General features: G+C 66.1%; 51 protein-coding genes and 2 tRNA genes (2 of these 53 only partly in view). 28 read left to right on the top strand and 25 right to left on the bottom strand.

The annotated features are described in order from the left end of the window. The 14 genes from O3305_RS19625 to O3305_RS19560 form a co-directional block, all read left to right on the top strand. Positions 1-964, top strand: partial view of a ShlB/FhaC/HecB family hemolysin secretion/activation protein gene (locus O3305_RS19625; protein ID WP_269574032.1) — the 3' portion only. 701 nt of this gene lie to the left of the window's left edge; the window shows 964 of its 1,665 coding nt (coding positions 702-1,665); its start codon lies beyond the left edge, outside the window; the stop codon is at positions 962-964. 324 nt (positions 965-1,288) lie between these two features. Then, the gene (locus O3305_RS19620) at positions 1,289-3,310 is read left to right on the top strand and encodes a conjugal transfer protein TraG (protein ID WP_269574031.1); all 2,022 of its coding nucleotides are present in this window, start codon (positions 1,289-1,291) and stop codon (positions 3,308-3,310) included. Position 3,311: 1 nt separating this feature from the next. Continuing rightward, positions 3,312-3,713, top strand: a complete 402-nt coding sequence (locus tag O3305_RS19615) for a CopG family transcriptional regulator (RefSeq protein WP_269574030.1) — start codon at positions 3,312-3,314, stop codon at positions 3,711-3,713. Then, positions 3,710-4,696: a P-type conjugative transfer ATPase TrbB gene (gene trbB, locus O3305_RS19610; RefSeq protein WP_269574029.1), complete on the top strand. Its 987-nt coding sequence runs from the start codon at positions 3,710-3,712 to the stop codon at positions 4,694-4,696. Before O3305_RS19615 ends, trbB begins: the two co-directional genes overlap by 4 nt. 2 nt (positions 4,697-4,698) lie before the next feature. Then, positions 4,699-5,025 carry a TrbC/VirB2 family type IV secretion system protein gene (locus O3305_RS19605; protein WP_269574028.1) on the top strand — a complete coding sequence of 109 codons (327 nt, stop codon included), beginning with the start codon at positions 4,699-4,701 and terminating at the stop codon, positions 5,023-5,025. Next, positions 5,022-5,294, top strand: coding sequence for a VirB3 family type IV secretion system protein (locus tag O3305_RS19600; protein ID WP_269574027.1), 273 nt, complete (start codon positions 5,022-5,024; stop codon positions 5,292-5,294). The genes O3305_RS19605 and O3305_RS19600 overlap by 4 nt, the downstream gene beginning before the upstream one ends. After that, positions 5,288-7,726, top strand: coding sequence for a conjugal transfer protein TrbE (gene trbE / locus O3305_RS19595; protein ID WP_269574026.1), 2,439 nt, complete (start codon positions 5,288-5,290; stop codon positions 7,724-7,726). Before O3305_RS19600 ends, trbE begins: the two co-directional genes overlap by 7 nt. A gap of 5 nt (positions 7,727-7,731) precedes the next feature. Beyond that, the gene (gene trbJ / locus O3305_RS19590) at positions 7,732-8,472 is read left to right on the top strand and encodes a P-type conjugative transfer protein TrbJ (protein WP_269574025.1); all 741 of its coding nucleotides are present in this window, start codon (positions 7,732-7,734) and stop codon (positions 8,470-8,472) included. A gap of 114 nt (positions 8,473-8,586) precedes the next feature. Further along, the gene (gene trbL / locus O3305_RS19585; RefSeq protein ID WP_269574024.1) at positions 8,587-9,891 is read left to right on the top strand and encodes a P-type conjugative transfer protein TrbL; all 1,305 of its coding nucleotides are present in this window, start codon (positions 8,587-8,589) and stop codon (positions 9,889-9,891) included. Further along, on the top strand, positions 9,891-10,697 hold the full coding sequence (trbF, locus tag O3305_RS19580; RefSeq protein WP_269574023.1) for a conjugal transfer protein TrbF: 807 nt from the start codon (positions 9,891-9,893) through the stop codon (positions 10,695-10,697). Before trbL ends, trbF begins: the two co-directional genes overlap by 1 nt. Next, positions 10,694-11,644 (top strand): P-type conjugative transfer protein TrbG, encoded by a 951-nt coding sequence (gene trbG, locus O3305_RS19575; RefSeq protein WP_269574022.1) that lies wholly within the window; start codon positions 10,694-10,696, stop codon positions 11,642-11,644. Before trbF ends, trbG begins: the two co-directional genes overlap by 4 nt. Beyond that, on the top strand, positions 11,641-12,864 hold the full coding sequence (locus O3305_RS19570) for a TraB/TrbI/VirB10 family type IV secretion system protein (protein WP_269574021.1): 1,224 nt from the start codon (positions 11,641-11,643) through the stop codon (positions 12,862-12,864). The genes trbG and O3305_RS19570 overlap by 4 nt, the downstream gene beginning before the upstream one ends. A 1-nt stretch (position 12,865) precedes the next feature. After that, positions 12,866-13,078 (top strand): DUF2274 domain-containing protein, encoded by a 213-nt coding sequence (locus O3305_RS19565; protein ID WP_269574020.1) that lies wholly within the window; start codon positions 12,866-12,868, stop codon positions 13,076-13,078. Beyond that, positions 13,075-13,275 (top strand): helix-turn-helix domain-containing protein, encoded by a 201-nt coding sequence (locus O3305_RS19560; RefSeq protein ID WP_269574019.1) that lies wholly within the window; start codon positions 13,075-13,077, stop codon positions 13,273-13,275. Before O3305_RS19565 ends, O3305_RS19560 begins: the two co-directional genes overlap by 4 nt. 244 nt (positions 13,276-13,519) lie before the next feature. On the opposite strand, the gene O3305_RS19555 is transcribed toward O3305_RS19560, so the two are convergent. The 3 genes from O3305_RS19555 to O3305_RS19545 form a co-directional block, all read right to left on the bottom strand. Further along, complete coding sequence (locus O3305_RS19555; protein WP_269574018.1) at positions 13,520-13,759, bottom strand: hypothetical protein; 240 nt, start codon at positions 13,757-13,759, stop codon at positions 13,520-13,522. Between the two features lie 154 nt (positions 13,760-13,913). Further along, the gene (locus O3305_RS19550) at positions 13,914-14,135 is read right to left on the bottom strand and encodes a hypothetical protein (RefSeq protein WP_269574017.1); all 222 of its coding nucleotides are present in this window, start codon (positions 14,133-14,135) and stop codon (positions 13,914-13,916) included. 199 nt (positions 14,136-14,334) lie between these two features. Continuing rightward, positions 14,335-14,694, bottom strand: coding sequence for a YegP family protein (locus O3305_RS19545; protein WP_269574016.1), 360 nt, complete (start codon positions 14,692-14,694; stop codon positions 14,335-14,337). 314 nt (positions 14,695-15,008) lie between these two features. Here O3305_RS19545 and O3305_RS19540 point away from each other — a divergent pair, with 314 nt between their 5' ends. Beyond that, positions 15,009-15,263 (top strand): hypothetical protein, encoded by a 255-nt coding sequence (locus O3305_RS19540; protein ID WP_184000638.1) that lies wholly within the window; start codon positions 15,009-15,011, stop codon positions 15,261-15,263. Between the two features lie 27 nt (positions 15,264-15,290). Here O3305_RS19540 and O3305_RS19535 read toward each other — a convergent pair whose 3' ends face one another. The 5 genes from O3305_RS19535 to O3305_RS19515 form a co-directional block, all read right to left on the bottom strand. Further along, positions 15,291-15,461: a hypothetical protein gene (locus O3305_RS19535; protein ID WP_184000639.1), complete on the bottom strand. Its 171-nt coding sequence runs from the start codon at positions 15,459-15,461 to the stop codon at positions 15,291-15,293. Then, entirely contained in the window at positions 15,461-16,366 is a 906-nt protein-coding gene (locus tag O3305_RS19530; protein WP_269574015.1) for a transglutaminase family protein, read from the bottom strand. Before O3305_RS19530 ends, O3305_RS19535 begins: the two co-directional genes overlap by 1 nt. 71 nt (positions 16,367-16,437) lie before the next feature. Then, a complete protein-coding gene (locus tag O3305_RS19525; protein ID WP_269574014.1) occupies positions 16,438-16,644 on the bottom strand; it encodes a cold-shock protein in 207 nt (68 codons plus the stop codon). 168 nt (positions 16,645-16,812) lie between these two features. Then, a complete protein-coding gene (locus tag O3305_RS19520; protein ID WP_269574013.1) occupies positions 16,813-17,085 on the bottom strand; it encodes a hypothetical protein in 273 nt (90 codons plus the stop codon). Positions 17,086-17,125: 40 nt separating this feature from the next. Continuing rightward, the gene (locus O3305_RS19515) at positions 17,126-17,254 is read right to left on the bottom strand and encodes a hypothetical protein (protein ID WP_269574012.1); all 129 of its coding nucleotides are present in this window, start codon (positions 17,252-17,254) and stop codon (positions 17,126-17,128) included. A gap of 408 nt (positions 17,255-17,662) precedes the next feature. On the opposite strand from O3305_RS19515, the gene O3305_RS19510 reads away from it, so the two are divergent. The 3 genes from O3305_RS19510 to O3305_RS19500 all read left to right on the top strand — a co-directional run bounded on the left by O3305_RS19510 (position 17,663) and on the right by O3305_RS19500 (position 20,706). Further along, a complete protein-coding gene (locus O3305_RS19510; RefSeq protein ID WP_269574011.1) occupies positions 17,663-18,754 on the top strand; it encodes an extracellular catalytic domain type 1 short-chain-length polyhydroxyalkanoate depolymerase in 1,092 nt (363 codons plus the stop codon). A gap of 20 nt (positions 18,755-18,774) precedes the next feature. Beyond that, positions 18,775-20,037 carry a cation:proton antiporter gene (locus O3305_RS19505; protein ID WP_269574010.1) on the top strand — a complete coding sequence of 421 codons (1,263 nt, stop codon included), beginning with the start codon at positions 18,775-18,777 and terminating at the stop codon, positions 20,035-20,037. Positions 20,038-20,196: 159 nt separating this feature from the next. Next, entirely contained in the window at positions 20,197-20,706 is a 510-nt protein-coding gene (locus O3305_RS19500) for a hemerythrin domain-containing protein (RefSeq protein ID WP_269574009.1), read from the top strand. A gap of 95 nt (positions 20,707-20,801) precedes the next feature. On the opposite strand, the gene O3305_RS19495 is transcribed toward O3305_RS19500, so the two are convergent. The 10 genes from O3305_RS19495 to O3305_RS19450 all read right to left on the bottom strand — a co-directional run bounded on the left by O3305_RS19495 (position 20,802) and on the right by O3305_RS19450 (position 35,770). Further along, positions 20,802-22,874 carry a catalase gene (locus O3305_RS19495; RefSeq protein WP_269574008.1) on the bottom strand — a complete coding sequence of 691 codons (2,073 nt, stop codon included), beginning with the start codon at positions 22,872-22,874 and terminating at the stop codon, positions 20,802-20,804. Between the two features lie 490 nt (positions 22,875-23,364). Beyond that, on the bottom strand, positions 23,365-24,630 hold the full coding sequence (locus O3305_RS19490) for a tyrosine-type recombinase/integrase (RefSeq protein WP_269574007.1): 1,266 nt from the start codon (positions 24,628-24,630) through the stop codon (positions 23,365-23,367). 165 nt (positions 24,631-24,795) lie between these two features. After that, positions 24,796-24,882, bottom strand: a tRNA-Leu gene (locus tag O3305_RS19485). Between the two features lie 607 nt (positions 24,883-25,489). Beyond that, the gene (locus O3305_RS19480) at positions 25,490-26,683 is read right to left on the bottom strand and encodes a dipeptidase (protein WP_269574006.1); all 1,194 of its coding nucleotides are present in this window, start codon (positions 26,681-26,683) and stop codon (positions 25,490-25,492) included. Beyond that, positions 26,680-28,254, bottom strand: a complete 1,575-nt coding sequence (locus O3305_RS19475) for a serine hydrolase (protein WP_269574005.1) — start codon at positions 28,252-28,254, stop codon at positions 26,680-26,682. The genes O3305_RS19480 and O3305_RS19475 overlap by 4 nt, the downstream gene beginning before the upstream one ends. Next, a complete protein-coding gene (locus tag O3305_RS19470) occupies positions 28,251-29,378 on the bottom strand; it encodes a hypothetical protein (protein ID WP_269574004.1) in 1,128 nt (375 codons plus the stop codon). Before O3305_RS19470 ends, O3305_RS19475 begins: the two co-directional genes overlap by 4 nt. Next, positions 29,375-30,412: an N-acetyltransferase DgcN family protein gene (locus O3305_RS19465; protein WP_269574003.1), complete on the bottom strand. Its 1,038-nt coding sequence runs from the start codon at positions 30,410-30,412 to the stop codon at positions 29,375-29,377. The genes O3305_RS19470 and O3305_RS19465 overlap by 4 nt, the downstream gene beginning before the upstream one ends. Before the next feature lie 14 nt (positions 30,413-30,426). Beyond that, on the bottom strand, positions 30,427-32,607 hold the full coding sequence (locus tag O3305_RS19460; RefSeq protein ID WP_269574002.1) for a TonB-dependent receptor: 2,181 nt from the start codon (positions 32,605-32,607) through the stop codon (positions 30,427-30,429). 159 nt (positions 32,608-32,766) lie between these two features. Next, positions 32,767-33,783: a dipeptide epimerase gene (locus O3305_RS19455; protein WP_269574001.1), complete on the bottom strand. Its 1,017-nt coding sequence runs from the start codon at positions 33,781-33,783 to the stop codon at positions 32,767-32,769. Between the two features lie 10 nt (positions 33,784-33,793). After that, on the bottom strand, positions 33,794-35,770 hold the full coding sequence (locus tag O3305_RS19450; protein WP_269574000.1) for a serine hydrolase domain-containing protein: 1,977 nt from the start codon (positions 35,768-35,770) through the stop codon (positions 33,794-33,796). Positions 35,771-35,918: 148 nt separating this feature from the next. Here O3305_RS19450 and O3305_RS19445 point away from each other — a divergent pair, with 148 nt between their 5' ends. Then, entirely contained in the window at positions 35,919-36,548 is a 630-nt protein-coding gene (locus O3305_RS19445) for a helix-turn-helix domain-containing protein (protein ID WP_269573999.1), read from the top strand. A 243-nt stretch (positions 36,549-36,791) separates the two neighbouring features. Here the strand turns inward: O3305_RS19445 and O3305_RS19440 are convergent, their stop codons facing one another. After that, the gene (locus O3305_RS19440) at positions 36,792-39,449 is read right to left on the bottom strand and encodes a TonB-dependent receptor (protein ID WP_269573998.1); all 2,658 of its coding nucleotides are present in this window, start codon (positions 39,447-39,449) and stop codon (positions 36,792-36,794) included. 222 nt (positions 39,450-39,671) lie between these two features. Here O3305_RS19440 and O3305_RS19435 point away from each other — a divergent pair, with 222 nt between their 5' ends. The 3 genes from O3305_RS19435 (at position 39,672) to O3305_RS19425 (ending at position 42,204) form a co-directional block, all read left to right on the top strand. Then, positions 39,672-40,415: a GntR family transcriptional regulator gene (locus O3305_RS19435; RefSeq protein ID WP_269573997.1), complete on the top strand. Its 744-nt coding sequence runs from the start codon at positions 39,672-39,674 to the stop codon at positions 40,413-40,415. An 81-nt stretch (positions 40,416-40,496) separates the two neighbouring features. Further along, positions 40,497-41,621: an N-acetylglucosamine-6-phosphate deacetylase gene (gene nagA / locus O3305_RS19430; RefSeq protein ID WP_269573996.1), complete on the top strand. Its 1,125-nt coding sequence runs from the start codon at positions 40,497-40,499 to the stop codon at positions 41,619-41,621. Between the two features lie 223 nt (positions 41,622-41,844). Further along, on the top strand, positions 41,845-42,204 hold the full coding sequence (locus tag O3305_RS19425) for a hypothetical protein (RefSeq protein ID WP_269573995.1): 360 nt from the start codon (positions 41,845-41,847) through the stop codon (positions 42,202-42,204). Between the two features lie 230 nt (positions 42,205-42,434). Here the strand turns inward: O3305_RS19425 and O3305_RS19420 are convergent. Then, positions 42,435-42,510: transfer RNA gene (locus tag O3305_RS19420), tRNA-Thr, on the bottom strand. A gap of 195 nt (positions 42,511-42,705) precedes the next feature. On the opposite strand from O3305_RS19420, the gene O3305_RS19415 reads away from it, so the two are divergent. Continuing rightward, the gene (locus O3305_RS19415) at positions 42,706-43,983 is read left to right on the top strand and encodes a PAS domain-containing protein (protein WP_502958149.1); all 1,278 of its coding nucleotides are present in this window, start codon (positions 42,706-42,708) and stop codon (positions 43,981-43,983) included. A gap of 157 nt (positions 43,984-44,140) precedes the next feature. Further along, the gene (locus tag O3305_RS19410) at positions 44,141-48,739 is read left to right on the top strand and encodes an NAD-glutamate dehydrogenase (protein WP_269573994.1); all 4,599 of its coding nucleotides are present in this window, start codon (positions 44,141-44,143) and stop codon (positions 48,737-48,739) included. A 314-nt stretch (positions 48,740-49,053) separates the two neighbouring features. On the opposite strand, the gene O3305_RS19405 is transcribed toward O3305_RS19410, so the two are convergent. Continuing rightward, a complete protein-coding gene (locus O3305_RS19405; RefSeq protein WP_269573993.1) occupies positions 49,054-49,230 on the bottom strand; it encodes a hypothetical protein in 177 nt (58 codons plus the stop codon). 221 nt (positions 49,231-49,451) lie between these two features. Here O3305_RS19405 and O3305_RS19400 point away from each other — a divergent pair, with 221 nt between their 5' ends. The 4 genes from O3305_RS19400 to O3305_RS19385 all read left to right on the top strand — a co-directional run bounded on the left by O3305_RS19400 (position 49,452) and on the right by O3305_RS19385 (position 52,713). Beyond that, on the top strand, positions 49,452-50,111 hold the full coding sequence (locus O3305_RS19400; RefSeq protein WP_269573992.1) for a PepSY-associated TM helix domain-containing protein: 660 nt from the start codon (positions 49,452-49,454) through the stop codon (positions 50,109-50,111). 15 nt (positions 50,112-50,126) lie between these two features. Then, positions 50,127-50,654, top strand: coding sequence for a DUF2271 domain-containing protein (locus O3305_RS19395; RefSeq protein ID WP_269573991.1), 528 nt, complete (start codon positions 50,127-50,129; stop codon positions 50,652-50,654). 20 nt (positions 50,655-50,674) lie between these two features. Next, the gene (locus tag O3305_RS19390) at positions 50,675-51,601 is read left to right on the top strand and encodes a DUF4198 domain-containing protein (protein WP_269573990.1); all 927 of its coding nucleotides are present in this window, start codon (positions 50,675-50,677) and stop codon (positions 51,599-51,601) included. A gap of 227 nt (positions 51,602-51,828) precedes the next feature. Further along, positions 51,829-52,713, top strand: coding sequence for an FAD:protein FMN transferase (locus O3305_RS19385; RefSeq protein ID WP_269573989.1), 885 nt, complete (start codon positions 51,829-51,831; stop codon positions 52,711-52,713). Positions 52,714-52,873: 160 nt separating this feature from the next. On the opposite strand, the gene O3305_RS19380 is transcribed toward O3305_RS19385, so the two are convergent. From O3305_RS19380 to O3305_RS19365, 4 genes are all read right to left on the bottom strand, one after another. Next, a complete protein-coding gene (locus O3305_RS19380) occupies positions 52,874-53,557 on the bottom strand; it encodes a Fe2+-dependent dioxygenase (protein ID WP_269573988.1) in 684 nt (227 codons plus the stop codon). Beyond that, entirely contained in the window at positions 53,551-54,276 is a 726-nt protein-coding gene (locus tag O3305_RS19375; protein ID WP_269573987.1) for a tetratricopeptide repeat protein, read from the bottom strand. Before O3305_RS19375 ends, O3305_RS19380 begins: the two co-directional genes overlap by 7 nt. 12 nt (positions 54,277-54,288) lie before the next feature. Continuing rightward, positions 54,289-56,613, bottom strand: a complete 2,325-nt coding sequence (locus O3305_RS19370) for a TonB-dependent receptor (protein WP_269573986.1) — start codon at positions 56,611-56,613, stop codon at positions 54,289-54,291. A gap of 125 nt (positions 56,614-56,738) precedes the next feature. Continuing rightward, positions 56,739-56,858, bottom strand: partial view of a ribbon-helix-helix domain-containing protein gene (locus O3305_RS19365; RefSeq protein WP_269573985.1) — the 3' portion only. 132 nt of this gene lie beyond the right edge of the window; the window shows 120 of its 252 coding nt (coding positions 133-252); its start codon lies off the right edge, out of view; the stop codon is at positions 56,739-56,741.

The following is a 56,858-nucleotide window of genomic DNA, read 5'->3' as shown; positions in this document are numbered from 1 at the left end:
GCCGCTCCAGGCGCGGCTCGACATCGACGTCAACGCGCTTTTCTTCCACGACGACAGCTTCAGCCTCACCTTCTCGGGAACCCCCGCGGAGCCCGGCGAGCTCGGCTATGTCCGCGCGCGCTATTCCAAGCGCGTCGGCACGGGCGGCACCGAAATTGCGTTGACCGGCTCGGCATCACAGACGCAGCCTGGCGCTTATTTGCGCGCCTATAAGCTCGAAAGCAGCAGCTGGTCGGCCGACGTCAGCCTGCTCCAGCCGCTCTGGCGGCGGCGCACTGCGAGTCTTTGGTTCGAAGGCGATCTCGGCATCCGCACGCTTCAGCAGCGCCGCGCCGGCGACCTGCTGCGTGACGACCGCACCGTCACCTTCCGCGCGACCCTCTACGGCAATGCGGCGGTGGCCGGAGGCCGGTTCCGCTTCAGCACGACTCTGTCCCAGGGCCTCGGCATCCTCGGCGCGACCGGGCGCCGCGATCCGCTGGCGTCGCGCTTCGATGCCGACGGCACCTTCACTGCGCTGAACAGCTGGGCCGATTGGACGGTCGGCCTGGGCAGCGGCTTCAGCCTGCGTCTCGCCGCGCAAAGCCAGCTGGCCTCAGCGCCCCTGCTGGTGACCGAGGAATTCGGGCTGGGTGGGACTGCGTTTCTGCGCGGCTATGACTGGAGCGAGCGGACGGGCGATCAGGGCGTCGCCGGCCTTGCTGAGCTCCGCTACATGATCGACCGCCCCTTCGGCTTGGTCCAGCGCGCGCAGCTCTATGCCTTTGTCGACGGCGGCAAGGTCGCCAATCTCGAGAACGGCTTTGGCGGCGGAACGCTCGCGTCCGCTGGCGGCGGCATCCGCGCCGACGTCACCGACCATCTGGGAGCCAATATCGAAGTCGCCGCTCCGCTAACCGGGCCGCGCTACGATACTGGGGACGAGTCCGCAAAAGTGAAGGTTCGGGTGATTCAAGCTTTTTGACCAAGCCTTCAAGACTCGAAAGAAACGGGTTTCCCATGCGCGGCGGCGTCGGCCCTTCCATGGCAGCTCAGACGCGGAGCGCGGACGCCTCCGCCCAACTAATCGCTGCTGGATAGCACTGGCGATCAGCATCGAGCGGACGGTGGCTACCAGTATAAATCCGCGCAAAAATCGCCAGCCCGCTGACGGCTCCATTGAAGACGAGAGTCGGAATGGCACCAGCGAGGCACCTTGAGTCACCAGCGAGCAACTGATGCCGGTTTGAACAACGAGCGAGTCTTGAGGCCGAGCCCCGGACATTGAGTCGCGCGGGCGGAGGCACGCATGACACCGACGAAGCTCCTCCTTGGTCAGATGCTGGTTGTCGCCGCGATCGTCGTGGCTGGAATCTGGTTCGCGACGCAGTGGGCGGCGGCGGCGCTCGCCTATCAGCCCGAGCTCGGCACGCCCTGGTTCCGGTTCGGGGAAACGCCCGTTTACGCGCCCTGGTCGATCTTCCCCTGGTGGTTTCATTTCGACGCCTATGCGCCGGTTGTCTTCGACCAAGCCGGCGCGATCGCGGCCGCCGGCGGCCTGTTGGGCTGTGGCGCGGCGGTCGCCGGCTCGATCTGGCGTGCACGCCAGCAGCGCAACGTCACGACCTATGGATCCGCGCGCTGGGCGGGTCCTCGCGAAATCCGCGCCGCGGGCCTGGCAGCCGAAGCGGGCGTGTTCCTTGGGCGCGCAGACTCGCGCTATCTCAGGCATGATGGGCCGGAGCACGTCATGGCCTTCGCGCCGACGCGCTCGGGTAAGGGCGTCGGTCTCGTCGTGCCGACCCTGCTCGGCTGGACCGGTTCCGCCGTCGTCCACGACATCAAGGGCGAGAACTGGCAGCTGACCGCGGGCTGGCGGTCGCGCTTCTCGCATTGCCTGCTCTTCAACCCGACCGACGCGCGCTCGGCCCGCTACAATCCGCTGCTCGAGGTGCGCCGGGGCCCCGACGAGGTCCGTGATGTCCAGAACATCGCCGATATCCTGGTCGATCCCGAGGGTGCGCTCGAGCGGCGCAACCATTGGGAAAAGACCAGCCATTCGCTGCTGGTCGGCGCGATCCTCCACATTCTCTACGCCGAGGAGGAGAAGACGCTCGCCCGCGTCGCGACCTTCCTGTCCGACCCCGAGCGCCCGTTCGTCGCAACGCTGCGCGCGATGATGACGACCAATCATCTCGGCACCGAGGAGATGCCGCTGGTGCATCCGGTCGTCGCCTCGGCCGCGCGCGAGGTGCTCAACAAGTCCGACAACGAGCGCTCGGGCGTGCTGTCGACGGCTATGTCGTTCCTCGGGCTCTACCGTGATCCGACGGTCGCCGCGGTCACGGCAGTTTCCGACTGGCGCGTCGACGATCTGGTCGCCGCGCCCCATCCGGTGTCGCTTTACCTGGTCGTCCCGCCCTCGGACATCAGCCGGACCAAGCCGCTGATCCGCCTCTTGCTCAACCAGATCGGCCGGCGCCTCACCGAGCAGCTCCACGCCGCCGGCGCACCTGGGCGCCACAGGCTGCTGCTGATGCTCGACGAGTTTCCGGCGCTCGGCCGCCTCGACTTCTTCGAGACCAGCCTGGCCTTCCTCGCCGGCTACGGTGTCCGCGCCTTCCTGATCGCCCAGAGCCTGAACCAGATCGAGAAGGCTTACGGCGAGCACAATGCCATCCTCGACAACTGCCATGTCCGCGTCGCCTTCGCGACGAACGACGAGCGGACGGCCAAGCGGATCTCCGACGCGCTCGGGACCGCGACCGAGCAGCGCGCCATGCGCAACTATGCCGGCCACCGCCTCGCGCCCTGGCTCGCGCACGTCATGGTCAGCCGTCAGGAGACCGCCCGCGCACTGCTGACGCCCGGCGAAGTCATGCAGCTGCCGCCGACGGACGAGGTTGTGCTGGTCGCAGGCTACCCGCCGGTCCGCGCCCGGAAGCTTCGCTACTTCGAGGATGCGCAGTTCAAGGCGTGCGTTTTCCCGCCTCCGACGCTTGAACGCGGCGGGGCGGCCGACCTGCCGCCCCAGCGCGCCCATGACTGGCAGGACCGTGTCCGCCCGGTCGACGCGAGGCTCGTCGAGGCCGTTGCCGAAGACGAGGAGGAGGCCGGCGGTCTCGAGCAGGCGCGCCATCCCGCCCAGGAAATTGTCGCCGCCGCACCTGTCGATCTGGCACCTGCCGATCCGCTCGGGCTGGGCGAGGACGAGGGCGACCTCGCCGCCGACAAACGCGCTATGGACCAGGCCACGACCGGCACCGCGCGGCGCGCCTATGCGCTGGACATGGCCGACAAGCGGCCCGGCAATCTCGAGCTGGACTTTTGAGATGGCCGATCGCGTCCGCCACCAACTCTTCCTGCCGAAGCCGGTCAGCGACCGTCTGGAGGCGCTTGCCGCGGCCCCCGGCGCCAGCAAGTCCGCGATCTTGGCCGATGCGGTGACCGCCTGGCTCAACCGTCGCGGCGCCTCCGAGCTCGAGGATCGCTTCGCACGGCGCCTCGACCGGATGTCCAATGCGCTGGGCCGCATCGAGCGCGACGGCCATGTCGCGCTAGAGACGCTCGCGCTGTTCATCCGGTTCGAACTCTCGATCCAGGCACCTCTGGCCGAGAACGACGTGGCGGGCCGCGCGCTTGCGCGCGAGCGCTTCGAGGCATTCGTCACCCAGGTCGGCCGCGCCGTCGCGACCGGCAGGCGCACGCTCTTTCCCGCGGAGGAGGAGCGATGAGCGAGATCCTCTCGTCCGATCGCCGGCGGGCGATGCTGCGCACCGCGATGGGATCCGACATCGCCTCAGCGCTCGCCGATCCGTTGGTGATCGAGGTCATGGTCAATCCCGACGGGACGCTGCGCCTCGACCGGCTCGGCGAAGGCCGGATCAACACTGGCGTCATCCTGGAGGCGTCGCAAGTCGAGCGGATCGTCCGGCTGGTCGCGAGCCATGCCCGTGCCGAGGTCCATGCGGCGCAGCCGATCATTTCTGCCGAGCTGCCGCACCATCTCGATGGCCGGGCCGGCGAACGCTTTGAAGGCGTGCTGCCACCCGTTTCGACGGGGCCCTGCTTCTCGATCCGCAAGCCCGCCCAGCGTCTCTACACGCTGGACGACTATGCGGCGGACGGGATCATGTCCGCCGCGATGGCGGACGCGCTCAGGGCGGCGGTCACCCAGCGGTTCAACATCCTCATCGCCGGCGGGACGAGCTCGGGCAAGACGACCCTCGCCAACGCGCTGCTAGCCGAGATGCGCTGGGTGGATGCCCGCGTCATCCTGATCGAGGATACGCGAGAGCTGCAGAGCCCGGCGCCGGACACGGTTGCGCTGCGCACCCGCCCGGGAATCGTGTCGATGACCGACCTGGTGCGCTCGACGCTCCGCCTCCGCCCGGACCGGATCATCGTCGGCGAGGTCCGCGGACCCGAGGCGCTCGATATGCTCAAGGCCTGGAACACCGGGCACCCCGGCGGGATCGCGACCGTCCACGCCAACTCGGCCGAGGCCGCGCTCTACCGCGTCGAACAGCTCGTCCAGGAAGCGGTCGTCACCGTACCCCGCCGCCTCGTCGCCGAGGCGATCGACCTCGTCGTCTTCATCGCCGGACGCGGTGCCCACCGCTCGGTCGACGCGATCGCGCGCGTCGTCGGCGTCGATCCCGACACCGGCGCCTACGCGCTCGCCCCGTTCCACCTTCCCACCAGCCAAGGAGCCTGACCATGAAGACCATAGACCTGCCCGCCAAGCCGCGCCTGCTGGCCGGCGCCGCCATCGCCGTCCTGGCCGCCGGGCAGGCCTGGGCCTCCGGAACCGGCATGCCGTGGGAGGAGCCGCTCCAGCAGGTGCTGGAGTCGGTCCAGGGCCCGGTCGCCAAGATTGTCGCGGTGATCATCATCATCGTGACCGGCCTGACGCTGGCGTTCGGCGAGACGGCCGGCGGCTTCCGCCGGCTCATCCAGATCATCTTCGGCCTGAGCATCGCGTTCGCGGCCTCGAGCTTCTTCCTGTCCTTCTTCTCGTTCGGCGGCGGGGCGCTGCTGGCATGATCGGCGACGGCCAGCATCTCGACGGGTTCGAGGCGCCGCTCCACCGGTCGCTCGCCGAGCCGATCCTGCTCGGCGGCGCGCCGCACGCCATCGCGATCGTCAACGGCACCGTCGCCGCCGCGCTGGGCCTCGGGCTCCAGCAATGGATCGCGGGCGTGCTGGTCTGGGCCGTGGGCCACACCATCGCGGTCTTCGCGGCGAAGCGCGACCCGGACTTCGCTTCGGTGCTCGCGCGCCACCTGCGCCAGCGGGGATATCTCGCATGCTGAACCTGCGCGAATATCGCAACCGCGCCGGCCGGCTGGCCGATCATCTCCCCTGGGCGGCGCTGGTCGCGCCCGGCGTGGTGCTCAACAAGGACGGCGGCTTCCAGCGCACGCTGCGCTTCCGCGGTCCCGACCTTGAATCGGCGACCGAGGCCGAGCTGGTCTCGACATGTGCACGCGCCAACAATGTGCTCAAGCGCTTCGGCTCGGGCTGGGCGCTGCACATCGAGGCCGAGCGTCGCGAGGCACCGGGCTATCCGGCGAGCGGCTTCCCGGACGCGGCGTCCTGGCTGGTCGACGAGGAACGGCGCGCGTCGTTCGAGGCGGCGGGTGCCCATTTCGAGAGCCGCTACCATCTCACTTTGACCTTCCTGCCGCCGCCCGACCAGGCGGACAGCGCCGGTCGCGCGCTGGTCGAGCGTGCCGATGCGCCGCAGGGCCGCGACTGGCGCCAAGCGCTGGCCGGGTTCGTCGCGGAGACCGATCGCGCGCTCGATCTCTTCTCGGGCTTCATGCCCGAGATCGCCGCGCTCGACGATGCGGAGACGCTCTCCTTCCTTCACGGCACGATCTCGACGCGACGCCACGGCGTGCGCGTGCCCGAGACGCCGATGTATCTCGACGGGCTGCTCGCCGATACGCCGCTGACCGGCGGGCTCGAGCCGATGCTCGGTAGCCTGCACCTGCGCACGCTGACCATCCTCGGCTTCCCCGGCCTCAGCCGGCCCGGGATCCTCGACGCGCTCAACCACCAGGATTTCGGCTATCGCTGGGTCACGCGGTTCATCGCGCTCGACAAGACCGACGCTACCAAGGCGCTGACGCGGCTGCGCCGCCAATGGTTCAACAAGCGCAAGTCGGTCACTGCGATGCTGCGCGAGGTGATCTACAACCAGCCGGTCCAGCTGCTCGACAGCGACGCCGACAACAAGACCGCCGACGCCGATCTCGCGCTCCAGGCGCTGGGCGGCGACCATGTCGCCTTCGGCTACCTCACCACGACGATCACCGTCGCCGACGAGGATCGCGCCCGCGTCGAGGACAAGGTCCGCGCGGTCGAGCGGATCGTCAACGGGCTCGGCTTCACCTGCATCCGCGAGGGGCTGAACGCGGTCGAGGCCTGGCTTTCGAGCCTGCCCGGGCAGGCCTATGCCAATGTCCGGCAGCCGCTCGTCCATACGCTCAACCTCGCACACCTGATGCCGTTGTCGAGCGTCTGGGCGGGGTCAGCTCGCAACCGGCATCTCGATGGGCCGCCGCTCCTCCATGCCGAGACCAGCGGGTCGACCCCGTTCCGGCTTTCGACCCATGTCGGCGATGTCGGGCATATGATGATCGTCGGGCCGACCGGTGCCGGCAAGTCGGTCCTGCTCGCGCTGATCGCGCTCCAGTTCCGCCGCTATGCGGGGAGCCAGCTCTACCTCTTCGACATGGGCCGCTCGGCGCGCGCGGCTACGCTGGCGATGGGCGGTGCGCATCATGGCCTCGGGCTCGGCGGCGACGCCGGCGAGACGATCGCGTTCCAGCCGCTCGCCGGGATCGGCGACGCCGGCGAGCGTGCCTGGGCGGCAGAATGGATCGCCGCGCTGCTCGCGCACGAGAAGGTCGTGGTCACGCCGGAGGTGAAGGAGGCCGTCTGGTCGGCGCTGACCAGCCTGACGAGCGCGCCGATCGAGGAGCGGACGCTCACCGGCCTGTCGCTGCTGCTCCAGTCGATGGCGCTGCGCTCGGCGCTCGCGCCCTATACGCTCGAAGGTCCGTTCGGCCGGCTGCTCGACGCGGCCGAGGACGATCTGCGCATGGCGGACGTCCAGTGCTTCGAGACTGAGGCGCTGATGGGCGCCGGCAGCGTGGTCGCGCCGGTCCTGACCTATCTCTTCCACCGGCTCGAGGCGCGGTTCACCGGACGCCCGACATTGCTGATCCTCGACGAGGCCTGGAAGTTCCTCGACCACCCGCTGTTCGCCGCGCGCATCCGCGAGTGGCTGAAGACGCTGCGCAAGAAGAATGTCGCGGTGATCTTCGCGAGCCAGAGCCTCGCCGACATCGCCGACAGCGGCATCGCGCCCGCCATCATCGAGAGTTGCCCGCAGCGCATCCTGCTTCCCAATGCCGCGGCGATCGAGCCGCAGGGACGTGCGGCCTATCAGCGGTTCGGGCTCAACGACCGGCAGATCGAGCTCGTCAGCCGCGCGACGCCCAAGCGGCATTATTACCTCCAGTCCGCGGCCGGCAACCGCCTCTTCGAGCTGGGTCTCGGGCCCATCGCGCTCGCGCTGTGCGGCGCCTCCGATCCCGCCACGCAGGCGCGCATCGACGCGCTGCTCGCCGCGCACGGTCCGGCCGGATTCGCCGCGCGCTTCCTCGAGGAGGCCGGGCTCGACTGGGCCGCGGCGCTGCTCGCCCAATTCCCCGATCCCCAAGCGAAGGAGTAGACCTGATGCGTATCCTCACCCGCAAGAACCTGATCGCGACGGCGCTGGGCCTCGGCGCCCTGGGCTCGCTGACGATGGGCTTCGTGACCAGCGCACACGCGCAGATCACGGTGTTCGACCCCACCAATTACAGCCAGACCGTCCTGACCGCGGCGCGCACGCTCCAGCAGGTCAACAACCAGATCCAGTCGCTCCAGAACGAGGCGCAGATGCTGCTCCGGCTGGACAGGAACCTGAAGGGCATCGCCTTTCCGCAGCTCCAGGCGCTGCTCGACAAGCTCGACGGTATCGACCGGCTGATGCAGCAGGCGCAGAGCGTCGACTTCGAGGTGGACCAGCTCGAGGCAAGGCTGAAGTCGCTCTATCCGCGCAGCTTCGATCCCGCCTCGACACGCGACCAGCGGCTGCAGGCGGCCCGTGCGCGCTACGACGCGAGCACCGACGCCCTGCGCCGGACGATGACCGTCCAGAGCGGGATCGTGCAGCAGGCGCGCGAGGATGCCGAGGCGCTGGCCGAGATCGCGGCGCGCAGCCAGGGCGCGGAAGGCGCGCTTGCCGTCGGCCAGGCAACCAACCAGCTGCTCGCGCTCACCGCCAAGCAGGGCATGGCCCTCCAGCAGATGATGGCCGCGCAGTTCCGTGCCGACGCGCTCGAGAAGCAGCGCCAGCTGACCGAGTCCGAGGCGTCGCGCGCCGCGACGCGCAGGTTCCTCGGCACCGGCACCGCCTACACGCCCCGGCAATAGCGAGACCGGCCGCGGCGGACCAAGCCCCCTGCCGCCGCGGTCGCAGCCCGCGGGGCCCTGGCCAATCGCTCCCCCTGGCCGGGCCCCGCGGCACCCAGATCCAAGGAAGAACCCGTGAACGACCTCAACGTGATCGACCGGTTCATGGCCGACTTCATCCGCTACATCGATAGCGGGTTCGGCCTGCTCGGGCCCGATGTCGGCTTCCTGACATCCGTGCTGATCGGCATCGACATCACGCTCGCCGGCCTGTTCTGGGCGATGGGCGGCGAGGACGACATGATCGGCCGCTTCCTCAAGAAGATCCTCTATATCGGCGTGTTCGCGCTGATCCTGAACCGCTTCTCCACGCTCGCCGACATCATCTTCCGCTCCTTCGCCCAGGCAGGGTTGACCGCCGGCGGGGGAACGCTCTCCGCCGACGACCTGCTCCGCCCGGGCCGCCTCGCGGGCACCGGGTTCCAGGCGGCCTGGCCGCTGCTCGACCAGGCCAGCGACCTGCTCGGCTTCACGACCTTCTTCGAGAACTTCATGACGATCATGGTGCTCCTGATCGCCTGGGTGATCGTGATCGTCGCCTTCTTCATCCTCGCCGTGCAGATGTTCGTCTGCATCCTCGAGTTCAAGCTGACGACGCTCGCCGGGTTCATCCTCGTGCCGTTCGCGCTGTGGAACCGGACCAGTTTCCTCGCCGAACGCGTGCTCGGCAACGTCATCTCGTCGGGCATCAAGGTGATGGTGCTCGCGGTGGTCGTCGGCATCGGGTCGGGCTTCTTCACCGAGTTCGCCTCCGCGCTCCAGGGCAAGGAGCCCGATATCGGCCAGGCGATGAGCCTCGTGCTCGCGAGCCTCGCATTGTTCGGCCTCGGCATCTTCGGGCCGGGCATCGCCTCCGGGCTCGCCTCCGGCGCGCCGCAGCTCGGCGCCGGCTCTGCGGTCGCGACCACGGCGCTCGCGGCAGGCGGGTTCGCGGTCGCCGGCGGCGCGGGCATGGCTGCGGCGAAGGGGCTGGCCGGTGCCGGGCTCGGCGCGATCCGCGCCGGCACCTCGATGGGGTCGGCAGCCTCGACCGCGTACAAGCTCGGCCAGGAGACCTCCGGATCGAAATCGGTCGCGGCCGGCATGGGCGGCGTCGCGAGCGCCGCGCGCGGTGCGGTCGCCCAGCGCATGAGCGGCGGGCTCGGGTTCCGCGCGGCGACGGCCGAAGGCCAGCGCGCTGCCTGGAATGCCGGGACGACGGGCGCGCAGGCCAACCCCGGGGAAGCGGCGGCTCCTGCGTCTAACGCCATGCCGGGTTGGGCGCGCGACCTCCAGAACACGCAATCCCGCCGTCACCATCGCCAAGCGGCGATCCACGCCCTCCAGGGTTCGGATCGCGGCGGCGGCGGCGCGACCCCCGACATCAAGGAGAAGGACTGATGCGCTTCAAACGTGCCGTCCAGCGCTACGGGCGCACGGACGAACCCGAGACACCGTACCGCCGCGCGGGCCAGCTCTGGGACGAGCGGATCGGCTCCGCCCGGGCCCAGGCGAGCAACTGGCGGCTGATGGCGTTCGGCGGGCTGGCGCTGACGACCGGCCTGTCCGGCGCGCTGGTCTGGCAGTCGATGCAGAGCCGCGTCGTCCCCTATGTCGTCGCGGTCGACAGCCTCGGCCAGGCACAGGCAGTGTCTCCCGCCACCGCCGAATACCGGCCGACCGACCCCCAACTCGCCTGGTTCCTTGCGCGCTTCGTCACCGACATCCGTGGACGGTCGCTCGACGCGGTGCTGATGCGCGAGAACTGGCTCCAGGCCTATGACTTCGCGTCGAAGCGCGGCGCCATCTTCCTCGGCGAATATGCCCGCTCGGCGAACCCGTTCGCCGATGTCGGCGACAAGACCGTATCGGTCCAGGTGACCAGCGTCGTCCGCGCGTCTGCGACGAGCTTCCAGGTGAAATGGGCCGAGCGCGCCTATGACCGCGGGAGCCTTTCAGGCACGTCGCGCTGGACCGCGATCGTCACCGTCGTGCTTAAGCCGCCGCGCGACGCCGAGACGCTGCGCAGGAACCCGCTCGGCCTCTATGTCGATGCGATCGACTGGAGCCGCGAGCTCGAGACGCCTGCCGACCATTCGTCGGGCACGGCGCCGACGCCCGTGCCGGATCCCGGCGTGCCCAGCGGATCGCCACTCGATCCCCGCCTCGGCCAGCCCTCCCAAGCCCAACCGGAGAACCGCCCATGAACCGCATCCTGCTTGCGGCGAGCGCGCTCGTCGCTGTGCCCGCTTTCGCGCAAACCTCGCCGCCCCAGCCGCCTCAGGCCGCCACGGCGAGTCCCAGCTCGCCGCCGGTCGCGACTACCATCGCTCCCCCGTCGGTAGTGCCTCCTCCCGTGGCGCCCCGTCGCCACAAGCCGTCGCCAGCCGAGCTTCGGGTTCGCACTGCGAATGCGAAGGCTACCCAGGAGCCCGCGGCACCGGCCTTCGTCAACGCCGTGCAGGTCTACCCTTATGGCGAGGGCGTCCTCTACCGCCTGTTCGCCGCGCCCGAGCGGGTCAGCGACATCGCCCTGCAGCCCGGAGAGGCGATCGTCTCGGTGGCGGCGGGCGACACGGCGCGCTGGACCGTCGGCGACACGACCAGCGGTTCCGGCGAGAGCAGGCGCGTCCATATCCTCGTCAAGCCGTTCGCCGCCGGGCTCTCGACCAACCTCGTCATCACGACCGACCGGCGCGCCTATCATCTCCAGCTCGACAGCACGCCGGCCACCGCCATGGCTGCCTTGTCCTGGACCTATCCGCAGGACAAGATGATCGCGATCCGCCGCCAGCAGGCGTCGGCGGAAGCGGCAAGGCCGGTCGCTTCGGGCCTCGCTGTCGAGCGGCTCGACTTCGGCTATGCGGTGACCGGCGACAGGCCGGCTTGGCGGCCGCTGCGCGCATTCGACGACGGGCGGCAGACGTTCGTCGAATTCCCGGCGAGCGTCGGCGTCGGCGAGGCGCCGCCGCTGTTCGTCATCGGCAACAGGGGCGATGCGCAGCTCGTCAACTACCGCATGGCTGGCCGCTTCTATGTGGTCGACCGGCTGTTCGACGCCGCCGAGCTTCGGCTGGGCACGAAGAAACAGGCCGTGGTCCGCATCGTCCGGCTCGGCGCCGACCGAAGCCGGCGGCAGCGGAGGGCATCATGAGCGAGACCGTTCCTGCCGCGGCGACCTCGCCCAAGCTCGATCCCGAGACGCTGGTGCTGCGCGGCCGCCCGAACCGGATCATCCGCTTCCGTCGCGGCGCGATCATCGCGATCGCGGCGCTGGGATCGACGGCGATCGTCGGGGTCACCTGGGTTGCGCTCAAGCCCGCGACCTTCCGGATCGTCGCCGGTGCCGAGGACCAGAAGGACATCGCCAACCATGCGCCCGACGACGCCCTCGCCGGCGCGCCGAAAGGCTATGGCGATGTGCCCAGGCTCGGGCCGCCGCTCCCCGGCGATCTCGGGCGTCCGATCCTGCGCCGGCAGGAGGCGCTTGGCGGATTGCCGACCCCGGGCTCCTCGGACCAGGCCGCGCAGGCGGCCGAAGCCGAGCGACAGCGGCTTCTCGCCGAGCGCAAGGCGGCCCGCGAATCCGGCATCATGATGCAGCTCGGCGCTGCCGAGCACGCAACCGGTGCTGCTCCAGCTTCCGCTGCACCGGGCGCGGTTCCGGCGCGGGAGGCGCCATCGGGGACGATCGCGGTCGATCCGGCGCGAGATCCGGGCAGCCAGCAACGCAAGGCCGACTTCCTCGCCGGAAAGGATCAGACCGGCGACATCAATCCGCATGCGCTTATGGCATCGCCATCACCCTATACGCTGAGTGCGGGCAGCATCATCGCCGCCAGCCTCGTCACCGGTCTCAACTCGGACCTGCCCGGGCTCGTCACCGCGCAGGTGACCGAGAACGCCTATGACAGCGCTACCGGCCATATCCTGCTGGTTCCGCAGGGTGCCCGGCTGATCGGAAGCTACGACAGCGTCGTGGCCTATGGGCAAAGCCGGGCTCTGGTCGTCTGGCAGCGGATCGTCCTGCCGAACGGCAGCTCGATCCGGATCGACAATGTGCCCGCGACCGACATGGCCGGCTATGCCGGCCTTGCAGACAAGGTCGATGCCCACACCTGGCAGCTGCTCAAGGGCGTGGCGCTGTCGACGCTGCTCGGCGTCGGGACCGAGCTGAGCCTGGGCGACCGCGAAAGCGATCTCGTCCGCGCGATCCGCGAATCCGCACAGCAGGGCACGTCGCGCGCCGGCGACCAGATCGTCACCAAGAACCTCAACGTCCAGCCGACCATCAAGGTGCGGCCCGGCTGGCCACTCCGCGTCGTGGTGCACAAGGACATCGTCCTCGCGCCATGGCCCGGCCAGGAGCAATAAGATGCCCGAACTCAAACTTGCGCAACTTCCCGATCGCATGCCGGTCAAGCTCGGCATCTCGGTGATGCCGGACCTCCATCAGGCGCTCGTCGCATATGCGGCGCTTTACGCCCAGGCCTATGGCCGGGAGGAGCCGATCGCGGATCTCATCCCGGCGATACTCGCGGCGTTCCTCGAAAGCGATCGCGCGTTCAGCAAGGGGAGGTCGAAATGAGCCGGCATGCTCTGGAGCCCGATGAAGCAACGCTGGAGCCGATCAGCGTACGGATTTCCACCGCCGTCAGGATCACCGGCATCTGTCGCTCTACGATCTACGAGCTCATCGGCGATGGGACGATCGAGACGGTGAAGATCGGGCGATCGACCTTCATCCTCTATCCCAGCCTGAAGCGGCTGTTCGAGCGGAGCTAACCTCTATGCGCTGGCGGGCCATGTACGGGCCTGACGGCAGCCGGAGGCACGGGCGCTTGAACGACCGGTAGTGGGCCGTTTGCTGCCTGACCGCTCCTGGAAGCCAGTCCGCAATAGCTGCCATTAGGGAGAGGGCCAGCCGAACGACCATTAGCGTCGGACTTCAGAAGCTTCTCACAATCCTTCTCAGATCAGGAAGCTAACACTTGCGGAGACAGAAAGTCATTAGACCCGAACGGCTGAACTATTTGCGATTCCCGCCACCTTCATTTTCCCAATCGTCAAGCGCCTTGCGCAGTTGATCGTCGCGCGTTTCAGGGCGGATCTTGCGCCAGGTTTGCCCCAGAGGAACCACCACGGCGTCCAACAATCCGCGATAGGCCTTTGCCATACCTTCATGGGCGATCCGGGAAGTGGGCTCTGTCGCAGCCTTCGCCGCAGCCAAAGATTCCTTCAGCCGCCTTGTGTAATATTCCATAGTCATCGTGCACGCTCCCGTGAAAACGGAGCACGATGATCTCAAGTCAAGGTTGCCCGGCGAGTCGCCCTTTATGGGTACAGCATATCACAATTATCATATTAAATATAATCAAATGATGCGCATTTCCGTAATCCACCGGTCTTGAGATGGGGCGGGATTAAATGTCTCGGCGCGACGCCCAAGGGGCACGCTTAACCGCTCCACTGAGGACGCGCGAGCCATAGGCCTGCGCCATAGTGGCTGCATCTTTGGCGTTCATGAAGACGACGTGGGTTCCCCGCGGCAGCAACGGCTCGATTGCACTGATGACGGCGGCATGTTTGGCCGACATCGCCGTTACATCGGCAACGGTGGCATCAATGTTCAACGCGCGGGACATGGAGGCTTCCTTTCAAGCTTCTTGACTGTATCCGCCCTACTTCTCGGCGAAGCAGAGTTGGTTTGTAACAGGCGGCTCGCGTCGGCCGCGCGGGACAGGAAGCCGCCAGAACGATGAACGGAACCGAGCTGCCTCCATGGTGGCGTGGGCGGATGCACAGGCCTGATGATCCTGGGCGGCCCGGTATGGTCACTCCAAGTCAGCTAAATCCCAGACTGGCACCTCTTCCGCCCAGGATCGTCGCGCTACCGGCGCCGCTGCGAAGAGCCACTACGGCCGTGGTGCATTCCTGTTCGCTCGTATAGCCGGCACAGGTCGCCAGCAGCGCACCGGATCCCGAGCGAAATTGCCACCGCCAGTCGCCGCCCGCCATCAGGATGGAGGTAAGACGCACCTCATCGGCACGATAGATTTCGAAATAGCATTGTCCGTCCGCCTCCGGGCGGCCGCTATCGTTTGCGGCGGAGACGCTGAGAAGTGCTTCCGAAACATCTGCAGGCAGGTCAGTGACCGCGGCATGGGGCCGCTTCAGTTCGCAGAATATGGAATTGGTCGACACATGATTTCTCCCGTGGGCAAGCGGGAGCAATTGAATTTCTCTCGGGCGTCGCGCGCTTGCGAAGCGGATGAGTCGACGATCCGCGCTTTGTACATGCATTCGCCTTGCCTGGCCATGATGCGTGCCGGAATACTTGCCGGCAGCATGAGGAGCGGTCGCGGGCTAGGGCTTTTCCGTCAGAATGTTAGCCACAGTATCGGCATCCATTGGTAATCCGGCCGCAGCCCCCATATCAGGATTATCGCGCCACCTGCCACGAGCCCGGCCGCGACCGAGAGATGCTTCGCGCTCCCGCTCAGTGACGGAGACAAACCATGAGCATCTACCCGCCGATTACGGGCGCGAATATGCGAACACCAACGCGTTCGACCGATCCGACGGCCCTCCAGTTGGAAGCCGATGCACTGGAAGCAAGCCTTCGCGACATGTCTGCCTCCTTCTCGCGGGATTATGTCGCCGGGCGGATGGGCGTCCGGCATAACACCTACCAACATCGCGCACGCGTCCTGCGGCAGTTGACGGCGCAACTCGCGGCGATGCGTACCGAAGCTCTATTGTCCGCGTCGTGATCTCGGAGCGCTAATCGACCGCGCGGATCAAGGGTGTGGCTCGCCGCGGTGGCGCCCCGCATGGATCCGTGCTTCTTTCCGCAACCGCCGGTGATAGGAACGGGCACGCCCATGATAGATGCGGTACGCGATGAAACCTGCGACCAGCAGGGTGATGACCAGCATCAGGCTGTAGGCGGCGATCAGTCTGGGTTCCATCATGCACCTCCTGGGTTGCTCGCAGTGCTTTGCAGGGGATCGGCGGAAACCATGACCTCCACCGTCATGCCGAGAAAAGCTGCAGCCGGGCCGAGATAATGCCCTTCCACGGGGCGCAGACGGGCGATGTCGCGTCCGACTGCGGTGGGCACTAGATTGGCCTCTCCCATGCGGCCGTTGGTTGGATCGAAGGCGATCCATCCGGCACAGGGTAGATAGACTTCTGCCCAGGCATGGGTTGCGCCGTGCTGGCGCTCCCCTCCGCCGGGGTCATCTGTCAGCGGGTCAAAGATATAGCCGGACACTGCGCGGGCGGCGAAGCCCAGGTGCCGCACCGCTTCGATGAAGAGCATGGCGATGTCCCGGCAGGAGCCCGATCCCAGATCGAGCGTGGCGCCGGGAAGCTGCGTCCCTTCCGATTCGCGCGCGGCATAGGCGACGCCGTTCCGGCTGGCGGCGCTCACATCCTGAAGCAGGGCCAGCGTGTCGGTGGGGTCGGAGCGAACCAATGCGCGAGCCCAGATCGCCAGGCGGCCGCCAGGATCGGGATGGACCGGCGCCAGCAGCCCACCCAAATCGCTTTGTTCCTCTTCGGAATAGCGGAAGGGGTAGCTATGCGCGTGCGGTGCGATATTGAAAATGGGCCAGGCATCGGCGGTCTGCTCGACCACCAGCAGGCTGTGGATTTCGAGCCGGGTGGCCAGGTGCGAGAAGGATGCGGTGGCGATCAAATTGCCGAACACATCCTGTGTCCATGCCAGTTCGGCGGCAGGCGTGCAGTGAAGCTGGGTGACGATCGGGTTGAGGACCGGGGAGGCTCGCGGGCTCAACATCACGCGATGCGGCAGCAGCACGACCGGATCGCGATAGGTGTAGCTTGTGGTGTGGGAGATGTGCAGGCGCATACACGCTCACCCTTGCTGGCTAGCGCGAGCAGTGTGCGGCAGACCGAATTCCGGGCTGCCGCACTGCGGCATCAGACTTCCTGCAGGTTCACTGCCGACGTCTTTCCGCGCTGATCCGATTCCACCTCATAGGAGAGGCGCTGGCTTTGCTGGAGCGTCGTCATGCCGGCGCGTTCGACGGCGCTGATATGCACGAAGCTGTCATTTCCACCGTCCTCGGGAGAAATGAAGCCATAGCCCTTGCTGCTATTGAAGAATTTAACGGTGCCGACAGGCATGATCTGTTCCTTTCGCAAAAATGAAGTGCCGGACCGCAAATGCAATCCGAGCCAGGAAGCGAGAAAAGGAAGATCCGCCCGAAGGCATCAATTTCCGTCGCAAGCGACGACAGCTAGTCTAAGATGGTCGATCTGGTTGGCATTACAATGGCTACACCAGATATATCCCTATGCAAATTCGCGATTATAGAGGGCGCGATCCGGATTTTCGCTCAAGTTGCGATCTTCCATGAACGCCGGTTCGTCCTTCATCACCCCAGCCCGGGCGATTTCCTGAGAGCGCAGCTTGCGGGCCTCGCGATGTTCGGCGGCAGCGCCTTCCTTTGCCCATGCGGCTGCTGCCACAATCGCAATGCGCTTTACGTTCTCGAGCTTGGCTGTGCCGGCCAGGGCGCGCTGGCGCGCCTCTTCCGCGCGGCAGAAAATGGCAGTCGGTTGCATGGATCGGTCTTTCCGCTTGAGGAGGCGACGCTGTCTGGCATCACGATTTCTTGAGAGGCTGCACCAGCGGTGTGCCTTTCAAGGCTGCGCTGACCGGCACCAGTTTCGGCGCCGCGACCTTTTTGGGCTTTCGAGCCTCTTTGTTGCTTCGGCGTTGACCCTTGGCCATGCAAAGTTCCTTCCTGACGGTTTCAGATGCGTGTGAAGCGAATGGACAAGCGAGGCCGCGGACGCATTTGCGTCGGGGTGCCAGGGCTTGGGCAAGGAGGCGCGCCGCTTGGTCGCGCGTGCTCGGCGCTGGGCGCAACTATCGGGAAAATCTGCATGGAGGTGCTCCACGTCAGAGCGGGAGCATGAACTCTCAGTCGCACCCAGGCTCATGGCAGGCGGTGCGATACAAGTTATGTGGGGTGCCAATGGCGGTTACGCCACCCCGACCCCGGTAAATCGCAGTTTCTCAGCCAGCATGGGTTGTGCCCGGCCACAGTCGGCCTGATATTGTGCGCTGCAGCAATTGGCCTGGCCAGGGACGGTTGCTGCATTGTCAGGGCTTCCGCCGTGGCCAGGAGAACGCCAAATGCGACCCCTGAACGACACGATAAAGCACCTCAATGCGTTGCGCGCCGGGCAGAATATCATCCCGACGGGTGCGAGCCGGCTCACGGAACTGCGCGACTTCGGGTCCAACCCCGGCGCACTGCGAGCCTTTTGCCATGTGCCGGCGAGCCTGGGAGAAAATGCAGCGCTCGTCGTCGTGATGCACGGCTGCACCCAGGATGCCGCCGCATATGATCGCGGCTCGGGCTGGTCCCAACTGGCCGACGAACAGGGTTTTGCGGTGCTCTTCCCTGAGCAGCGGCGCGCCAATAACGCGAACCTTTGCTTCAACTGGTTCAGCCGGGACCACACCCGGCGTGACGCCGGCGAGGCGCTGTCGATCCGCCAGATGGTGGCGGCGATGATCGCCACACACCGGCTTGATCCGGCTCGCGTCTTCGTGACCGGCCTCTCCGCCGGCGGTGCGATGACCTCGGTGATGCTGGCGACCTATCCGGAGGTCTTCGCCGGCGGCGCTATCATCGCCGGTCTGCCCTATGGCACCGCGGAGTCGATCCCACAGGCTCTGGACCGCATGCGCGCGCAGGGCGGTCCGAGCGGGGCCGCGCTGGGAGCGCTGGTGACGGCGGCGTCCGCCCATGCCGGCCGATGGCCAAGTATTTCGATATGGCACGGCATCAGCGACATGACGGTCAGCCCCGCAAATGCCGCGCTCATCCTCGAGCAGTGGCGCCGGCTGCACGGCGTTGCAGAGTCTCCCTGCGAAACCGATGCCGTCGAAGGCCATACCCATCGCCTCTGGCGGGACGCCGCAGGCCGCGAAGTGATCGAGGAATATCGCATTGCCGGGCTCGGGCATGGCACGCCGCTCAGCACCTCGGGCTCCGACGCCTGCGGAGTGCCGGGACCTTATATGCTGGAAGCCGGCATATCCTCCACGCGCCATATCGCGCGCTTCTGGGGGCTGATCGGGACCGGGGCCGCACGCGCGCCTTCTCGGGTCCGGGAAACCGCCAGGATAGAGGGTAGGCAGCTCGACAAGGCAGATACCGGCACGGGAGTCGGGCGGATAATCGAGGAAGCGCTGAGGGCAGCCGGGTTGATGCGCTGATCGCGCCGGAAGGAGCTTCCATGCAGCCACCGCACGACCTCTACATCCAGTTGATCGCAGGGGTCGGTGTGCTGGTGCTGATGACAGCGTGGTTGCCGATGCTGCTGCGCAAGATGCCGCTGTCGCTTCCCATCCTTTGCGTTGCCACCGGCGCAGCACTGTTCGCACTTCCGGCGCTGCGCCCTTTCGCAGTCCACCCGCTTGCCTTCCCGGTGACGGTACAGCGGCTGAGCGAGCTGGTCGTTATCGTTTCGCTGATGGGCGCGGGTCTCAAGATCGACCGGCTGATTGGCCTGCGCCGCTGGGCGCTGACCTGGCGGTTGCTGGGCATCGCCATGCCGATCACCATGCTGATCGTTGCCGGTCTCGCCTCGGGGATATTGGGTCTCGGCCTTGCTGCCGCGCTCCTGATCGCCGCGGTGCTGGCACCCACCGACCCGGTGCTGGCGAGCGACGTCCAGGTGAATGGTCCCGGGGAAGGCGGCGAGGACGAAGCGCGCTTCGCTCTAACTTCGGAAGCCGGTCTCAACGACGGCCTGGCATTTCCGTTCGTCTATCTGGCGATCGCGCTGAGCGCGGCGAGCTTCGGTGCGGGAGATGCTCTCACCTGGCTGGCACGCGACCTGCTCTGGAAGACCTTGCTCGGCGTGGCCGCCGGTTATGCGATCGGGCGGGGGCTGGGCTATCTTACCTTCCACCTTCCCAACCGCGCCAACATCTCCCGCACTGGCGACGGCTTCGTCGCGCTGGCCGCCACCTTCCTCGCCTATGGCGTGGTCGAGATGCTAGGCGGTTACGGCTTCCTGGCGGTCTTCGTCTCGGCACTCGCCTTGCGCAACGCGAGCCGGGACCATGACTATCAGGAGCGGCTCCATGGCTTTGCCGAAGAGGCGGAGCGGCTGCTGATGATGTCGTTGCTGGTCCTGTTCGGCGGCATCGTGACCTATAGCGGGCTGCTCGCGCCGTTCGATTGGCCGATGCTGCTTTTCGTGGCCGGAGTTCTGCTCGTCGCGCGGCCCGTGGCGGGCATGATCGGCCTGGCGGGGACGAGATTGCCTTGGCGGGAGAAGCTGGTGATTTCCTTCTTCGGCATCCGCGGCATGGGATCGATCTACTATCTGGCCTTCGCCCTAAACCACGCGAATTTCCCCGATCCGCGCCGCCTTTGGGCGACGGTCGGTGCGGTGGTGCTCGCCTCGATCCTGCTGCACGGGATCACGGTGACCCCGTCACTCCAGCTGATGGACCGGTGGCAGCGTAGGAAAACTGCTGGTTCAGATTAGTAATGTGGCTAGTCGATAAGCCTGCAATTGAAAATAATGATCCAGATCAGTCAAATAGATAATTGCGATCCCTATGAGATGCTAACGACTCGCAACAGGAAATTTCTTGGAACGTATATTCTTTTCATCCTGTTTGATCTTCGTCTCAGGAGAAATAACATGGCTGACACCAAGAAAGATGCAATCGCCCTTCTCAAGGCCGATCACCGTACCGTGGAAGCGTTGTTCGAGCAGTTCGAAGGAGCTTCGGGCGACGGCAAGAAGCAGAAGATCGCGATGCAGATCTGCATGGAGCTGACCGTCCATGCGAAGATCGAGGAGGAAATCTTCTACCCGGCCTGCGAGGGCAAGATCGAGGAAGACCTGCTCAAGGAAGCCTATGTCGAGCATGACGGCGCCAAGGTGCTAATTGCCGAAATCGAAGCCGGCGCGCCGAGTGACGATTTCTACGATGCCAAGGTGAAGGTGCTGTCCGAGCAGATCGAGCACCATGTCGGCGAGGAAGAGCAGCGCATGGAAGGCATGTTCGCCCAGGCGCGCAAGGCCGGGCTGGATATGGACGCGCTGGGCGAACAGCTGCTCGCCCGCAAGACCGAGTTGCTCGCCACCTATAAGGCTAGTGGGCTGCCGAAGCCGGAGCTTACCACGATGACCGACGTCACGGTCTGATCGCAAACTGCAAAGACGCCTCGTGATACGGGCGGGCGAACCCTTTGCCCGCCCGTATCATTTCCACCTGCTTCGATCGCAGCGTCGGCGCTTCGTTATGCGAGCGTTCTGAGACCCGGCTCGCGAGCGTAGAAGCGTTTTGCTGCGGCTGGCACGAACCCGTCATCCAAGCCGGTAACGCCATCGTCGGGCTCAATACCGGCCTTGTCGAGCAGCGGCTTTGCCGCGTCGCTGGCGCCGATGGCCTTCAGGTGACCGAAGGCGTTCATCACCCATTCGACTGCCGCACCTTCGTTCATCAGTGCCGCGCAACCTTCTTCCGAAAGCACCACCGCCACCGCGTCGAAGATCTGCGATGGCGTCCCTGCGAGTTGCCCGTCGGCCTTCTGCACTTTGCCGTCGGACAAGGTCGCGCCGCCCACCTTGGGTGCGACGATCACGGCCTTGGCTTTGGCCTTCTCGATCGCGCCGATGAGCGTGCTCAGGTCGGCGGCGTCGGTACCGTCTGCGATCAGCACGCCGATCGCGCGGCCTTCGAGCGTGTCCTTCATGTTCTTTTGGATCGACAGCGCATCGGACGGCGCGATCTCAACCGGTTCGCGCGCGGCCGTGGCCTTTGGCGGCAGCGGGATACCGAGACCGTCAGCCACCCGTTTGGCGAACGCTTCATCGACATTACGAAGATTGGCGACCATCCGGCCCGGTACTTGGTCGAGCAACCCGACCTTGGAGAGTTCGAACACGAAGGACGAGGCGATATGCGCCTGCTCGCTTTCGGTCTGTGAGGCGAGGAACATCCGTGCCTGGCTGTAATGGTCGGCGAACAATTCGCTCCGTACGCGCAGCTTGTCGCCTGTCTCGTCCCGGCCGGTAGGCGCGGTGCTGGTGGCGAAACCGCTGGCGGGACATTCGCGCGGCCCGCCTTCCTCGCCATGCGCCGCAAGGCTGTTGGGCTCGTAGTTGGCGCGCCCCTTGGGCACCGCCATCTGCATCATGCCATCGCGCTGGAAGTTCGCCATCGGGCAGCGGGGCGCATTGACCGGGATCTGGTGGAAATTGGCGGTGCCAAGCCGCGATTTCTGCGTGTCGAGATAGCTGAACAGGCGCCCCTGCAGCAGCGGATCGTTGGAGAAATCGATGCCGGGCACGATGTTGCCGGGGCAGAAGGCGACCTGTTCGGTCTCGGCGAAGAAGTTATCGACGTTCCGATCGAGCACCATCCGCCCGATGATCCGCACGGGAATATCATCCTCGGGGATCAGCTTGGTGGAGTCCAGTACGTCATAGGGCTGGGCATCGGCGAATGCCTGATCGAACACCTGGATGCCGAGCTCCCATTCGGGAAAATCACCCGTGTCGATAGCTTCGAACAGGTCACGACGGTGATAGTCGTTGTCGGCGGCCTGAAGCTTGAGCGCCTCGTCCCAGATCGTCGACTGGATCCCGAGCTTCGGCTTCCAGTGGAACTTGACGAAACTGGCCTTGCCGGCTGCATTGACCAGCAGGAAGGTGTGGATGCCGAAGCCCTCCATCATCCGGAGCGAGCGCGGCAAGGTGCGGTCGGACATCGCCCAGAACAGCATGTGCGTCGTCTCGGGTATCAACGACGCGAAGTCCCAGAAGGTGTCGTGCGCGGAGCCGGCCTGCGGATAGGCGCGGTCCGCCTCCATCTTCACCGAATGGATGAGGTCGGGAAACTTGATCGCGTCCTGGATGAAGAAGACCGGGATGTTGTTGCCAACCAGGTCCCAATTGCCTTCGCGCGTGTAGAATTTGACCGCGAAGCCACGGACGTCACGCGGCGTATCGACCGATCCCGCGCCACCGGCGACGGTCGAGAAGCGCACAAAGACCTCGGTCTTCTCGCCTTTGGTGAACAGCGCTGCCTTGGACAGGTCCGAGATATCGTCGGTCGCTTCGAAAAAGCCATGCGCACCGGTGCCGCGGGCGTGGACGATGCGTTCGGGAATACGTTCATGATCGAAGTGGAAGATTTTCTCGCGAAGGACGAAATCCTCCAGTAGCGTCGGGCCGCGCAGGCCCGCCCTCAGGCTGTTCTGGTTATCGGAAACCGCAATGCCCTGATTGGTGGTGAGCACCTCCGTGCCGTCACCGGCGATCTGGTGTGTCTCGCCGCCATCGCCGCTTTGCCTGGTATTCGTCGCCATGTGCCCGCTCCTGATTGTCGGAGGTTCAACCGGCGGTGCCGCACCAAGGGTCCGTCGATTTGGCGAACTTGCTGCAGATTAATGCGATTCCCCCGTGGAGGTCGAGCTGAAGTGCGAAGATACGAGCCAGTATGCATGAAGCTGACGCGGGCTCGGCAGTTGCGTGAGATTGTGCTGGCATTGGCGCGGCAGCGGGTCGCCGATAATGGGTCGACTGACCTTTAGCGTTCGCCACGACACCGGCCTGCGCACTCACTCAGCCTGTATGATTTGGTGCGTATGTGATCGGTAGCGTAACTTAGGCGCGCTGACCTGAAAACCGCAGCCCGCAAAGACGGGCCATCAAACAGGTTAGGCGGCAGTAGGCCACGGGCCTTTCAGCCATCGCCTAAACAAAGACGGCTTTCGGGTTTGTCGGCTGTCAAGCCGAACGTCCGAGATTGGGGCGCGAAGCCGCCGTCGGCTCGCACCGACGGCGAAATCTGCTTGCTCATCGCGATGATCGCCTCGATCGACCACCAAAATCGACCGTGACCACTTTGCTGTCGTCGGCAAACGTACCGCCGTCATCGCTGCCCCGAAGCTGGTCGAGATAGTCCGACCAGTGCTGCATCATGCGCACGCGCTCCTCCCAGTACTGGCCTCGCGCATAGGCGCGTCGCACGCCGTTATTCTCCAAGTGGGCGAGCTGCCGTTCGATCGCGTCGGGGTTCCATAGTCCCATCTCGTTCAGCAGCGTTGCCGCCATGGCGCGGAAGCCGTGCGCAGTCATCTGGTCGCCGCTGTAGCCCATACGCCGCAACGCGAACGTGACGGTATTCTCAGACATCGGGCGCTTCCAGGTATGAAGTGCCGGGAACACATAAGGGCTATGGCCGGTCAGCGGCCGAATCTCGTCGAGCAGGTCGAGCACCTGGCGCGAAAGCGGCACCTGATGCGGCCAACGCATCTTCATCTTCTCGGCCGGGATCGACCACACCGCACGCTCGAGGTCGAACTCGCTCCATTCGGCCCGGCGCAGCTCCCCAGGGCGCACGAAGACGTGCGGCGTCATGCGAAGGGCGAACCTCGTGATCGCGCTGCCCGCGCTATCGTCGATGTCGCGCAGAAGCTGCCCGACTTCCTTGGGGCGGGTGATCGCGGCGAAGTGCTTGGTCTTGGGAACGATGATCGCCCCGCGCAGGTCGCGCGCGACATCAACCTTCGCCCGTCCGGTGGCGATGCCATAGCGAAACACGCGGCTGATCACGCTGCGCATACGGCGCGCGCTTTCGTAATGGCCCGTCGCCTCGATCTTGCGCAGGACGGCGAGCACCTCCTGCACCTCTATCTCATGAAGCGGGAGGTGGCCGAGAAACGGATAGACCTTCTCCAGCAGCCAGCGGACCTTGCTGAGCGTCACCTCGGCGCGCTCTTCTCGCGTGATCTTAACGAACCATTCCTCAGCGACGCCCTTGAAGGTGACGTTCGCGTCAATCTGGGCGCGAAGCTTCCGGCGCTTCTTCTCGACCATCGGATCGACGCCGTCGTCGATCATCCTGCGCGCGGAGTCGCGCTTGGCGCGAGCATCGGCCAGGCTGACCTCGGGCCATACGCCGATCGCGAGAACCTTCTGCTTGTCGAGAAAGCGATAGCGGAAGCGCCAGTATTTGGCGCCGTTCGGCATCACCAGGAGGAAGAGGGAACGCCCGTCGCCGAGCTTGTATTGCTTCGCTTTGGGCTGGGCGTTTCTGATGGCAAGTGCGGTAAGTGCCATGGTGGTATCTCCGTCCGAAAACGGGCGAATCCACGGCCGATTTATACCACCAAAATTGGTGGTATCTCGGCGGACCCGCCCAAATCTCGTCGGAAAGATATTTGAAAAAAGCGTTTTTCCCCAGCCGCTTACGCGACGCTCATGGACGTCACCGGACGGGGAAAATGGTGCCCAGAAGAGGACTCGAACCTCCACGCCCTTGCGAGCGCCAGCACCTGAAGCTGGTGCGTCTACCAATTCCGCCATCTGGGCACGGGGTAGGCGAGCGCCTCTACGGGGGACACAATCCCCTGTCAACAGCCACGAAAACATTTTGCGGATCATTTTATCGCACTGCGCAAAATGCCGGGCTTGCCCGCCCGCGCCGCTCACCCTCCCCACGCAAAATGCCGGCACAGCGCCTTCCGGCGCCGTAGCGAACGCACCCGGAGAAGCGCCCAGGCGGCATTCGACCGCGGCCCGCGCCCTGCACGGGAAAGCCGGGAGATTTGAGCGGGAAACCACCGCGCGCCGCCGCGGTCAACGCGAATGCAGCCTAGCCACGACAGCCACCCGCTGCGGCCGGCCGTCGCCCGGCTCCAGGCGCCAACAATCGATGTTGGCCGAGGCGCGACCGGCATCGCATGCCGGCGAAGCGGAGACCATGGCCCGCCGCCCGGCCCGAAGCCCGATCGCCCTTGTTTCACTACTGCAAAATGAATGGCGCCGCCTACAGGACTCGAACCTGTGACCTCCGAATTACGAAGGTGTCTGACGAGATATCCGGAGCAGTTGCGGGAAAGCTGCCCTGCCGCCTGCTCGTTCCTGGCGCCTTATCGTTGACTTTGGCCGTAAACGCCCAGCCGATACCCGAATTTCCTTAGTGCGAAACGGCAGCGTAGCGTTGGGCCTCGCCGACGACGCGAAGGATGTTGCCGCTCCACATTCTGTCCAGATCAGCGTCTGAATAACCAGCGGCACGCAGCCGTGCGGTCACGTTCGGCAACATCGAGATGTCGTCGATTCCCGGCAGACCGCCGCCGCCATCCCAGTCAGCGCCGAAGCACACATGATCCACCCCGGCGACTTTGATCACGTGGAGGACCATTTCCATGTAGCGCTCGAAATCGGCCTTGCCCCAGATCGGCTGGGTCTTGTCGAGCTCCCGCCATTTCCGGACAAGCTCCACCTGTTCCTCAGGCGACAGGTCCGAGATATGCTCGTACCGGGTGAAAAGCGCCGCGCGTTCGGGCGTCATGTTCATGTTCGCCAGGAAAATGGTGCTGACGCAGATCGCCCCGCCCTTGGCCGCCAGCTTGCGGATACGTTCGTCGTCGAGGTTGCGGGGATGATCGAATGCCCAGCGGCCGCTGGAGTGCGACAGGAGCAGCGGCGTTTTCGACAGCTCCAGCATCTGGTCGAACGTGTCGTCGGACGCGTGGCTGGCGTCGATCACCATGCCGAGCCGGTTCATCTCCGCCACCCATTTACGCCCGAGGGGAGAGAGGCCGTTCCATCTGGGCTTGTCGCCCGAACTGTCCGCGAACTGGTTGTTGGCGCCATGCACCGGCCCCGCGAGCCGCACCCCGCGATCGTGAAATTCCTTGAGCAGCGAGAGGTCCTCGCCCAGCTCGTAGCTATTCTCCATGCTCTTGAACGCGACAAGCTTGCCGTCGCGGTTCAGCCGTAGCGCATCGTCGGGCGTCAGCGCCGGACCGATCTTGTCGGGGAACTTCGCGAGCGTGGAATCGATCAGGTCGGAGCGACCGCGCGCATAGGCAAGCGCATCGGCATAGCCCTTGGGGGTAAGCGGCCCCTGCTCGGTATAGATGGCGAAGAAGCCGCCCTCGAGCACTCCGGCCTCCATCCGCTCCATATCGACCTGCACCAGATCGGTCGCCGGATCGTGATGGCCTGCGAAGCTCCAGCCCGGCCGGGCGAAATGCAGCGGCGTATCGAGATGGGTGTCGAGCACGAGGAAGTCCTTGTGCGCCCGGGGCGCCGCCGGACCTGTTTGCGGCGCGGTCACGCAGCCGGAGAGCAGCAGGGCGAGGAACACGAGGCGCTTGGTCATTTCTTGTCTTCCACCGGACGCAGATCGAGATCGCCATAGTCATAGCTGAAATCGGCGATCGGGCTTTCAGGCTTCATCGTCACGCGCGCGACCTTGCCATCGGCATCGAGCGCGAAGGTGACATAGGCCGGCTCGATCGCCTGGTCGTCGAAGCGGGTGACGAAGGTGTCATATTGCCAATGGAGCAGCTTGCCGGCCATGCGCGGCGTGGTCTTGAAGTCGATGCGCAGCCCGTCGGCGCCCCCAGTCACCGCGACATCGCCGTACCAGGGATCGCGATAGGTGCCGGCATAGCGTTCGAGCGGCAAGGCTGGCCCGACCTTGGCAGGCGCGGCCTTGACTGCCGAGAGCGCCGCCTTGCCGCCTTCCACGCGGTTGGTCATGAACTCGCCGAAGCGCCTGGGCCAGTCCTGATCGGGGATGCCGAGATAATGGTCGACCAGCATGTGCGCGACGCCGCGCAGCAACGCCACGTCCTCGGAATTGACCACCACCGCGATACCGACATCCTGGTCGGGGAGCAGGATCACATGGGTGATCGACCCGAACACCCCACCGCCATGTGAAATGATCCGCGCGCCCTTATAGTCCTCGACCTCCCAGCCGAGCGCATAGGTGCTGAACTTTGGCGTCAGCGGCGCGAGACTGCCCGGATAGGGCGTGAGCGGCTGGACCGTGACTCCCTTCCACATCTCCGCTGCCTGGGTCTCGCTGAACAGCCGCCCGCCGCCGGGAAGCGCGCCGTGGCCGAGCTGGATCTTGAGCCATTGCGCCAGGTCGTTGGCGCTGAGCGCGAGCCCTCCCGCGGGCATCGCCGCGCGGCCCAGTTCCTCGCGCTCGTCGAGCACCGAGTTCGGGCCGTCGCCGCGCACCGCGCCGCCGATCCGGGCATGCGGGAAGGCCCGGTCGGCAGTTGCCCAGCGCGCCTCATAGGTGGCGGTGGCGCTGCTCATGCCGCCGCGCTTCAGGACCTCGCTGGTCATAAAGTCTTCCCAGCTCTTGCCGCTGACTTCCTCGATCAGCTGGCCGGCGACCATGTAGAGGATGTTGTCATAGGCATAGCTGGAGCGGAAACTGGTGGCGGGCTTGATATAGGCGAGCCGCTTGACCGTCTCCTTGCGCGACAGGCTGCCGCGCGGGACGAAGAGCAGATCCCCCGCCCCAAGCCCAAGCCCCGAATGGTGGACGAGCAGGTCGCGGATCGTCATCTCGCGCGTGACCCAAGGGTCGTACATGCGGAACCAGGGCATGTGATCGATCACCTTGTCGTCCCAGCCGATCTTCCCTTGGTCAACCAGGATGGCGAGCGCGGCGGCGGTAAACGCCTTGCCGGTCGATCCGGTCTGGAAGATCGTGTCGGCATCCACCTTCGCCGGCTCGCCCTGCTTGCGAAAGCCCCAGCCCTTGGCAAGCGTCGTCTTGCCATGCTCGACGATCGCCACCGCAATGCCCGGCGCACCGCTCGCCTTGCGCAGCGCTTCTACCTTGGCATCGAGCCCACCAGGCGGATCGGCCAGCGCCGGAGTGGCGAGCGCAAGCAACGGCAGAGCGAGCAGATGGCGCAGCTTCATGCGGCAGTCTCCTGGGGAATGGCGGAGCGACGGAGCAGCCGTGCCAGCCCGACGGTCAGCAGCGGCAACACGAACACGGCGAGGAACAGGTACGCCAACAACCGGTAGCCGTTGGCGATCAGCGCGATCAGTCCGACCCGGTCGGCGACAAACATGCAGACGAGCAGCAGCACTCCGGCGATCGCGGCCCGGGCCCTTGCTCCCAGCGCCACGCCGCGCCGCCGGCGCACCACCCCCGCCACCCGCTCGTTGATCGCATGCACCGCCCCAGCGCCGCTTTCGAGCAACGCCGCGAAGATCATCATCTGGAATGCCCAGTGGAAAATGGGCACGTCGAGCTGGCGCAGCAGGAAGTCCGACGGCAGCGTCTCGGCGCCGATGCCGGGATAGAAGGCGACCATGCAGGTGAAGAACAGGATCGCCGGCAGCATCGCCAGCGGCCCGGCGATCAGGCCGGCGACCACCGCGTCTCGCGTGCTGGTCAGATGGCGAAGGACCGGCAGGATCACCACGGCGCCGATGATGTTGTAGCTCGCATAGGTGAGCCCGCCGCTCGCCCAGCCGCTCCACGGCGCGGGCGTCGCGAAGCCGTCGGCGATGCGGTCGCCGAAGCGCCACAGGCTCAGCGCGAGGAAGATCGCATAGACGGCATAGAGCAGGAAGGAGACGTACTTGAAAACACCCTCCACCGCCGAATTGCCGAGCGCGACAGTGGCGAGGATGGCAAGCGCGAGCGCCAGCGTCCCAACGAACACCGGCCAGCCGAACATCGCCGCGCCGATAGCGCCCGCGCTCGCGCCGAACACGGCGAGGATCAGCACGACGAACAGGATGTAGGCGCCCTCGAACGCGATCCAGGCGGTGCCGAGCAGATTGGCGAAAAAGGTGCGATAGTCGAGCGCGCCGACGAGGCGCGCATAGGCGAAGGTCGCGGCGGCGATGGCACTCCACAGCAGCATCGCGAGGATCATGCCTGCCAACCCGCCCCAAGGCCCTGCGGGGAGGAAATATTCCGCCAGTTCGCGCCCGGTCGCATAGCCGCCGCCGATGATGACGGCCTTCATCGCGAAGCCCGGTAGCAGGAAACGCTGGAACCAGCTCGATCCTGCTGCCGGGGCGCTCATGCGAGGCAGCTTTCGACCAGCGCGGCGAACGCCGGACCGCCGCGCACCGGATCGGCGACGGGCAGGCCCAGGCGTTCGCTCTCGCGGGCCATGATCTCCAGCGCTTCCGCCTCCCCCAAGGCCGACGTGTTGAAGCTCACGCCGCCGCAACGGATGGCCGGATTGGTCCGCCGGCCGAGCGCGGTGGTGAGGTCGATGATCTCCTCGATGCTCGCCACCGTATAGCCGGCGGTACCGAGCATCACGGTGCGGCCCGGCTCGTGACAGACGACGAATACGTCCGGCTGGCTGCCGTGCAGCAGGCCGAGCGACACCGCCGCATAGGCCGGATGCGCGAGCGACCCCTGCCCCTCGATCACATCCCAATGCGCCGGATCGGCATCGGGCGAGAGCATCTCCGCTGCGCCCGCCTCGAAATCGGAGATCACGGCGTCCATCGGCATGCCGCCGCCGGCGATCATGATCCCGGTCTGGCCGGTAGCGCGGAAGCTGGTGTCGAGCCCGCGCGCCTCGAACGCACGCGCCAGAGCCAGCGCGGTGTACTTCTTGCCGAGCGCGCAATCGGTGCCGACGGTGAGCAGCCGCTTGCCGCTGCGCTTGCGCCCGGTGGCGACCGGGATCTCGGCCGGGGGTACGCGGATGTCGATCAGCCGGCGGCCGAGCAGCATCGCCGCTTCCGCGACTTCCGGAATGTCCGCCAGGCGGACATGCATGCCCGAGACGATGTCGAGCCCCGCCTCCAGTGCCTCGACCAGCGACTGGCGCCAGGAAGGCGGGATCACGCCGCCAGGATTGGCGACGCCGATCACCAGCCCCCTGGCGCCCTGTGCCACCGCCTCCGCGGGGCTCAAGCGCGGCAGGCCGGTGGATACGGAGGCCCCGCACGCGAACTCGCCCACGCACTTGTCCCCGGCCCAGTCGCGCAGGCCGAACGCGGTCTTGGCGAAGCCCGGCTCGGTCGTGTCGCCGAGGAAGAGAAGATAAGGCTGCGGCAGCACCAGCGCGGTGCCGCGCGCGCCGAAGGGCGCATTCATTCCTGTGGCTCCGATCAGAAGGCGATGTCGAGCGCGAGACCCAGCGTGCGCGGCTGGACCGGAACGGTCGAGAGATAGCCCGGGTTCACCGTGGCGACGCTGGTGGTGATGCGCCCCTCGCTGTCGGTCAGGTTGCGGGCATAGGCGCGCAGCGTCCATTTGCCGTCGAACGTGACCGATGCGTTGAGATCGAAGGTCGCATAGCCATCGACCGGCACCGACAGCGGATCGCTTGCCACCGCCGAGATGCGATCGCCGACGATCCGCACCGCGCCGCCGACATGCGCCCGGGTCGAGCCGCTTAGCGCCCAGTCGTAATCGGCGGTCATCGCTGCAGCGAGCTTGGGCACGTTGGGCAGCTGGTCGCCATCAGTGCAGTTCGGCGTGGTCTGGGTGCACTTGGCATCGGTGTAGGCGAAATTGCCGCCGACGCTGAACCCGGCGACCGGCTGGATCAGCAGCTGCGCCTCCACGCCCTGGCTGCGTGCGGTGCCGGCATTGACCAGCCCGTTGATGCCGTTGGCGAAGGCCTGGGCCACCTGAAGGTCGTTCCAGTCGAGCAGGAAGGCAGCGGCGTTGAACGTCACCTTGCGATCGAGGAATCGAGTCTTGATGCCGGCCTCGTAGCTGGTGACCCTTTCGGAGTTCACCGTCGCCGAGAAGCCGGGCAACGCGATGTTCGGCCCGCCCGGGCGATAGCCGCTGGCGGCACGGACATAGAGCATCGTGTCGCGGTTGAGGTTGACCTGCGGGCTCACGCTCCAGGTGACGATCTCTTCGCTCGACGAACCATCGCCGCCGCTGTTCAGACCGAGCAGCGGGATCTGGGTGCTCTGCGTGAAGGTCTGGTCGTTGCGCGCCCAGCGCAGGCCGCCGGTGATGTGGAAGACGTCGCCGAGCTTCAGCGTCGCGTTCCCGAAGACCGCATATTCCTTGTAGGTGTTGGGCAGGCCGACGATCGCGAAGGGATCGAACGGCGCGAGCGGCTGGCCATTGGCGTCGAGCGCGCGGACCAGCTGGTCGTGGCTATTGTCCTCATCGGTGTAGAAGAAGCCGAGCTGCCAATCGAGCAGCTTGTTCGTAGCCGAGGTCAGGCGGACTTCCTCGGTCCATTTCTTCTGGTGCAGGTTCGCCGGATAATTGGCGAGCCCGCCCCAGATCACGCCATAGACGCGTGAGGCATCGCTGGTCTCGAGGATCTTGAGCTCGCTGTATGACGTGGTCGAGCTCAGCTCGGCAAAGCCCATGTCATAGGAGATCGAGCCCGAGAGGAACTTGAAGTCGCTGTGGAAGGGCTCGGGCAGCTGCGAGTTGGTGCTGAGCCACGAGGCACCGGGCGCCAGCGGCGTCGGGCTGCCCTGGGTTTCGTAGAGGATGCCGAAATTGTCGGACTCGGTGCGCTGCCACAGGCCGCTCAGCTTCACCGTCAGCTTGTTGTCCGGCTTGAAGAGCAAGGCGACGCGGGCACCCTGTTGGACGGCGGAGTTCACGTCCTTCTCGCTGGTCAGCACATTGTCGATGAAACCGGGCGTCTTGCGGCGCGAATAGCTGCCGCTGATCGCGAGCTTGTCTGCGATGATCGGCAGGTTGACCAGCCCGCTCGCCGCCCAGCCGGCATCGCTGCCATGGGCGATGGTGAACACCTCGCCGCCGGCGCGGACCGAGAATTTGGTCAGGTCGGGCTGGACGGTGACGTACTTGAGCAGGCCGCCGATCGAGCTGGCGCCGTAGAGCGTGCCCTGCGGCCCGCGCAGCACTTCGATCTGCTCGATGTCATAGGGCAGCAGGTCGAGCGAGAAGGTCTGGGCGCGGTTGTAGATGCCACTGGAGCCGATCGGCGCGTCATCGAGATAGATGCCAACAGTGGCGCTCGGCCCGATCGGCGCGACGCCGCGCAGCGACAGGGTCGAGCGACCCGGCGAGCCGGCATTGTCGACCTGGAAGCCAGGCACATAGGCGGCATAGTCGGCGAGCTGCGATGCGCCGCTCTGCTGCATCTGCTCGCCACCCACCACGCTGATCGAGATCGGCACGTCCTGCAACCGCTCCTCGCGCTTCTGTGCGGTGACGACGATCTCGTCATCGCCCGCCACTGGCGACGGTGGCGTTTCCTGCGCGAATGCTGCGCAGGGCAGCAGCAGCGTGACCGCCGCGACGGTAATCAGCAGATGGGCCCGATTGGTCTTGCGCGTCATCGTTCGTCTCCCCCCTTCGGAAGTTCGATGTCCTCTCCGCCTCCGCTTGTGCAGATGGCGGCCGGTAAGCTGCGCGGCACTTGGCGCGTACGCAGCCACTTCTTTGCCTAATCAGGATGCTATTATCCTGATTAGAGAAGAGTCAATCCAATTTGACAATTAAGTTGCAGGCGTGGCCAAAAGGGCACGCTGGCCCCACACCGCCTCGGGGCAGTCGATATATCCGTCGCGATAGACGATGCCCGGCGTGCGGTCGGCAGCAAGGAAGGTCGGCCCGTCCAGGTCCACCACGTCGCAGAGCTGGCCGAGCAGCCAGGCCGGCGCCATCGCCCAGCTCGATCCGACCATGTTGCCGACCATCACGTCGAGCCCCAGCGTCCGCGCGCGCCTGGCGATCGCGATCGCCTCGGTGAGGCCGCCGCATTTGTCGAGCTTGATGTTGACCGTCTGGAAGCGCCCGACCAGCCCGTCGACATCGGCGAGCGTCAGCGCGCTTTCGTCCGCAGCGATCGGAATTGGCGAGTTGAACCCGTCGAGATCAGACTCGCGCCCACGCGCCAGCGGCTGTTCGAGCAGCGCGATCTCGCATTCGACCAGGGCCGCGACCAGCGGGTCGAGTTCGTCCGCCTGGAAGCCCTGGTTGGCGTCGACCCCGATCCAGCATCCGGGCCGGGCGGCACGCACCGCCCGCACCCGGGCGATGTCGAGGTCGAGATCGCCGGTCAGCTTGAGCTTGAGCGCACGGGCATCGGCATAGGCACGCGCGCCCTCCGCCATCACGCCGGGATCGTCGGCACCCAGCGTGAAGGTGGTGAGCAGCGGCCTGGGTTCGGGAAGCCCGGCGAGCTTCCACACCGGTACCCCCTCGCGCTTGGCATCGAGCTCCCACAACGCGCAATCCGCCGCGTTGCGGGCGCCGCCGGCGGGCAGCTCGGCCTGCAGCTCGGCGCGGGTCATCCCCGCACTCAGGCCGTCGCGCACTGTCTCCAGCGCGGCAGCCATCGTCGTTTCACCGTCCCCCAGATAATAGACGCCGCTCGCCTCACCACGCCCCGTGTGGAGGCCGTCGGAGACAGTGACGACCACCACCGGAGACTCGGTGAAGACATGACCGGAGATGCGGAACGGCTTCGCGAAGGGAAGCCGTTCCACGGCGATGTCGAGCGAGCGGCGCATCACCACGCCCTCAGAACTCGGTCCCGAACGAGACCAGGTGGAAGGCGAGTGCCACCCAGAGGATGAAGAACACCCCCAGCACCAGCAGTACGCTCCAGATGCGGGCGAACCAGCCGCGCTTGTCACGCCAGGTGAGCCAGGCGTTCCAGATCGACAGTCCGAACATCCCGAAGAATGCCAGCGTGCCGACGAACTGGGTCAGCAGGATCAGCCAGTCGGTCGAGCCATGGCTCTCGAAATTCTCGAGCCCGGTGATCACGACCCCCCAGAGCACCAGCGCCAGCAGCACCAGCCAGGCGAAGCCGCGCAGTGCGCGATAGGTGCGCCGCGCCTCGCCTTCGAGCTTCAGCGGCGCTGCATAGCGACGGCGGGCGAACCAGCCGACGGGCCAGGATAGTGCGCTGAGCAACACCATGCCCACGCCGAACAGCAAAGCCGGCACCAGCCAGGCCGAGTCCAGCGCGGCGGGCGTGCGGTACCAGATCATGAACGGCGAGACTTCGCCGAAGCTCCAGCGCACGACCTTGCCGTCGACCACCTGCGCCGCGAGCCGCTCATGGCCATAGGCGTCCTGCCAGACAAAGGGCGCGACTTCGATCAGCTTGCGCGGCGCGCCGCCCGGGCTGGTCAGCGCCGGGATCACCGGGCGCCCCTCGGCGTCGAGCGTCACCTTGGTATCGCCGAGCAGGTTGATGATCTTGGCGAAGCTCGATTCGATGCGGCGGCTGTTGGTCCAGCTGCCGACGAGCAGCTTGGCGTGCTCCTTGGCGGTGGGCAGTTCCTTGGGCGCCGCCTTGTTCGGATCGGGCAGGTAGCGATCGGCGAACTCGTCGAACAGCGAGCCGCGGAGCACGCGGGTCACCCCGTCCTTGCCGCCGCTGTTCATCGAAATGTAGAGCCCGACATTGTCTTCGGGGAAGATCCACAGGTCGCTGTGGAAATAGACGGTGTCGCCGCCATGCGCGATCGCGCGGTGGCCGTTGATGCGCTGCTCGTAGAAGCCGAGCGCCATTTCGTTGATCGCCGGGATCGCGCTGGGCTGGGCAGTGTGCATCAGCTTCGCGGTCTCGGGCTTGAGCAGCGGCCCGCCATTGGCAAGGTGCGCGATCATGAACTTGGCCATGTCGCCGCCGCTAATTGCCGAAGCACCCGCCGGCGCCATGCCGATCAGCTCATAGCCCTTGGCCTTGCCCGAGCCGAGTTCATAGCCCTGCGACATGAACGGCTTGAGCCGGTCGGGCAGCGGCTGGCGGAAGCTGGCATAGCGCATGCCCAGCCGGTCGAAGATGTTCTTCTCGACATAGTCGTCGAAGCGCATCCCGGACGCGCGCTCGACAATGTAGCCCGCCAGCGCGGTGGCATAGTTGGAATAAGCCGGCGTGCTGCCCGGCGCATAGATCCGCTCGGGGACGCGGTGCTTGAGCACATCGCCCAGGCTCGGCACCGGCTTGTCGAAGCTCAGCAGCCCCTTGATGATCTCTTCGAAACCGGCCGTGTGCGTCATGATGTTGCGCAGCGTGATCGGCTTGCCCTGATAGGGCGGGATCTTGAAATCGAGATACTGGTTCACGTCCGCGTCGAGGTTCAGCTTGCCGGCCTCGACCAGCTGCATCACCGCAGTCCAGGTGTAGAGCTTCGACGTCGAGCCGGGACGGAACAGCGTGGTCGCGGGATCGACCGGCTTGCGCTTCTCGACATCGGCATAGCCGAAGCCGCGCTGCGTCACGACCTGGCCGTCCTTGACGATGACCACCACCGCACCGGCGACATCGCCGCGGGCGAGCGCATAGGGCATGAAGCCGTCGAGCCAGGCATCGGCATCGGCCTTGGTCAGATTGGCGGCGACCGCCGGCTTGGCGACCGGCGCGGCGGGCGCGTTGGTCTGCGCCACGGGAGCGAGCGGTGATGGCGCCTGGGTGAAGGCCGGCACCGATATGGCAATGCCCAGCAGCCCCGCTGCCAGCACCCCGAGCGAACGTTTCCACATAAAGCGTCGTCCCCCTTTCCTCTCGCCCGCCCAGGACTCCGGCATGTCGATTGCGCCGGTATCCGCCTGCGGCTAAGCTATGCTCAATGAATAAGCCTGATTAGGACATGATGATCCTATTCAGAAAAATGTCAAACAGAGGCGCCGCATGGCAACGAAGCTGAAGCCCGAGCATCCAACATTGGGCACCCTGCTAAAGGCGCTGCGCGCCAGGAATGGCTGGACGCTCAAGGAGATGAGCCTGAAGAGCGGCATCCCGGTCTCGACCCTGTCCAAGGTCGAGCATGACCGGCTGACGCTGACCTATGACAAGCTGCTCCAGCTCAGCCAGCGGCTGAACATCCGCATGTCGGAGCTGTTCGCCGAGAATGATTCGGCGCCCGAGACGCAGGTGACCGCGCGGCGCAGCATCGGCGACCTCGATCGCGCGGTGCGCGTCAACACGGCCAATTACGATTATTATTACCTCTGCACCGAGCTGCGCCGGAAGCGGATGATCCCGGTGATCACCAAGGTGCGCGCCAAGACCGCCGAGGAGTTTGGCGATCTCGTCCACCATTCGGGCGAGGAATATATCTTCGTCGTCAGCGGGCGGATCGTCGTCCACACCGAATTCTATGATCCGGTGCCGCTCGAGGCCGGCGAATCGATCTACATCGATTCGAACATGGGCCATGGCTATGTGACCGGCGACGGCTGTGACGAGGCCGTGATCCTGGGCGTCTGCTCGAGCGCCGAGGACGGTCTCATGGACTCACTGCTCAACCTACACGCCTGATTGCCTATGCGAACGGTTGGATGAGACGATCGGTAACGCGAATGTCGGCCTGTAGGTGAAACACCGCTCGGCGCGACGCGGCAGTCCAGCGAATCGCGGAGAGCATTCCCACGAGCAGCGGACCAATGGCGGCCATCCTTCCAGACATTCGCAAAGCGCGTGGCGACCGCGCGAAGCTGCAAGGTAAAAAGGACCGGCGGGCGGACGATTGCGCGTCCGGCCGCCGGCCCAGGGGTTGGAGGGTCAGAAGTTCACATTGACGGTCGCGAGGAGCTTGCGGCCGTTCTTGTACACGCCGCGCGGCAGGCGCTGCGTATTGGCATAGGCGTAGTATTGGCTGTCGGTCAGGTTCATGCCCGAGACGGTCAGCCCGATTTCCTTGGTGATGTTGTAGGTGGCCGACACGTCCACATTGGCGCTGTCGCGTACATACATCTGGTCACCCCGGTCGATGCCGGTGAAGTACTTCGAGCGCCAGGTATAGGTTGCGCGCAGGGCGACCGGACCGCTCTCGAAGAATGGGCTGAGGCTCGCCTGGTGCTTCGAGTTGTAGGGCAGGTCCGCCCCTTCCTCGCCCTTGCCGTCCGCATAGGTGTAGTTGGCGAGCAGGCCGAAGCCGAGCGGCAGGCTCTGCTGATAGGCGATCGCGAAGCCCTTCACATTGGCCGAGCCCGCATTGAAGGGCCGGCTGATGTTGTAGGTGGTCACGGCGCCGACGAACTGGTTGAAGTACTGCTCGCGGGCAGTCTTCTGCAGAATGTAGTTGCCGATATCCTTGTAGAACACCTCAGCCGCCAGGATCGCGCGCGGTGCGAAATACCATTCGAGCGACGCGTTGTAGTTGGTCGATTCGTAGGGCTTCAGATCCGGGTTGCCGCCACCGCCGGTGCCGATCTGGTCAGACAGCCAGAAGTAGTTCGACATGTCGGCATAGTTCGGCCGCGCGATCACCTGCGCCGCGGCGAAGCGGAAGGTCAGGTCCTTCTGCAGCGCGATCGCGACGTTAACGCTCGGCAGGACATTGTCGTAGGAGCGGGTCGTCGTCTGCCAGATCCAGTCGGCCTGTGCGTTGCACGCGGCACCCGGCTTGCAGACAAAGCCCGCGCTCTCGGTCTTGGTATGGACATAGCGCGCGCCGATATTGCCGCGCAGGGCGCCCTGCTCGAAGTTGATCTGGCTGTAGAGCGCCTGGATGTCTTCCTTGATGTTCCAGTTGCCGGCGGTGAACTCGGCGGCGGCGAACATCGAGGGAGTCGGCAGGTTCGGGCGGCCCTGGACATAGTCCACCATCGAATCGCCGTTGATGACGAAGCGGTCTGCCATCTGGTCGTTGATGCCATCAAAGCCCGACAGGTAATTGTCCTTGACCGGACGCGTGTCGAAATTGCTCGCCGGCACCGAAAGGCCGGTCAGCGCGATGCCGGCATATTCCTGGCCGGTCTCGTGATGGCGATACTTGTAGCCGAACGACCAGCGCTTCAGCGAGCCGTCGAACTTCAGGCCGAGATCGACCTGGCCATAGCGCTCCTTGTCGGTGGTCGGCTTGTTGACGAGGTTGCCGCTCCAGCCCGGATCGGTGGCGAAGGCCGCCGGATTGCCGAGCACGTTGCTGCCATAGGTCAGCGTGCCGGGCTTGTCCGGGGCGCCACTGATGTCGACGGTATAGTCGGCCCAGTTGAGGAACTCGAGGAACACCTGCTTCTTGGTGCCGCCGTCGGCATCCGACACGCCGCCCTCGACATTCAGGTCCCAATGCACGTCGTCCCAGCCGATCTGGCCGCGGAACGTCTGCGAGTGCATCTCGGCGACGCGATATTGGGCATCCAGCACCGACAGCGCGTTCTTGAAGCTCGCCTTGGTGACGATGCCGTTGTCGACGGTTAGGCCGGTCAGCGAACCAGCGCTGTTCCAGACATTGCCCGGGAAGGCGTACATCGACTGGTTGAGATTGTCGTAGGTCGCGTCGATGCGCAGCCAGTCGGCAGTGACGGTCAACTCGTCGACCGGCTTCCACTGGGCGGTGGCGGAATAGGTCAGGCGCTCGCGGTTCTGCTCGAAATAGGAAGTGCCGAACGCATTCGGGAACTTGGCCCCCGGGTTCGCGGTCAGCGTGGTCGCGCAGGTGGCCGTGCAGTTACCCGTGGTGATCGAGCTGGTGCCGGCGTCGTTCTTGCCGGCCCAGAAGTCCGCGGTGATCGTGCCATAGCTCTCCAGGCCGTCGCGGCGCAGACGATCCTTGGCGCGCTGGAACGAGGCAAGGATGCCGAAGGTCTTGCTCTCATTATGCCAGCTGACCAGCGCCGAGCCCTGGACGTCGCCCTTCTCCGAGCGATCATTGTAGAGATAGCCGAGCGAGCCGGCGACCACGAAGGGCTTCAGCTCCAGCGGCTTGCGGGTGAGCACGTTGACGGTGCCGCCGATCGAGCCTTCGTCGATGCGCGCCTCGGGCGACTTGTAGACGTCGACGCGGTTGACCAGCTGCGGCGCGAGCAGCGCATAGTTGAAGGTACGGCCCGGCGAATCCAGAATGAACCAGTCGGCAGAAGCCACGGTCTGGCCGTTGAGCAGGGTGCGGTTCAGCGCCGGATCGGTGCCGAGGATCGAGACCTTCTCGCCCTGGCCGAACTGGCGGTCGACGGTGACGCCCGGAACCAGCGTCAGCGCTTCGGCAACGTTGGTGTTGGGGAACTTGCCGACATCTTCCGCCGAGACCGAGTCTATGATCGAATCGGCCTTGCGCTTGGCATCGATCGACTGGGCGAGCGATGCGCGGAAGCCGGTGACGACGATCTCGCCTTCATCGGCAGGCTGGGCAGTGGTGTCGCTGGTCTGTGCATGCGCGGCGCCGGTGAGCAGCGCCATGGCGCTGGCCGTGCCGATAAGAAATCCCCGGATCCCCATGTCTCATCCCCTTGGTCAGATGTTTCTGAACTTCGTTTTATTCTTTGTGGTACGCCGTTGGTATACCAGTCGCGTACCAATACCCGTACCATTCCTTAGGTCATGAGGGTCGTCAAGACGGATTCTTACATTGGGATTACAGTCCTCTGAAATTTTCTACTGACAATGGTACGTTAGTGGTACTAGTGTTGCATAAGGCGCACAGCCGACTATGGGGAAGCGATGCCGCTGCTGGCAAAAAAGATCAGGCCGTTCGATGGCCGGGGAAAAGGGCCGCTATACCGGCAGCTCGAGAACGCGTTGCGCGAAGCCCTGCTCGATAACCTGCTCAAGCCGAATGAAGCGCTGCCCGCCGAACGGGATCTGGCTGCGGACCTCTCGGTCTCTCGGATCACCTTGCGCAAGGCGATCGACAAGCTGGTCGACGAGGGGCTGCTTGTCCGCCGCCACGGCGCGGGCACCTTCGTGGCCAGCCGGGTCGAAAAGCAGTTCGCCAAACTCTCGTCCTTCTCGGAAGATATGGCCTCGCGCGGGCGGACCGTGCGCAGCGAATGGCTGATCCGCACCGCGAGCGCGGTGACGGGCGAGGAATCGCTCACCTTCGGCCTCAGCCCGGGCACCGAAGTCTACCGCTTCCACCGCATCCGCTATGCCGACGACGTGCCGATGGCGCTCGAATTCGCGATTATCCCAGGCTTCGGCCTGCCGGGGATCGAGGCGGTCAGCTCCTCGCTGTACGCCGCGCTCGAAGCGACCGGAAATCGTCCCGTTCGGGCGCTCCAGCGATTGCGCGCTGCCCTGTGCGACGCAGAACGGGCGGCCCTGCTCGGCGTCGATGTGGGCGCGCCCGTGCTCTATATCGAGCGGCGCGGCTTCCTGGCGGATGGCCGGGTAATCGAGGCAACGACCAGCTGGTATCGCGGCGACGCCTATGACTTCGTCGCCGAACTCGACACACGCGGCTAAGCTGATGACCTCCTCCCATCCGCGCCGCGGGACCATCCCCGCGCACGCCGATCAGTTCGCCGAGGCGACCAGGAAGATTCGATGCGGGCGCTGATCCCCACGCGCGCGCTGGTGGACGGCGCGCTGCAGACCGGCATCGCCGTGCTGGTCGATGGAGCGCGCATCATCGACCTGGTTCCCGCCGGTGTCCTTCCCCCGGATGCCGTGCGGGAGTCTCTGCCGGGCACGCTGGTCCCCGGCTTCATCGATACCCAGGTGAACGGCGGCGGCGGCGTACTGTTCAACGACGCGCCCACCGTCGCCGGCATCGCCGCGATTGGTGCGGCGCACCGTCGCTTCGGCACCACCGGGTTCCTGCCGACGCTCATCAGCGACGACCTCGACGTGATCCGCCGCGCAGTGGCCGCAGTCGATGCCGCGATCGAAGCGGGTGTGCCGGGTGTGCTCGGCATCCACATCGAGGGTCCGTTCCTCAACGTCGACCGCAAGGGCATCCATTCGGCCGAGAAGATCCGCCCGCTCGACGAGGACGGCATGGCGGTGCTGACCGGCCTGAAGCGCGGCCGCACCCTAATCACGCTCGCGCCCGAACGGGTCTCCCCAGCGCAAATCGAATCCCTTGTCGCCGCCGGCGTGGTCGTCTCGGCCGGGCATACCAATGCCAGCTATATCCAAGCCAAGGCGGCGGTGGCTGCCGGCATGCGCGGCGTGACCCACTTGTTCAACGCGATGTCGCCGCTCGGTTCGCGCGAGCCGGGGATGGTCGGCGCTTCGCTCGATTCGCCTGAACTGACATGCGGCCTGATCGTCGATGGCCATCATGTGAGCCCGGCGACGCTTCGTCTGGCGCTACGTTGCAAGCCCAGCAGCGGCTTCATGCTGGTGACCGACGCGATGCCCTCGGTCGGCTCGCTTGCGAGCGAATTCCTGCTTCAGGGCCGCCGCATCACCGTGAAGGACGGGGCTTGCCGCAGCGACGACGGAACGCTGGCCGGCTCGCATCTCGACATGGCGGCCGCGGTGCGAAACGCGATGTCGATGCTCGGCCTCGACATCGCGACGGCAGTGGAGCTGGCGAGCGCCAGCCCCGCTGCGCTGATCGGCCTGGACCGGACGCGAGGCCGCATTGCCGCCGGCCTTTTGGCGGACCTCGTGCTGCTCGACGACGCAGGACGGGTCATTGCGACCTGGATCGGCGGGCGCTAGCCCATCACCTGGCAGGCCCGAACCGGACAGTGGTTTCATAGTTTGTTCTGCGCGAAAGTTGTCGGCCGGCCAGCCATCCGTTCGCGGCCTTTCCGCGGTGCACGGCTGATCCTAAACCGGCCAGTCTGCAAACGCCCCAATAGCGGACATTGATGCCTGATGAGGCTTTGGCGTAAGACGGGCAGCAATGATTGCCGGTCTCCTAGCTCCCATCACTATGGCAATGGCCGCACTTCTTGCGGCGGAAGATCGTTGGCTTTTTCTACCCAGTGACGGAACAGCTACGATCGCTCTCGACCGTTCCAGCATAATTCAAGGACGGCAGCAGAAACTTTGGGTTCGCGTAACCTGGGCCAAGATCCGCGATAATGCCGCTTACTCGGATTGGCTTGAGAATTTTGACTGCGCTACCCAGTCGAGCTTCCCAAGCCGCATAATCGATTATGCTGCAGATGGGACTGTCCTTCGGGAGCTGGATGGCGACGAGGACTTGATGAGCATATTCCGAGATGCTGATCTGGCCATCGTGCATGATGTGGCTTGCGGCGCGGGGCCATCGAGTGGTGCTCGGAGTGGCAGCTAACCACCCAGGCTCATGTGCAACCACGTTAGCTGGAGCATCCTGTTGCTGGATCGCCGAATAATCCATGCGAAGCCAACTGCATATTTGAACTTCAGCCAGACCTCTTCCGCCACGTTGGTCGCGTCAACCTGCTCAGGCTAAGTCGGACCCATTTTCCCAAGCACGGCCCAGCCGAACGCCCGTCCGCAAGGCAACGCCCGCGCATCCTGGTTTCAACGCCATAAAATGGATGGTGCCGCCTACAGGACTCGAACCTGTGACCCCCGCATTACGAATGCGATGCTCTACCAGCTGAGCTAAGGCGGCCAACCAAGCAGGAGCGCTTCCGCCCCCGAAGGAGCGGCGCGCTTACCAGCATGTTTCGGGGCTGACAAGCACCCGCAATGGCCCCGCCATCAAAACCCGTCGAAAAGCGCCGCCTTTACGCGACGTTTACCACAGGCGGGGCACAAGCCTTGCTACAAGTACAAAGGGGCCATTGCCCCGAGTGGAGCATTTCGCATGGACATGGCGCGCGGCATCAACCACCCGCTCGGCTCGAACCCCGGGCACGAGGCGGACGACGCCGTAAACGATCGCGAGCTGACGATCGGCACCGATGAGCGCCGCATGCATGTGCGCGCCTATAATCACTGGGTCTCGCTCCTCCATGGCCGCGCCTATCCGTCGATCGAGGATCTCGATCCCGACAACATCATGGATTTCGGCGCGCACAGCGTGCTGCTCGATTTCTCCAAAGGCGTCGACGATCCCGCGATTCGCTTCCTCGGCCGCGCGCTGCGCGAGGAGACCGGCCTCGACGCGACGATCACCCATGTCGCCCAGGTGCCCAGCCGCTCGCTGCTCTCGCGCCTGACCGATCATTATCTCCAGATCATCGCGAATCGCGCGCCGATCGGCTTCGAGGCCGAGTTCGTCGGCACGCGCGGGCACAATACGCTCTATCGCGGCATCCTGATGCCCTTCTCGTCGAACGACGACACGATCGACTTCATCTATGGCGTGATCAACTGGAAGGAACTGGTCGACGCCGAGACCCAGGCCAAGCTCGAGGCCGAGGTCGACGAAGCGCGCCGCACCGCGCCGCGCAGCCTCGTCGCCGCCCCCGTCTGGGCCGATGGCCCGAGCGCCGGCTTCGATGCCCCCGCCGCCGCGGAAGCCCCTGCCCCCGAATCGCCGATCACCGTCGATGCCAGCCTGGCCGACAAGCTGCTGCTCGCCCGCGAATCGGCCGCCGCCGCCCGCGCGTCGGACACGCGCAGCCGCTCGGCACTCTACCGCGCGCTTGCCCGGGCCTATGATTTCGCGCTCGCCGTCGATGACGATGCGGAAGGCTATGCCGAACTGCTCGCCGATGCCGGGCTCACCGTCCAGGCCCGCGCACCGATGACGCCGGCCGTGAAGCTCGTCTTCGGCGCCGATTACGACAAGACCCGCGTCACCGAATTCGCCGCCGTGCTCAGCCATGCCAAGCGTACCGGCGTGCCGCAGGGCGGGCTCGATGCGTTCCTGGATGGCGCCGAGGGCGGCATCAAGGGCGTGGTGAAGGCCGAGCGCGAATTCCGCCGCCCGCCGGCCAGGCCCGATGCCTTTGCCGAGATCGCCGCCGAACTGCGCAGCCGCCCGCCGCTCGGTCATGTCGACATGACCGTCGCGATCCCGGCGGACCGCGAGTTCGTCGTGCTGCTCGCCCGCGCCGGCAAGCGGGGCCTCGACATCGTCGCCCAGGTCGAGGACAGCCCGCTGACCGAGCGCCTGGTGCGCAAGGCCGCGGCCTGAAATCCGCCGCTTCGGCGGCCCTCGGCCTCCAATACTCAGAGCTTTCCCCCGCACGAGAGTCACTTTCGTGCGCCGGCTCCACAATGTCCGCACGTTTGTAATTTTCTTACAGAACGAGTCTTGAGCCGGTCACTCCACAGGCGTAGGCGGTACTGCCATGAAAAGCATGATGACGTCGCTGACGCAGGCGTTCGAGGCGCGGTTGCTCGAGGGAGCGCTGCCGGGAGAGTTGGAAGATTTCGGCGAGGCCGAGCGCACGGAGGCGGCGAACTTCGTCGCGGAAGCTGCCGCCGTCCGTCCGCCGGACACGGCGAAGGTCGTGCTGGAGACCTTCCAGGGCGAGGAGAGCCGCCGGATGCGGCTTGCCGTCGTCAATGACGACATGCCCTTTCTTGTCGATTCGATCTCGGGCGCGATCGCGACCTATGACGTCGCCGTCCACCGCATCATCCACCCCGTGATTTCCGTCGAGCGCGATGGCGCCGGCAAGCTCCAGTCGATCGACGCCGGCAAGCGCGAATCGATGATCTATATCGAGATGGAGCGCGCCGATGCGCGCGCGCGCCGCAGCCTGGTCGTCGAGCTGGAGCGCACCCTCGCCCAGGTCCGCGACGCGGTGCATGACTGGCGCGCGCTGCAGAGCGCGATCGGCGCCGATGCCGCCACCGTCGGCGGGCGCGAGGGCGCCAAGCTGCTGCGCTGGTTCCAGGAAGGCGCGATGACCCTGCTCGCGCACGAGACCTGGACCGCGAGCGGCGATGTCGGCGACCAGCTCGGCCTCGCCCGGCACGAGCTCGACACCCCGATCCTCGCCGAGGCTTCGCGCAAGGCGGCGGTGGAGTATTTCCGGAAGGGCGGCGAAGTGCCGCTGCTGCTCAAGTCCAACTCGATCTCGCCGGTGCACCGCCGCGTGCCGCTCGACATCGTCGCGGTGCCGATCCTCACCGGCAGCGACGTGACCGGCCTGTCGATCCATGCCGGGCTGTGGACCAGCGCCTCGCTGTTCGCCAATCCCGAGGACGTGCCCGTGCTGCGCTCGCGGCTGGAAGGGCTGGAGCGCAAGTTCGGCTTCGATCCCAAGGGCCATACCGGCAAGGCGATGCAGCACGCGCTGACCGCGCTGCCGCATGACCTGACCACCGCCTTCGATGCCGATTCGCTCGAGCATCTGGTGCTCACCTCGATGTCGGTCGCCGACCGGCCGCGCTCGAAGCTGGCATTGGTCAAGAGCCCGCTCGGCCGCCACCTGTTCGCGTTCGTCTGGCTGCCGCGCGACGAAGTCGGCACCACCCGGCGCGAGGCGATCGGCACGATGCTCGCCGATGCCGCCAGCGCCAAGATCATCAACTGGTCGATCGCGCTCGAGGACGGCGAGGTCGCGCTGCTGCGCTACACGCTCGACCTGCGCGCCGGCGGAGTGATGCCCGACGCCGAGGCGCTCGACAACCAGCTCGAGCGGATGATGCGCGGCTGGGCGCCCGCGGTCGAAGCGGCGCTGCTCGACGATGCCGGCCCCACCGGCGCCACCCGCCTGACCCTGCGCTACGCCTCGGCCTTCCCGCCCGCCTACCGCACCACCTCGACTCCCGAGGAAGCCGCGCGCGACATCCTCCACCTCGCCCGCCTCGAAGGGCCGGGCGACCGCTCGGTGCGGATCACGCCGGTGGACGGCAAGCCCGGCGAATACCGGGTGAAGCTCTATGCCCAGGGCGCCGCGCTCGCGCTGTCCGACGCGGTCCCCGCCTTCGAGAATTTCGGCTTCCGCGTGATCGAGGAAGTGCCGACCGAGCTCTCCGGCGGCGCCTTCGTGCATGACTTCGCCGTCTCGGCCACCGGGCTGAAGGGCGACACCGCGGTGATCGAGGACGCGCTCGCCGCCGTGCTCGCGGGCAATGCCGAGAACGACCTGTTCAACCGGCTGATCGTCGAGAGCGGCATGAAGCCCGCTTCCGTCGTGCTGTTCCGCGCCTGGTTCCGCTATCTCCGCCAGACCGGCATGAACTACGGCATGGCCACGGTGGTCGACGCGCTGCGCCGCGCCCCCAACGTCGCGACTGCGCTGATCGAGCGCTTCGACGCCGCGCACAATCCGGCGCGCGCCGGCGACGATGCCGCGATCGAGGCGGCCGCCGCCGCGATCGAGACCGGCCTCGCCCAGGTCCAGGCGATCGACGACGATCGCATCCTGCGCACCATCCGCGGCGTCGTCCTCGCGACGCTCCGCACCAACGCCTATGCCCCCGCGGCAAAGGAAGCGCTGGCGTTCAAGCTCGATTCGGCCAAGGTGCCCGGCCTCCCCGCCCCGCTCCCCTGGCGCGAGATCTGGGTGTACAGCCCGCGCGTCGAGGGCATCCACCTGCGCGCCGGCCCGGTCGCGCGCGGCGGCCTGCGCTGGTCCGATCGCCGCGACGACTTCCGCACCGAGATCCTCGGCCTGATGAAGGCGCAGCGCGTGAAGAACGCGGTGATCGTGCCGACCGGCGCCAAGGGCGGCTTCTATCCCAAGCAGCTCCCCTCGCCCGCCACCGACCGTGACGCCTGGTTCGCCGAAGGCACCGAGAGCTACCGGATCTTCATCCGCACTTTGCTGTCGATCACCGACAACATCGTCTCGGGTTCGGTCGTCCATCCGGACAGCGTCCGCATCCTCGATGGCGAGGATCCCTATTTCGTCGTCGCCGCCGACAAGGGCACCGCGACCTTCTCCGACGTCGCCAATGCCATCGCGATCGAGCGCAACTTCTGGCTGGGCGACGCCTTCGCCAGCGGCGGTTCGGTCGGCTATGACCACAAGGCGATGGGCATCACCGCCAAGGGCGCCTGGGTCTCGGTCCGTCGCCACTTCCTCGAGATGGGCACCGATATCCAGTCCGAGCCGGTCACCGTCGCCGGCTGCGGCGACATGTCGGGCGACGTGTTCGGCAACGGCATGCTGCTGTCCAAGGCGATCAAGCTGGTCGCCGCCTTCGATCACCGCCACATCTTCCTCGATCCCAACCCGGATCCCGCCGCGTCGTGGGAAGAGCGCAACCGGATGTTCGCCCTGCCGCGCTCGAGCTGGGCGGATTACAACCCGGCGCTGATCTCGCAGGGCGGCGGCGTCTTCCCGCGCACCGAGAAGTCGATCCCGCTTTCGCCCGAGGTCCAGGCGCTGCTCGGCCTTACCGTCAGCGAGATCGATCCGGTCTCGCTGATCTCGGCGATCCTCAAGGCCCAGGTCGGCCTGCTCTGGTTCGGCGGCATCGGCACCTACATCAAGGCCGCGTCGGAAAGTAACGGCGAGGTCGGCGATCCCGCCAACGATCGCCTGCGCGTCAATGCCGAGCAGCTGCGCTGCAAGGCGGTCGGCGAAGGCGCGAACCTGGGCGTCACCCAGGCCGCGCGCATCGCCTTCGCTTCGCTCGGCGGCCGGATCAACACCGACTTCATCGACAATTCGGCCGGCGTCGATTGCTCGGACAACGAGGTCAACATCAAGATCGCGCTCAACCGCGAGATGATCGAAGGCCGCCTCGAGTTCGAGGACCGCAACACGCTCCTCGCCTCGATGACCGACAATGTCGCGCACCTGGTGCTCGAGGATAACCGCCTGCAGACGCTCGCCCTCTCCTTCATGGAGAATGACGGCTATGTCGCGCTGCCCTCCTATGTCCGCGTCATCGAGATCCTCGAAGGCTCGGGCCGCCTCGATCGCGCGGTCGAGGGGCTGGGCAGCAACGAGGAGCTGCTCCGCCGCGCCCAGGACAAGAACGGCCTCACCCGGCCCGAGCTGGCAGTGCTGCTCGCCTCGACCAAGCTGGCGCTGCAGGACGCGATCGAACATGCCGATCTCGGCCAGGATCCGGCGCTTGAGGACGATCTCATGCATGCCTTCCCCCAGGCCATGCAGGATCGCTTCGCCAAGGCGATCGAGGAGCATCGCCTGCGCACCGAGATCATCGCGACCAAGCTCGCCAACCGCGTGATCAACCGCCTCGGCGTGCTCCATCCCTTCGAGCTTGCCGAAGAGGAAGGCGCGGCGATGGCCGATATCGCGGCGATGTTCGTCGTCGCCGAGCGGCTGTTCTGCCTGCCCGCCTTGTGGGAAGCGGTCGAGACCGCCCCGATCAGCGAAGGCGCGCGCCTCGCGCTGCTCGACGAGATGGCGGTGGCGGTGCGCGGTCAGGTCGCCGACCTGCTCCGCGTCTCGCCGCCGGGCGCCAGCCCCGCCGAAGTGATCGCCCGTCTCAAGCCCGGCATCGATTCGCTCGACAAGGCCGCCAAGGGCCTGCTGCTCGACGAAGTGAAGGCGCAGTCGAACCGCATCTCGTCGCGGCTCGAAGCCGCCGGCGCGCCGGCCGAGCTGGTCGCCCGGGTGGTCAAGCTGTTCGAGCTGGATGGTGCGGTCGGCCTTGCCGATCTCAGCGTCCGCATGGGCACCGACGTGACCGCGCTCACCCGCGCCTTCACGTCGCTCGGCCAGGCGCTCGGGCTCGACTGGGCCCAGTCGACCGCCGCGCGCATCACCACCGGCGATGTGTGGGAGCGCCTGCTGATCGCCGGCCTCGCCCGCGACTTCCAGCAGATCCGCCTCGACTTCCTCCATCGCGGCGAAAAGGGCGAGCCCCAGGCCGCCGTCGATGCCTGGCTCTCGGCCAATGCCCCGCGCGTCGAGCAGTTCGCCGCGCTGGTCCGCCGTGCCCGCCAGTCGGCGGTGCCCAATGCCGCGATGCTCGCGCAGATCGCCGGCCAGGCCCGCGTGCTGCTGGGGCGGTAGAGCGATCCGCTTCCCCACCCTGCAAGGGGAGGGGAAGCCTTGCGGCCGTGTCCCTCCGGTTCCCCGGCGAAAGCCGGGGCCCAGGGTTTCTCTGCCGCATCGCTTGTTACCCTGGGCCCCGGCTTTCGCCGGGGAGCAGCCAAGCAACCGCCAGAAGATCACGGCGCACCGCGCACGCGGCGTGCCCCCTCAAATCCTCCCCCGGAGGGGGAGGATTGGCGAAGGTCTGCAAATCCACCTCTGCCCATCGGGCAAAGAAAAAGCCCGGCCGGTCCTTCGGGACCGACCGGGCTTTTCTATTGCAGACCGGAAAATCAGGCCTTGTCGACGCGCCGCGCCGGCGGCGTACTCCGCAAGATCAGGTACATGCCCCCCAGGCAAGCCGAAACACCCACCACGCAAACCACTGCCAGGCCGAGATAAAGTGCCGACATCCAGTCCTCCCAAGTCTTTTCTGGAAGGAAGCTGCGTAATTTCTTGAAGAACGGCAAGAAACATTCGTAGCTGCATTGCAACGCAATTATGCTGCAATTGCGAAATAATCGACCTCGCCGTATCGATACGAGACAGGGACTCCGGACCATCTTGGGCGGGCCCGGTGCACGCTCAAATGGCGCAGAATCAATCGCTCCCGCTTCTTCCCGGGTTTGCAATTGCGAATCGTTCTCGTTATCGCGCCGTAATCGAATCGAACCGGAATCGCTCACCCAAGATGCACGCCCCCTCCGCCCAGGCAGAAGAACTGGCCAAGGCCAAAGCCAAGCGCGCCCGCAAGAGCTTCTGGCTGAAGCAGCTGCATACCTGGCACTGGATGAGCTCGGCGATCAGCCTGATCGGCCTGCTGCTCTTCGCGATCACCGGCTTCACCCTCAATCACGCCGCCGACATCGAGGGCTCGCCCAAGTCGGTCGAGCATGCCGTGCAGCTGCCCGCGCCGCTGCTGGCCAGGGTGAAGGCGGACGACCTGCCCGATGCCAAGAAGCCGATCCCGGCCGATGTCGCCAAATGGGTGCAGGACCAGGTCAAGATCGACGCGAGCGGCACCGCCGAATGGTCCGCCGGCGAGATCTACCTCGCCAAGCCGCGTCCGGGCGGTGATGCCTGGATCTCGATCGACCGCGATACCGGCGCCGTCACCAGCGAGAACAGCTCGCGCGGCTGGATCGCCTATCTCAACGACCTCCACAAGGGCCGCAACGCCGGCGGCTGGTGGAAGCTGTTCATCGACGTCTTCGTCTTCGCCTGCCTCGTCTTCACGCTCACCGGGCTGGTGCTGCTGTGGATGCATTCGAAGCATCGCAAGAGCACCTGGCCGATCGTCATCGCCGGCCTCGTCATTCCGGCGCTTATCGCCATTTTCCTGATCCACTAAGGGGAGCCCAAGTCCATGCAGTATCGCATCACCGGCCTCACGCTCGTCGCGATCGGCGGGGCGGGCCTGCCGACCGCCGCCGGCGCGCAGACCATCGACCTGTCGGTCACCATTCCGCAGATGAAGGTCGCCGAGTATCACCGCCCCTATGTCGCGGTGTGGCTGGAAAAGGAGGGCGCCGCCCCCCGCACGCTCCAGGTCTGGTATGATTTCGACGGCCGCAGCGCCGAGGGTGCCGGCACCAAGTGGCTGCGCGACATGCGCCAGTGGTGGCGCGTGGTCGGCCGCGGCATGAGCTTCCCGGCCGACGGCGTCACCGGCGCCACCAAGGGCGCGGGCACCCACAAGATCGCGCTGGTCGGCGGCAAGGGCGCCACGCCGGCGCTGGCGCCGGGCAACTACAAGCTGCTGGTCGAGGCCGCACGCGAAGTCGGCGGCCGCGAGGTCGTCAGCGTGCCCTTCACCTGGAACGGCAAGGCCGTCACCGCCACCGCCAAGGGCGCGAGCGAGCTCGGCGCCGTCACCGTCTCGATCAAGCGCTGATCTCAAGGGGGAATAGAGACATGAACTTCCGCAAGCCGCTTCTCGCCGCAGCCGCCGTCATCGCGATCGCTGCCCCGGCCGCCATCGCGCACCGCCAGTGGATGCTGCCGTCCTCGACCACCGTCTCGGGCACCGATAACTGGGTGACCGTCGATGCCGCCGTGTCGAACGACCTGTTCTTCTTCGATCACCAGCCGCTGCGCGCCGTGCCCGTGGTCACCCAGCCCGACGGCACCGAGGGCAAGGTCGAGAACCATAATGTCGGCCGCTTCCGCGCGACCTTCGACCTGCACCTGACCCAGCAGGGCACCTACAAGGTCGCCGTGGTCAATGAGGGCGTGTTCGGCAGCTATGTGCTGAACGGCGAGCGCAAGATGCTGCCGCGCGGCACCAACACCGCCAATCTCGCCGCCGCGATCCCGGCCGGCGCCACCGATGTCCAGACCGCCGAGAATGTCTCGCGCAACGAGATCTTCATCACCCAGGGCGCGCCGACCAACACCGTGTTCAAGACCAGCGGCAAGGGCATCGAACTGGTGCCGGTCACCCACCCGAACGACCTGGTCACCAATGAGCCCGGCAACTTCCAGTTCCTCAAGAACGGCAAGCCCGGCGCCGACCTGACCGTCACCGTGATCCCGGGCGGCATCCGCTATCGTGACGCGCTGCACGAGCAGGTGCTGAAGACCGATGCCCAGGGCAAGGTCTCGATCAAATGGGGCCAGCCCGGCATGTACTGGGTGATGGTCAACGAAGGCGGCGAGCGCGGCGAAGGCCCGGGCGCCGGTGGTCCCGGCGGCGGCCCGCGTCCGCAGCCCGCTCCGGGCGCTGCTCCCGCGGCACCGGGTGGTCCGCAGGCCGGCCCTGGTGGCCCCGGCGGCCGCCCGATGGGCCCGGTCCGCGCACGCGTGAGCTACGTCACCACCCTCGAAGTGCTGGCGCCGTAGTTCACACCGCCATCCCTCCTTTCCTGTCATCCCCGCGAAGGCGGGGATCCATTGGCGCTGCAGTCGCGGCTCTTCTCGACAACCTGCGTGAATGGATCCCCGCCTTCGCGGGGATGACGGTGTAAGAAAACGTGGACGCACGGATAGCCATCCCCCCAACCCTCTCGCCCGCGGCGTTCCATCGCCGCCGGGCGGGGGCCCCTGTCATTTCCTGCGCGGGCGAGACGATGGGGACCAGCTGGTCCGCCCGCATCGTCGCCCCGCCCGAGGGCATCGCCCTGAAGATCCAGGCCGAGCTCGACCGCGTCGTCGCCGAGATGAGCCATTGGGCCCCCGATTCCACGCTGTCCCGCTTCAACCGCAGCGAACCGGGTCGCTGGCAGCCCCTGCCGATCGGCTTCGCGAAGGTCCTCGCCGCCGCGATGGAGGTCGCCGAAAAGAGCGACGGCGCCTTCGATCCCGCGATGGGCGCGCTGGTCGATCTCTGGGGCTTCGGTCCGCCCGGCCCGCGCATCGGCTTGCCCGGCGACGCCGAGGTCGCGGACGCTTGCGCGCGGTCCGGGCGTTCCCATATCGAGCTGGACGGCCGCCGTGCCCGCCGCGATGCGCCGGTGCGGCTCGATTTGTCGGGCATCGCCAAGGGGCACGGCGTCGATCGCGTGGCGGAGATGCTGCGCAGCATGGCGCTGCCCGATTTCCTGGTCGAGGTCGGCGGCGAGCTGCGCGGCGAGGGTATCAGGCCCGATGGCCAGCCCTGGTGGGTGGATTTCGAATCCCTCCCCTCCAGCCCCCTGGCAAGTTTTCGCGTCGCGCTCCACGGCCTGTCGGTCGCCACTTCGGGCGACTATCGCCGCAGCTTCGCCCATGAAGGCCGCGACTATGCCCACACCCTCGATCCCCGCACCGGCCGCCCGCTGGAAAACGGCGTCGCCTCGGTCACGGTGCTCCATCCAAGCTGCATGCTCGCCGATGCCTGGGCCACTGCGCTGACGGTGCTGGGCCCGGACGGCATGGCGCTGGCGGAACGCGAAGGGCTCGCGGCGCACATGGCGGCGCGCGAAGGCACGGGCTTTATGGAGCATCTCTCGCCGGCCCTGCAGGGGATGCTCTGAGAAATTCCCTTCCCTGAAAGGGAGGGGAGCGCAATCGGGTTGCAACACAGGATTTCGCCTGCTTGGCTACCGCAATTGCGAGATGCGCTTGCCGCGCGGCAAGCGTGTCAATTTGGCGCCACGAAACCCCGCTCCCGGCGTGTACTTCGTGTACTTTGGCTCAGGCGTCGGCCCAGCGGCGCAGGAGATTGTGGTAGACGCCGGTCAGCTCGATCACCGAGCGATCGTCATTGCCCAGCGTCGCTACCAGCCGCTGCACTGCCTGGTCCATCTCGAACAGGATGCGCCGCGCGCCATCGTCGCGCACCATCGACTGCATCCAGAAGAAACTCGCCACCCGCCGCCCGCGCGTCACCGGCTCCACCCGGTGGAGGCTCGATGAGGGATAGAGGATCGCGTGCCCCGCCGGCAGCCTGACCGACTGCGCGCCGAACTGCCCCTCGATCAGCAGCTCGCCACCGTCATAGTTCGCGGGATCCTCAAGGAAGACTGTCATCGACAGGTCGGAGCGGATGCGGAAGTCCGTGCCCCTCTGGATGCGGATCGCATTGTCGACATGCGTGCCGAACTGCTGCCCGCCGCCATAGCGGTTGAACAAGGGCGGGAAGACCTTGAGCGGCAGCGCCGCGGCGAAGAACAGGGGTGACTTGCCCAGCGCGTCGAGGATCATCGCCCCGCCCTGGCGATGCGCGTCGCTGCCCTCGGGAAGCTGCTCATTGTCCTTGGCCAGCGCCGATTGCGCGCCGGAAGTCGCGTTGCCGTCGATCCATTCGGCCGCATCGATGATGCCGCGCAGCTCGGTCACCTGCTCGGGCGAAAGCAGGTCGGGAATGGCGATCAGCATGAAGTTCCTTCCTTGCGCAGCGCTGCGCTGCCCCGGGTCCGTAGCCGCTCGTCCGGGACCTGCGCCAGCCAGGCAAGCGCCTTGTCGCGGAACACCGGCTTCGCCTCCGCCCCGCACCGCTCGATCCACAGCAGCGCGCCTTCCACGTCGCCGGCTTCGGCAAGCATCCGGGCATGGTTGAACATCCCGCGGAAGTCCCCGCCCTCGGCCGCCCGGGCATAGCAGTCCGCCGCCGCCGCCATGTCGCGCGGGACCAGGTCTCCCGCCTCATGGAAGCTACCGACGAAGTTGGTGGATTTGGCGTGCCCCATTGCGGAGGCCTTCTGGAACCAGCCGAGCGCGGCCGCCTTGTCCTGCGTCAAGCCGGCGCCGAGCGCGAGCGCGGAGCCGTAATTGTACATGCCCCAGTCGAGCCCCGCCTCGGCGGCGACCCGGAAGCATTCCGCCGCGCGCACCTTGTCGATGCGCGTGCCCCAGCCAAGGTCATAGCAGCGGCCCAGCATGTTGAGCCCCATCGGATGCCCCTGTTGCGCCGCCTTCCAGAACCAGCCGAACGCCTCGGCCGGCTTCTGGGCGTCGAGCAGCATCTGGCCATGGATGGCCTGCGCCTCGGCCAGGCCGGCCTCCGCCCCTTCGCGAATCAACGCCGCCCGCGCCTCCGGCGAACCGGAGAGGCGGGCGGCGATGTCTTCGCTCGACAATGGATCGAGCCGCGTCATGTCCTGGCTATATCAGAACTTGTAGCTGGCCGTCAGGATCGCCGAGCGCGCATCGCCGGGGGTGGCCCAGCCGTTATTGGCGCGGATGCGGGTGTAGTAGAGCTTGTCGCCGATATTCTTGACGTTGAGCTGCAGCGACAGCGCCTTGGTCACCTCATAGGCGGCGGTCAGGTTGTGGACGAGATAGTCCTTCGAATAGAGCACCCGCGACAGCGGTCCGCCGACCACGGTGCGCGTCGGGAGATTGATCGCGAACTTGCCCTGGTAGGTCGCGCCGTAGCCGATCGTCAGGCCGAACGGCAGGGTATAGGCGGTGTAGAGGCTGCCCGAGTGCTTCGGGGTCTGCTGGAGCTGCGCACCGGCCGAGGGGTCGAGCGCCGCACCCTTCGCCACCGAGCGGATCAGCTCGCTGTCGAGATAGGTGTAGTTGGCGGTGATCTGCCAGGCCGAGGTGATGTGCCCGGTGGCGCCCAGCGCGACGCCGTCGACGCGCGAATGGCCGTCAAGCTGCTGATCGGAGACGGTCGGGTCGACCGAAGGCACCTTGTAGCTGTCACGATCGGTGCGGAACAGCGCCGCGGTCAGCAGCAGGCCGCCCTTGAACAGCTCCGCCTTGCCGCCGATCTCGTAATTCTTGGCGCTCTCGGGCTTCACGTTGCAGGTCGCGGCCGAGCAGCTGCCGTTGACGGTGCTCTGCGACGGGGTCCGCGAATTGCCATAGGCGACATAGAGGCTGATCGGTTCGATCGGCTTGTAGACCGCGCCGACGCGGTAGGAGAGCAGGCTGTTGCGGTTGCCCGTGCGGGTCACCGCCGTGATCTGGCCCAGCGTCGCTGCCGCGGTCGACAGGGTGTAGGCCGCGAACTCGCCGATGTTGCGCTCCCAGCGAACGCCGCCGTTGAGCTCGAAATGGTTCGACAGCTTCATCGTGTCGAACAGGTAGACCGCCTTGTTCGCGACCTCGCTGTGGCTCCGCGCGCTGACGATGAAGTTCACCGGACCGCTATAGACATTGCGGTTGTTCAGGTTCGGATCGTTCCAGGCGTAGGCCGGGATGGTCACGGCGGTGCCATTGGCATTGCGCTGCGAATTGCCCGAGCGCACGTCATAATATTCGCGCGAGAGCGAAATGCCCAGGTCGAAGCTGTGCTCGATGCCGAAGGTCTCGAACATGCCCTTCAGGTCGGTCTGGTTGTAGATGATCTGGTTGCGGGTATCGCGGGTGTTGCCGCGCGAGCCGCCGCTCGGCGTGAACAGGCCCGGGGTGGTGCAGGCCAGGCCGGCCGCGGTGAGGCTTGTCGGCAGGCAGAAGGTGCCTTCCGGGCCGTCCGCGATCGAATATTGCTCGACGTCCTGGTAGCGGGTGAGGTTGCGCAGCGAGATCTTGCTGCTCAGCTCATGCTCGAAGATCGCCGTCGCCTGATCGACATTGCTGTCCTGCTTGTCGAGGTTGCGGAAGCCGTAATAGGCGCTGCGGCTGGTGCCCGGCACCTGGCCGGTGAACCAGTTGTTGGTGCTGCTGACATAGGGCACGCCGAACTGCGGGATGTTGTTGTCCTCCTGGTGGAGGTAAATCAGGCTCAGCTTGGTCGGCGCCTCGAGCCCGAAGGTAACCGACGGCATCACGCCCCAGCGCTTGTTGTTCTCGACTTCGCGACCGGGAACATCGTTGCGGTGATACATCGCGTTCAGCCGGACGCCGATGTTGTCGCTCAGCTTCCTGTCGATATCGGCGGTGGCGCGATAATATTCGTCGGTGCCGATCCCGGCCTGCACCACGGTCTTGTCGCGGCCGCTCGGGCGCTTGCTGACCAGGTTGATGTTGCCGGCGATCGAACCGGCACCCGAATAGACCGAGTTCGAGCCGTTGGTGACTTCGATCTGCTCGATGTTGAAATTGTCCGAGCGGGTATATTGCGCGCTGTCGCGCACATTATCGATCGTGATGTCGTTATTGGCGCTGAAGCCGCGCAGGTTGATACTGTCGCCATAGCCGCTGCCGCCTTCGCCGGCGCCGAAGGTGATGCCGGGCACCGTCGCCAGCGCATCGCGCAGCGACAGGATGTTCTGCTGCTCCATCACTTCGGCCGTGATCACCGTCACGGTCTGCGGGGTATCGCGCAGCGGACGGGTGTTCTTCGGGCTTTCCTGCTTCGGCTGGTAGACCTGGCCATTGACCGTGATCTGGTCCTTGTCCTGCACGTCGTCCGACGAAGCGGGGGTATTCGCCTTGTCGCCGTCCGGCCCGTTGGAGGCGTGGGCTGGCGCGCTGGCGACGAAGCCGACACAGGCGAGCGCGAGGAAGGCGGGCGCAGCCGCACCGGTCGAACGATTCACTTGGGAACCCCCTGTTACAGATTGTTTCGCCGCCAGCTATTGCGAACCAATCTCAGAGTCAACGCTAATGCGACTGGATCGCAACATTGTCGTAAAATTGTCGCGACCGTCACAGCGGGAAAACGTCAGGGGCGATGCATCTCGGCGAGCAGCCAGGTGCGGATCGCACTGGCAAGGTTGGGGGGATCCTCCCCGCTGATCCGGGCATGGTCGATGGCCGCGACCAGCGCATTGAGCGGCAAGGA

The sequence above is a fragment of the Sphingomonas sp. NIBR02145 genome (genome assembly GCF_027359115.1).
GTDB lineage: Bacteria > Pseudomonadota > Alphaproteobacteria > Sphingomonadales > Sphingomonadaceae > Sphingomonas > Sphingomonas kyeonggiensis_A.
Note: the sequence above shows the minus strand (reverse complement) of the source record. Positions and strands in the feature narration are given on the sequence as shown.

Bases quoted from the DNA above. Each gene is read 5' to 3' on its own strand.
- O3305_RS19620 (WP_269574031.1), top strand. From the start codon at position 1,289: ATGACACCGACGAAGCTCCTCCTTGGTCAGATGCTGGTTGTCGCCGCG.
- O3305_RS19615 (WP_269574030.1), top strand. From the start codon at position 3,312: ATGGCCGATCGCGTCCGCCACCAACTCTTCCTGCCGAAGCCGGTCAGC.
- trbB (WP_269574029.1), top strand. From the start codon at position 3,710: ATGAGCGAGATCCTCTCGTCCGATCGCCGGCGGGCGATGCTGCGCACC.
- O3305_RS19605 (WP_269574028.1), top strand. From the start codon at position 4,699: ATGAAGACCATAGACCTGCCCGCCAAGCCGCGCCTGCTGGCCGGCGCC.
- O3305_RS19600 (WP_269574027.1), top strand. From the start codon at position 5,022: ATGATCGGCGACGGCCAGCATCTCGACGGGTTCGAGGCGCCGCTCCAC.
- trbE (WP_269574026.1), top strand. From the start codon at position 5,288: ATGCTGAACCTGCGCGAATATCGCAACCGCGCCGGCCGGCTGGCCGAT.
- trbJ (WP_269574025.1), top strand. From the start codon at position 7,732: ATGCGTATCCTCACCCGCAAGAACCTGATCGCGACGGCGCTGGGCCTC.
- trbF (WP_269574023.1), top strand. From the start codon at position 9,891: ATGCGCTTCAAACGTGCCGTCCAGCGCTACGGGCGCACGGACGAACCC.
- trbG (WP_269574022.1), top strand. From the start codon at position 10,694: ATGAACCGCATCCTGCTTGCGGCGAGCGCGCTCGTCGCTGTGCCCGCT.
- O3305_RS19570 (WP_269574021.1), top strand. From the start codon at position 11,641: ATGAGCGAGACCGTTCCTGCCGCGGCGACCTCGCCCAAGCTCGATCCC.
- O3305_RS19565 (WP_269574020.1), top strand. From the start codon at position 12,866: ATGCCCGAACTCAAACTTGCGCAACTTCCCGATCGCATGCCGGTCAAG.
- O3305_RS19560 (WP_269574019.1), top strand. From the start codon at position 13,075: ATGAGCCGGCATGCTCTGGAGCCCGATGAAGCAACGCTGGAGCCGATC.
- O3305_RS19555 (WP_269574018.1), bottom strand. From the start codon at position 13,759: ATGACTATGGAATATTACACAAGGCGGCTGAAGGAATCTTTGGCTGCG.
- O3305_RS19550 (WP_269574017.1), bottom strand. From the start codon at position 14,135: ATGTCCCGCGCGTTGAACATTGATGCCACCGTTGCCGATGTAACGGCG.
- O3305_RS19540 (WP_184000638.1), top strand. From the start codon at position 15,009: ATGAGCATCTACCCGCCGATTACGGGCGCGAATATGCGAACACCAACG.
- O3305_RS19535 (WP_184000639.1), bottom strand. From the start codon at position 15,461: ATGGAACCCAGACTGATCGCCGCCTACAGCCTGATGCTGGTCATCACC.
- O3305_RS19530 (WP_269574015.1), bottom strand. From the start codon at position 16,366: ATGCGCCTGCACATCTCCCACACCACAAGCTACACCTATCGCGATCCG.
- O3305_RS19525 (WP_269574014.1), bottom strand. From the start codon at position 16,644: ATGCCTGTCGGCACCGTTAAATTCTTCAATAGCAGCAAGGGCTATGGC.
- O3305_RS19520 (WP_269574013.1), bottom strand. From the start codon at position 17,085: ATGCAACCGACTGCCATTTTCTGCCGCGCGGAAGAGGCGCGCCAGCGC.
- O3305_RS19515 (WP_269574012.1), bottom strand. From the start codon at position 17,254: ATGGCCAAGGGTCAACGCCGAAGCAACAAAGAGGCTCGAAAGCCCAAA.
- O3305_RS19510 (WP_269574011.1), top strand. From the start codon at position 17,663: ATGCGACCCCTGAACGACACGATAAAGCACCTCAATGCGTTGCGCGCC.
- O3305_RS19505 (WP_269574010.1), top strand. From the start codon at position 18,775: ATGCAGCCACCGCACGACCTCTACATCCAGTTGATCGCAGGGGTCGGT.
- O3305_RS19500 (WP_269574009.1), top strand. From the start codon at position 20,197: ATGGCTGACACCAAGAAAGATGCAATCGCCCTTCTCAAGGCCGATCAC.
- O3305_RS19495 (WP_269574008.1), bottom strand. From the start codon at position 22,874: ATGGCGACGAATACCAGGCAAAGCGGCGATGGCGGCGAGACACACCAG.
- O3305_RS19490 (WP_269574007.1), bottom strand. From the start codon at position 24,630: ATGGCACTTACCGCACTTGCCATCAGAAACGCCCAGCCCAAAGCGAAG.
- O3305_RS19480 (WP_269574006.1), bottom strand. From the start codon at position 26,683: ATGACCAAGCGCCTCGTGTTCCTCGCCCTGCTGCTCTCCGGCTGCGTG.
- O3305_RS19475 (WP_269574005.1), bottom strand. From the start codon at position 28,254: ATGAAGCTGCGCCATCTGCTCGCTCTGCCGTTGCTTGCGCTCGCCACT.
- O3305_RS19470 (WP_269574004.1), bottom strand. From the start codon at position 29,378: ATGAGCGCCCCGGCAGCAGGATCGAGCTGGTTCCAGCGTTTCCTGCTA.
- O3305_RS19465 (WP_269574003.1), bottom strand. From the start codon at position 30,412: ATGAATGCGCCCTTCGGCGCGCGCGGCACCGCGCTGGTGCTGCCGCAG.
- O3305_RS19460 (WP_269574002.1), bottom strand. From the start codon at position 32,607: ATGACGCGCAAGACCAATCGGGCCCATCTGCTGATTACCGTCGCGGCG.
- O3305_RS19455 (WP_269574001.1), bottom strand. From the start codon at position 33,783: ATGCGCCGCTCGCTCGACATCGCCGTGGAACGGCTTCCCTTCGCGAAG.
- O3305_RS19450 (WP_269574000.1), bottom strand. From the start codon at position 35,770: ATGTGGAAACGTTCGCTCGGGGTGCTGGCAGCGGGGCTGCTGGGCATT.
- O3305_RS19445 (WP_269573999.1), top strand. From the start codon at position 35,919: ATGGCAACGAAGCTGAAGCCCGAGCATCCAACATTGGGCACCCTGCTA.
- O3305_RS19440 (WP_269573998.1), bottom strand. From the start codon at position 39,449: ATGGGGATCCGGGGATTTCTTATCGGCACGGCCAGCGCCATGGCGCTG.
- O3305_RS19435 (WP_269573997.1), top strand. From the start codon at position 39,672: ATGCCGCTGCTGGCAAAAAAGATCAGGCCGTTCGATGGCCGGGGAAAA.
- nagA (WP_269573996.1), top strand. From the start codon at position 40,497: ATGCGGGCGCTGATCCCCACGCGCGCGCTGGTGGACGGCGCGCTGCAG.
- O3305_RS19425 (WP_269573995.1), top strand. From the start codon at position 41,845: ATGGCCGCACTTCTTGCGGCGGAAGATCGTTGGCTTTTTCTACCCAGT.
- O3305_RS19415 (WP_502958149.1), top strand. From the start codon at position 42,706: ATGGACATGGCGCGCGGCATCAACCACCCGCTCGGCTCGAACCCCGGG.
- O3305_RS19410 (WP_269573994.1), top strand. From the start codon at position 44,141: ATGAAAAGCATGATGACGTCGCTGACGCAGGCGTTCGAGGCGCGGTTG.
- O3305_RS19400 (WP_269573992.1), top strand. From the start codon at position 49,452: ATGCACGCCCCCTCCGCCCAGGCAGAAGAACTGGCCAAGGCCAAAGCC.
- O3305_RS19395 (WP_269573991.1), top strand. From the start codon at position 50,127: ATGCAGTATCGCATCACCGGCCTCACGCTCGTCGCGATCGGCGGGGCG.
- O3305_RS19390 (WP_269573990.1), top strand. From the start codon at position 50,675: ATGAACTTCCGCAAGCCGCTTCTCGCCGCAGCCGCCGTCATCGCGATC.
- O3305_RS19385 (WP_269573989.1), top strand. From the start codon at position 51,829: ATGGGGACCAGCTGGTCCGCCCGCATCGTCGCCCCGCCCGAGGGCATC.
- O3305_RS19380 (WP_269573988.1), bottom strand. From the start codon at position 53,557: ATGCTGATCGCCATTCCCGACCTGCTTTCGCCCGAGCAGGTGACCGAG.
- O3305_RS19375 (WP_269573987.1), bottom strand. From the start codon at position 54,276: ATGACGCGGCTCGATCCATTGTCGAGCGAAGACATCGCCGCCCGCCTC.